The organism is Mesorhizobium sp. B2-5-4, assembly GCF_006441095.1.
Lineage (GTDB): Bacteria > Pseudomonadota > Alphaproteobacteria > Rhizobiales > Rhizobiaceae > Mesorhizobium > Mesorhizobium salmacidum.
This window is the reverse complement of record NZ_VFUR01000011.1, coordinates 56,228-113,898: the sequence shown is the minus strand read 5'-3', so window position 1 is coordinate 113,898 and position 57,671 is coordinate 56,228. Positions and strand designations below refer to the sequence as shown.

Genomic DNA, 57,671 nt, shown 5'->3' with positions numbered 1-57,671 from the left:
TCATCGCCCAGATCGGCGCGGCAAGGCTCGGCCTCGAAGGCGACTTCCCCGTGCTGGGCACGTACAACGCCTATATCAGGCCGACCGACCGATTTGGCGAGAGATACGGGCTCGATCCGTTCTTCACCCGACTGACGGGCATCACAGAAGAAATCATCGAAGCCGAGGGCGTCGAGCTGGAAGATGCCCTTGCAGGCATCGATCGTTTCTCAGATGGGGCTCGGTTCTGGTCCTGGGGCAAGGACGAACTGAACATGATCGCCATCAGTTGCTATGTCGCGGGCATCAAGCCGCCCATCCCGGCCACCCGGTTCGATAACGCCGTCAAGCTGCTGATCGCGGCCGGCATGCCGATCGAGGATTTGGCAAGGACGCCGAGCAACAAGCTTGCGGATTACTACGGCGTCGAACACCCGCCATTGCAGGGGCACGACGCGCTGGACGACGCGCTGTCCGTGACCTACACCCTGCAGCACCTGATGAAGACTGGAAAGCTGCGGCCGGACGCCTTCGAACGTCTGTAGCCCGAAAGAGTTTGGTTGAATCCCTGCGCGCCTGGCGCTCAGATCGCCGAATCCGTCCAGCGGACGATCTGCTTGGCGGCATCACCGAAGGCTGCGTCGAGAGCGCCGACATAAGCGGGGTTCCCGCTGCCCGATACGGGCGCGGATGCGGTGAAGCTCTTGGAAGCCTTCACTTCGCCGTTGCGATCGTTGAGCAAGCGCACGAACAGGTCGACCTCGGCATGTTCGCCGCCATCGACGCGCACCTCGAAGGACCGAACCTCGACGATCACCTGATAGTCGATCGCCAGCCCCTCGCCCGGTTTCCCCACCCCGGCAAAGCTGCCCGAGCGCTGGAACGTCTCGGCCAACCGCGCCTGCACGACCAGCGGCAGGCGGTCAGCCCATTGCGCACCCTTCAGATATTGGATCGAGCGGTCGGAAGGTTTGATGACGATGTTCTGGCTGTCCAGCGCCTTCAGCGCCGAGGGCTGGGCGATCAGAATCTGCCGGCGGCTATGGCCATGCGCGTCGACCATCGGCGCCGATAGTTCGAACGTGTCGAGCGGTGCCGGCTTGCCGCCCAGCACCGCACAACCGGTAACCGTCAGGACAAGCAGCGCCGCGGCTGATTTCAACCCGCCCGTTCCAAGCCTACTCAACGTCACCCGTGATCCCCGTTGTCCCCGGATCGTAAGATCAACCCGCATTCACGAGCTATGTTCTTGCGGCGGGCCGGCGCCGAAGTCAACGCCGCGCCCTGCCGTCGAATTGCCGAACCTCGCCTTCGCCACCCGAAAGGATGCGCTGCGGATTGCGGCTGAGATCCGTCACCGCCTCCTCGATGCGATTGATCGAGCGACGGCTGTCCTGCACCAGCGCCTCGACATTCTGCAGCCCCTGGCCGGAGAAGCGCGCCAGATTGTCGGTAATGACCCCAAGGCGGGCGTTCAGCGTATCGGCGACCTGCTTGAAGGATTTCAGCGTATCCCTTGCGTCGGCCATCACGCCGTCGGCCTGGCCCGAGCCGAGCAGCTTGTCGACCTTGGCGAGGATACCGTCGACCCGCACCGAGGCGTCGTTAAGCCGTTGCGCCAGGTGCCTGGCGTCCTTGATTGTCTGGTCGATGTCGTCAGCCCGATTGGCTATCTTGCCGGTCACCTCCGCGATGTCGGCCGCCGCCTTGTTGGCGCTGTCGCTGGCCTTCTGGATGTTAGCCAGCGCTTCGCGCACCTGTGCCGGGTCGATGCCGTCGAGCACGCCATCGACCTTGGCCAACGTGCCTTGCGTCTGCTTGGCGAAGTCGTTGACCGATCCCACCGCCGTATCGACGTTCTTGATCACGCCGTCGAGCTGCCGCGAGGTTTCCTTGAGGTTGCCTGTCACCGTATCAACGTTGGAAACGATGCTCTTGATCTTGTCCTTATCGACGGCATTGAGCAGGCCTTCCGCCGCCTTCAGCGTGCCGTCGAGCTTTCCTGAAACGCCTTTCAGCTCGTCGGACAGCGCGCTGACGGCGGACAGGAATTTGTCGATGCCCTCGGAATTCCTGGCCAGTGCATCGGAAAATGTCTGCACATTGTGCACGGTCTGCGTCAGCGGCCCGCGGACATCCTTTGTGAAGCCTTCCAGCTCCGTCAGCACCTTGTCGGCGCGGGTGAAGATGTTCTGCGCCGTCTGCAGCAGATTGGTCACGGCCGAAGGGTTGGCGACGATCTCGGCGACCTTGCCTTCCTTTTCGGCCTGGTCGAGCAGCTTCACTTCCTTGGGATCGGCGCCCTTGAGCTCGATATTGGCCTGCCCGGTGAGGCCGGCGAGGCCGATATCGGCCTGCGTCGACTTGGTGATCGGCGTCATCCGGTCAATCTCGGTGTCGGCGATGGCAACAGTTGGATTGTCGACGTCGATATAGACGCGCTTGACGTCACCAACCTTGACGCCGTTGAACAGCACGAAGCTGCCGCGGCCGAGACCGGAAGCCGAGCCCGGAATGCGCACCCGCAGCAGCGTCGTCTCGCCCCTGTCGCCGATCGCGGCCGTCCAATAGACGAAGCCGAAAGCCGCCAGGATCGCAACCAGCGTGAAAATGCCGACAATGACGTAGTTGGCTCTGGTTTCCATTGCTTCACTTATGGCTATGCACGTGCGGCAAGATCAAGTTGCCGGGCGCGTTTTCCGCGGAAATAGGATTTCACCCACGGTTCCTCGCTCTTCAGCATGTCGTCGATACTGCCTTCGACCAGCACCTTTTTCTTGCCGAGCACCGCCACGTGGTCGCAAGCGGTAAACAGCGTGTCGAGGTCGTGGGTCACCATGTAAACGGTCAGATCCATGGTGTCGCGCAGCTTGACGACGAGCTCGTCGAACTCGGCCGCGCTGATCGGATCCAGGCCCGACGTCGGCTCGTCGAGAAAGACGATGTCCGGATCAAGCGCCAGCGCCCTGGCAAGCGCGGCACGCTTGATCATGCCGCCGGAGAGCTCGGAGGGAAATTTCTGCGCCGCGTCCGGCGGCAGGCCGACCAGCTCGATCTTCAGCAGCGCCAGCTCGTCCATCAGCTTCCTGGGCAGGTCGAGATATTCGCGCATCGGCACCTGCACGTTCTCCATCACGGTCAGCGCCGAAAACAGCGCACCATGCTGGAACAGTACGCCAAGACGCATGTCGATGCGTAGCCGCTCGATATCGCTTGCCTTGTCGACGTCGACGCCAAACAGTTTGATTGTTCCCGACTGCTTGGGCATCAGCCCGAGAATGGTGCGCAACAGCACGGACTTGCCGGCGCCCGAGGCTCCGACGAACCCCAGTATCTCGCCGCGCGTGATGTCGAGCGACAGCTTGTCGAGGATCAGCTTGTCGTCAATGGCAACGGTGACGTCGTGCACCGAGAGGACGATTTCACTGTCGTCCTCGCCCTTCACCTCTATCCCGTTGCCCTTCGCCATCTTGTCAGAACTCGATCGCTGCGTAGAACATGGCGAAAAGCCCGTCGAGGATGATGACGACGAAGATCGACTTCACCACCGAAGCGGTCACGTGCTGGCCGAGCGATTCGGCACTGCCGCCGACCTTCATGCCCTCGACGGAGGCGATCGTGCCGATGATCATGGCCATGAACGGCGCCTTGATCAGCCCGGCGAAAATCGTGCTGAGATCGATTGCGACACGCAACCGGTCGATGAAGGCAGCGGGTGGGATATCGGAGTAAAGCCAGGCAGCGACAATGCCGCCGCCGAGTGCGGCGAAATTGGCGATGATCGTCAGGCAGGGCAAGGCGATCACCAGCGCTACAAGGCGCGGAAAGACCAGGACGCCGATCGGATTGAGGCCGATGACCTTCAGCGCGTCGACCTCCTCGCGCATCTTCATCGAGCCGATTTCGGCGGTGATCGCGCTGCCGGAGCGGCCGGCGATCATGATTGCCGTCATCAGCACGCCGAGTTCGCGCAGGATCAGCACGCCGACGAGATCGACGACGAAGATGTCGGCGCCGAAATAGCTGAGCTGATAAGCGCCCTGCTGGGCAACGATGGCGCCGACGATCGCCGACATCAGCACCACCACGGGGATTGCGCCGACGCCCATGCGATCGATCTGGTTGAAGATCGCCGCCGGGTTGACGGCATGGCCGCGGCCGAGCTTCATCTGCGCGCCGCGGATGGTGGCGCCCAATATATTCATCGAAGCGAGGAAATCGTCGCGCATCTCGTAGACGCGCCGGCCAACCGCCTCCAGCGCCCGAATGACAATGTTGGGCGGCCGCGCCGGTCCGGATTCGGGTTCGCGCCGGACAGCTTCGCCAACCGCGTCGAGCAGGATGGAGGCGATCTCGCTTTGGCCTTGCAGCCGGACCTCGACGTTCTTCTTCTCGAAGGCGCTGACCAGCCGGTCAATCAGCCAGGCGCCGGCGGTATCGATCTTCTCGATTTTTGAAAGATCAAGCGCCAAAGTTTTGAAACCGCTTCGTTTCTCGATTTTGCGCATGTCGGCGTCGATCAGCGCCACGGTCCGTGTCGTCCAGATTCCGGAGAACGCGCAGCCGAGGACGCCACCTTCCTCGCCGACCGCCACGCGCGGGTCGTGGTCACCCCCCGAGGCGGTCGTGCCGCTTGCGTCGCGCTTGCCTATGGTCAACATGGCGTCCTGTTTAGCCTGATGGGTCCGACCTTGTCGATTTGCCGACAACCCTTCTCGCATAGCCGGAGCAGAAAAATATGGCGCGTGTCATTTCGGTCGAGGCCGAGCGGTTTCCGATCGCCGGAACCTTCACTATTTCGCGCGGCTCCAAGACCGAGGCCGAGGTCATCACGTGCACGATCAGCCAGGGTGGCCATGTCGGGCGCGGCGAATGTGTTCCTTATAAGCGCTATGGCGAGACGATGGAGGGTGTTCGCGATGCTATCGAGGCGATGCGCGACCGGATCGCCAGCGGGATGGACCGCACCGCCCTGCTCGACGCAATGCCTGCTGGGGCGGGGCGTAACGCCATAGACTGTGCCCTTTGGGACCTTGAAGCCAAGATCAGCGGCAATCCGGTGGCGAACGCAATCTGGCCGGCCCCGTTGCATCAGCTCGAAACCGCCTACACGCTGTCGCTCGGCGAACCGGAAGCGATGGCGGCGCAGGCTCGCGCCAATGCCGGCAGGCCGCTGCTCAAGGTCAAGATCGGCGGCGACAACGACATCGCCCGCATCCGGGCGGTGAGACAGGCAGCACCCGAGAGCCGACTGATCCTTGATGCCAATGAAGGTTGGACCGACGACAACATTGTCGCGAACTTCGCCTTTGCCGGCGAACAGGACATCGCCCTGATCGAACAGCCGCTGCCGGCGGGCCGGGACGGCATCCTGCGCCACATCGCGCATCCGGTGCCGGTCTGCGCCGACGAAAGCGTTCACGAAGCGGGGAACCTCGAAGCGCTTGTCGGTCTCTACGACGCCGTCAACATCAAGCTCGACAAGTCCGGCGGGCTGACGGCGGCGCTCACCTTGCGCGACCGCGCCCGTGAACTGGGCTTTGGCGTCATGGTCGGCTGCATGGTCGGCACGTCGCTGGCAATGGCGCCGGCTGTGCTGCTTGCGCAAGGAGCCGATTTCGTCGACCTCGACGGGCCGCTGCTGCTTGCCCGGGACCGTGTGCCGGGCCTCGTTTACCAGGGATCGCTCGTCTCACCGCCGGACCGGGCGCTGTGGGGCTGAGCGCGCGGCAAGCCCGATCAGCACGAGGCCAATGATCGCGATCGGGATCATCGCAAGGAACCCGTCGACGCCCAGACGGTCGTAGAGCGGACCGGACGCAAGCGTGACGGCGGCCATGAAGAAACCGTTGAAAAAATAGGCGATGCCTTGCGCGGCACCCGTGCGCTCTTCGGACACGGTTTCGGCGATCATCTTCTGCAGGCCGATCAGCACCATCGCGACAGACACCGAATGCAACGACTGCACGGCGAAGAACCCGCCGACGCCAAGGCCGAGCGGCCATACCAGCGGAAAGGCGAACCAACGCACGATCGAACCGATGCCGGCAATGAGCATTACCCGGACGACGGATACGGAGGCGAAAATGCGATTGAACAACAAAAACATGCAGACTTCGGAGACGACGCCCCAAGCCCACAGCAGGCCGACGACGGAATCGCTGATGCCTATCGATTTCCAGTAGATCGAGACGAAGCCGTAAAGGAAGGCATGGCTGGCGGTGATGATGCCGACGCCAAGCGTGAAATAGAGGAAATAAGCATTAAATAGCCCCGGCGCCGCGTGCTGGATTTCCGCCGCCGACAGTGGCGAGGCTTTGCGCGGCCGCCCCATGCGCGGCGCCAGCAGGCCTGCGGCGAGTGCCGCGCCAAGGGCAAGGAATATGATCACCGGAACGGCTTGAGGGCCGCTGGCCGCCAGAATGAAGCCGCCTGCGACATTGGCCAGGAGATAGCAGACCGACCCCCATTTACGCATGCTCGCATAATTGGAACCGAAGCGGCGCACGCCCGAAAATTCGAGCGAATCGGCGATCGGCGAATGCGGCGTCCAGACAACGGTCAGCAACAACGACACCGCCAGCACAGTCGCGTAGGTCGGTGTCAGGAAGTACCCCGCGGAGAGCAGCAGCGAGGCCGCGACCAGTACGACATAGACGTCGGCGCGGTCCCTGGCTCGATCGGCAAGTGTCGTCAGCAGCGGCGTCGTCAGCACGCGCAGGAACATCGGCGCTGCCAGGATGACGGCGATCTGTTCGGCGTGAAATCCCTTGGCCTGCAACCAAAGCGGGAAATAGGGCAAATGGGTGCCAAGCGATATGAACAGCGTGCCGAAGATCAGGCTCATGCGCAGCTCAAAACGGCCCGGCTTCACGAGTTGTTCGGGCGAAAGCGGCGGCAGCAGCATGAATCGATCCAATGACGCTGCGCTCAACGACCGGCGAGCAGCGAGAACCGATCCTTAACATGAGGAAAAACCGGGCGAAACCGGCTGGACCAGCTGATTAACACCAGAAAGTGCAGGTCCGGCTTCCGCCTCAGGCGGCCTGCACCACCCTGTCTTCGATGAGCATCGGGATGAAGGGTTCGTCAGGCGCTTCAGGCAGGATATGCGCCCAGGTCAGGATTTCCATGCGGCCGTCGAAATGCTCGACCACGGCGGTGCAACTCTCCACCCAGTCACCGGTGTTGATATACTGCACGTCGCCATAGCTTTCGATGGCGGCATGGTGGATGTGCCCGCAGATGACGCCGTCGACATGCGAGCGTCGCGCTTCCTCGCTGAGCACCGTCTGGAACGAGCCGATGAAGTTCACCGCCTTCTTGACCTTGACCTTGGCCCAGGACGAAAACGACCAGTAAGGCAGGCCGAGCAATTGGCGCAACCGCGTGATCACCCGGTTAACCTGCATGGCGGCGTCGTAGGCATGGTCGCCGAGATAGGCGAGCCAACGCTGGTTGTGGACGACGGTATCGAACTGGTCGCCATGGATGACCAGCAGTCGCCGGCCATCGGCGGTTTCGTGGATGGCGCGGTCGGCAACGACGATGCCGCCGAAATGCACGCCCTGGAACTGGCGGGCGAATTCGTCGTGATTGCCGGCGATATAGGTGATCGAGGCGCCCTTGCGCGCCTTGCGCAGCAGTTTCTGCACGACGTCATTGTGGCTTTGCGGCCAGTGCCAGCTGCGCCTCAGGCGCCAGCCGTCGACGATATCGCCGACCAGATAGATGATGTCGGCATCGTGGTAGCGAAGGAAATCGATCAGGAAATCAGCCTTCGCCGCCTTCGATCCGAGATGGACGTCGGAAATGAACATGCTGCGGAAAGTGCGGGGCTCTTGGCTTGGCATCGCGGATTCACCCTTGCTTTCGAGCAGCCTATGCCCCGATTCATGCAACAACCGTATGACGGTTGCGATTGGTCCAGCGCTGGCGCTAGCCTGCCGGGCAAATCAAGGAGAAAATCATCATGGATCTCGGTATCCGCGGAAAGAAGGCCATCGTCTGCGCTTCGAGCAAGGGGCTTGGTCGTGGCTGCGCCATGGCGCTGGGCGAGGCAGGCTGCGACATCGTCGTCAATGGGCGCAATGCGGAGCTGGTCGCCAAAACCGCCGCGGAGCTGCGCCAGCGCTATGGTGTGACGGTGACGGAGGTCGTCGGCGACGTTTCGAAGCCGGAGGTACAGAAAGCGTTGCTCGCCGCCTGTCCGGAACCCGACATCCTCGTCAACAACAATGGCGGGCCGCCGCTTCGCGATTTCCGCGAGCTCGATCGTGGAAAGATCCTCGAAGGCGTTACCCAGAACATGGTGACACCGATCGAACTGGTGCAGGCGGTCATCGACGGCATGGCGGCGCGCGGCTTCGGGCGCATCGTCAACATCACCTCGCTGTCGGTCTATGTCCCCATCCCCGGCCTTGACCTGTCATCTGGTGCGCGCGCCGGCCTGACGTCGTTCCTCGCCGGCGTGGCGCGCACGGTGATCGAGCGCAACGTCACTATCAACAGCCTGCTGCCGGGCAAGCTCGATACCGACCGGCTGCGCGGCCCGCATGAGGCCGGCACGCCAGAGGATCCCAAGGCGGCCGCGGCGCGCAAGACCCGCATCAGTGCCGACGTACCGGCCAAGCGGCTCGGCACTCCGGAGGAATTCGGCCAGATCTGCGCCTTCCTGTGCTCTGTCCACGCCGGCTATCTGACCGGGCAGAACATACCCGTCGACGGCGGTCTCTACGTCAGCGCCTTTTGACCTGCGAAGCAGGGCAACCTGATTTCGCATGAAACAACCGTAACCGTCTGAGAATTATTGGATTTTCCCGCGCCGGCATTTAAAGCTTCCGGCGCGTCAATTAGCGTCGCGAAAAATCTTGGCCTCATGCTAAAAGGACTCTCGAAGCAGGTTTGGAGGAGCGGCCGCATGGAAGGCGAGAACAAGAAAACGGCACGTTCGGACCTCGACGAAGCCGCCCTCTACTTCCATAAGCACCCGACGCCGGGAAAGCTCGAGATCCAGGCCACCAAGCCACTCGGCAACCAGCGCGACCTGGCGCTCGCTTATTCGCCCGGCGTCGCCGCCCCTTGCCTGGAGATTCGCGACGATCCGGCGACTGCCGCCGATTACACGGCGCGCGCCAACCTGGTCGGCGTCGTGTCGAACGGCTCGGCCGTGCTCGGCCTAGGCAATATCGGGCCGCTGGCCTCCAAGCCGGTGATGGAGGGCAAGGCGGTCCTGTTCAAGAAGTTCGCCGGCATCGACGTCTTCGACATCGAGATCGACGCGCCGGAAATCGAGCGCATGGTCGAAACCGTCGCCGCGCTGGAACCGACTTTTGGTGGCATCAACCTCGAGGACATCAAGGCGCCGGAGTGTTTTGAAGTCGAAGAACGCCTGAAAGCTCGCATGAGCATACCGGTGTTCCATGACGACCAGCACGGCACCGCCATCATCGTCGCCGCCGCCGTGCTCAATGGGCTGGAATTCGCCGGCAAGACCATTTCGGACATCAAGGTCGTCACTTCCGGCGCAGGTGCTGCCGCCCTTGCCTGCCTCAATCTGCTCGTTTCGCTCGGCGTGCGCGTCGAGAACATCTGGGTCACCGACCGTTTCGGCGTCGCCTACAAGGGTCGTGTCGACGAGATGGACCGCTGGAAAGACCCTTATGTAAAAGACACAGAGGCGCGCACGCTCGCCGACGTCATAGCGGGCGCCGATGTCTTTCTCGGCCTCTCGGCCGCCGGTGTGCTGAAGCCGGAGCTGCTGCAACACATGGCGGCGAAGCCGTTGATCCTGGCGCTTGCCAATCCCAATCCGGAGATCATGCCGGAAGTGGCGCGCGCGGCGCGTCCGGACGCCATGATCTGCACGGGCCGGTCCGATTTTCCCAATCAGGTCAATAACGTGCTTTGCTTCCCCTATATCTTCAGGGGAGCGCTCGACTGCGGCGCCAGCGCCATCAATGAGGAGATGAAGATGGCGGCGGTGCGGGCGATCGCCGCCCTTGCCCGCGAAGAACCTTCCGATGTCGCCGCGCGCGCCTATTCGGGCGAAACGCCGATCTTCGGACCCGAATTCCTGATCCCCTCGCCCTTCGACCCGCGCCTCATCCTGCGCATCGCGCCGGCCGTCGCCAAGGCAGCCTGCGACACCGGTGTGGCGACACGGCCGATCACGGACTTCGCCGCCTATATCGACAAGCTCAATCGCTTCGTCTTCCGCTCCGGTCTGGTGATGAAGCCGGTGTTCTCCTCCGCCAAGTCCTCGAGCGCCAAACGCGTCATCTACGCCGACGGCGAGGACGAGCGTGTCCTGCGTGCCGCCCAGGTTGTGCTTGAGGAAGGTATCGCCGAGCCGATCCTGATCGGCCGCCCGCACGTCATCGAGGTCAGGCTGAAGCGTTATGGCCTGCGCATCAAGCCCGGTGTCGATTTCGGCTTGATCAACCCGGAGGACGATCCGCGCTACCGCCACTATGTCGACCTCCTGATCGAACTCGCCGGCCGCCGCGGCGTGACGACAGAGGCCGCGCGTACCATGGTGCGCACCGACAACACGGTGATCGCGGCGTTGGCGCTGAAGCGCGGCGACGCCGACGCCATGGTCTGTGGCCTCGAAGGCCGTTTCGAGCGGCATCTGCGCAACGTGACGCTAATCATTGGGCCGCGCACCGGCATCAAGGACCGGGATCTGTCGACCCTTTCCATGCTGATCTCGCAGCGCGGCATCATCTTCCTTACCGACACTCACGTCTCCGTCGACCCCACGGCCGACGAAATCGCCGAGATGACCGTGCTGGCGGCGGAAGAAATCCAGCGTTTCGGCATCGAGCCGAAGGCGGCACTGCTGTCGCATTCGGATTTCGGCTCGCGTGATTCGCCGAGCGCGCTGAAGATGCGTCAGGCAGCGGCCATTCTGGCGCGCATCGCGCCGGAGCTGCAGTGCGACGGCGAAATGCATGCCGATTCCGCTTTGTCGGAGCATCTGCGCCAGCGCGTCTATCCGCATTCGCGTCTGAAGGGCGAAGCCAATCTCCTGGTGTTCCCGAACCTCGATTCGGCCAACATCACGCTGACGGCGCTGCGGGCCATGATGGATGCCCTGCATGTCGGCCCCATCCTCCTCGGCACCGACAAGCCGGCGCACATATTGACGCCCTCGGTGACCTCGCGCGGCGTCGTTAACATGACGGCGCTGGCGGTGGTCGAAGCCGCGCACAAGGCGCAGGCGATCGCCAATCTGGACTGACTTCCGAAATGGACGATTAACCGCGAACGGGTTAGCCTTGGCGACCAGAGGCAAGCGGGATCGAGGCGGATGGCAAGCGGAGGTTTGAAGCAGGCCCATGCTGCCGTGCTGCTTGGCCTTCTGCTGTCCGGCGCAGCGGTCGGCGAGCCGCAGGCCGCTTCACGGGTCTGCCGTCAACTGGAGGCCGATCTCGCCGCGGCCTCACGCGGCGGTGGCGGCGGCCCGGCACTGGTCCGGAAATACGACGCCGCGATCGAAAGGCAGCGCGAACAGATCTCGAAGGCTCGCGGCCAGGCGAACAGTGCCGGCTGTGGGTTCTCGCTGTTTTCGCGCAACATCAACCAGTGTTCCAGGCTGAACGCCACTATCGAGCGCATGAATGCCAATCTCGACAGTCTGCAGGCCAAGCGTGCCCAACTCGCCGGCGGCGGCGGTTCACGCCGCGACCGGGGCCGTATTCTGGCGGCGCTCGATGCCAATGACTGCCGTGACGATGCAGTGGCACCCCGCCGCGCGCCTCCGCAGGAAGCCAATCGTGAAGATGGGGCCAATGCCAATCTCTTCGATCAGCTTTTCGGCGGCGGCAACCGGCAGATCGATACGTTGGACCAGCCTGACGATTCCGGCGAGGAACGCGACGTCAGCCGCGTCCTCAACCAGCCCGGCATTCCGGACGTTGCGAGCAGCGGCGGCGAATTCCACACCAGTTGCGTCCGCACCTGCGATGGCTATTTCTTCCCCATGTCGAACGCCGCCTCGGCCGGCGATTTCGAGCGCGACCAGAAGAATTGCGAATCGGCCTGCCCCGGCACCGAGATGCAGGTTTTCTATTCGCGCGGCATGGACGACGATTCGGCATCGATGACGTCATCGGTCACCGGCAGGCCCTATGGCGAATTGTCAACCGCCTATCTCTACAAACAGCCCAACATGTCGCGGCCGCCCGCTTGCGGCTGCAATGCCGCACAGAATTTCCAGATCATTGGCGGCAACCCGCCAAGTCAGCAACAATCACAGCCCGAACCGGATGCGGCGCCGACTATTCCGGCCTCGAAGCCTGATCCGGGTGCCGACCCCGAGACCCTGGCCAATAGAGACGGCGGACTCGACCGTGAAGCCATCAAGCGCCTTTCGGCCAAGCCGGTGGCATCGCCGGTTTCGGCCCTGCCTCCGGAACAGCGCAAGGTCAGGGTCGTCGGGCCATCGTTCCTTCCCGACCCATCAGCGGCAATAGATCTGCAAGCTCCGGCCCCGAAGGCAGTCCAGTAAGGGCAAGCCTGAGCGGCATGAACAGCGCCTTGCCCTTGCGGCCGGTCGCTTCCCTGATCTTGCCGGTCCAATCCTTCCAGACCGTCCCGTTCCACGGTTCCTCAGGCAGGAGATCGAGTGCCTGATGCAGAAAATCGCGGTCGTCATCGGAAAACTCGGGCTTCTCCTGCGGCCCTTCGCGCAGGACACGCCACCAGGCAACCGCATCGGCCAACCGGTCGATATTGCCGCGCACCGCCAGCCAGAACGGTTCGGCGTGTTCGCCTGAAATACCCAGCACCATCAGCCGGTCCCGCGCCTCGTCGAACGGCATACGCTGCAGCAGCACCCGGTTGAGCACGAACAGTTCGGCCGGATCGAACTTGGACGACGATTTCGAGGTCGCGGCCGGATCGAAATGGCCGGCAAGTTCGGCCAGGTCATGCGCGGCCGCGACATTCTCCGACGTGCCGACCAGCACCGCCAGCGAAGCGACGGCCATCGGCTCGATGCCGTCTTCGCGCAGGCTCTCGATGGAAAGTGCGCCGGTGCGCTTCGACAGCCCCTCGCCCGAGACGGTGGTCAGGAGATTGTGGTGGCCGAAGACCGGCGGCTCGGCACCCAGCGCCTTGAACAGGGCGATCTGCACGCCGGTGTTCGTGACATGATCGTCGCCGCGGATGACGTGGCTGACGCCCATCTCGATGTCGTCGACAACGGAGGGCAGCGTGTAGAGATAGGTGCCATCCTCACGCACCAGCACCGGATCGGACAGCGAAGCCAGATCCACCGTCTCCTCGCCACGCACCAGATCGTCCCAGTGGATCTCGGTGCGCTCCGGCTGCCGCGGATCGCTGGAGAAATTGGGCAGCAGGAAACGCCAATGGGGCCGGCGCCCGTCGGCCTGATATTCGGCCACCTGCTCTGTCGTCAGCGCCAATGCCTCGCGGCCATAGACCGGCGGCAGGCCTCGCGTGCGGCGCACCTTGCGCCTGAGGTCGAGTTCTTCCGGCGTTTCATAGCAGGCGTAGAGAACACCCGCCGCCTTTAGCCGCTCGACCGCAGCGTCATAGACTTCGAAGCGCCGCGACTGATAATCGGTGACATCCGGGAAGATGCCCAGCCAGTGCAGGTCGTAGAGGATGGCGTCGGCGAATTCCTGCTTCGAGCGGGCGATGTCGGTGTCGTCGAAGCGCTGGATGAAGCGGCCCTTGTTGTTGAGGGCAAACAGCCAGTTGAACAGAGCTGTGCGCGCATTGCCGATATGGATGCGGCCGGTTGGTGACGGGGCGAAACGAACGGTAACTGTCATGAGCGGGGCGTACCGGATGCCTTTGTGATTGACAAGACGCGCCCCCGCGCCGTGCCGCAGACATAGAACATGGCGACTGGAATGAAAAGACCGTGCCGGGCAGCCTCAAGCGGCGGATGGCGGCGGCCAGCCTGGCGGCACCGCCATAAGAGGGTGCAGCCAACCGGCGGAGTCGACGAAAAGGTCGTTGAAGACGATCAGCGGCCGAAGTCGTCGGAACTGAGGCGGGTCCAGCGGTCGCCCATCAACCCGCCGATAGCGATGTCGCCGGAGCGGACCGCTTCCGTGACATCGGGGATTCGCGAGCGGACCATCGTCCCCCCGGCATAACGGAAGAAGAGATTCCTGTAGCCGAAGAGGTGAGGCATGAACCTGCTCTGGGTCTGTCCGGTGATACCCACGCAGCCCATATCCCGCGCAGCCGCGACAAGGCCTTCCAGCGTCGCGCCCCAGTGGTGTCCGGAAGCCTGGATTTGCAACAGGATCGCTATGTCGCCGGCTTGACCGTAGAAGGCGTAGCAACCGAGCATTTTGCCCGTCGCGTCGTAAGTCCCGCCGAAATGAAGGGGGCCGTCGGCCCGCTTCTCAGTCGCCAGTGCGAGCAGCCGGGGCAGTTCGCCATCCTTCCAACTCGGGCGAAGGGCATAATCGGACAGGAGGGTCGGCAGCCGCTCTGCAAATTGCCCGGCATTGATCGGCTCGGCATGGACCCGTTGCGACGATAAATGCTGGACGGGCGGTTCGAACCTTCGTTTCGCGAGAACGTCGAATGCTCTCGCGCAGGGATCGAGTGCTAGGCGAGGCAGGCGAGGCCATTTGCGGTGCAATGCGGCGGCGGCCATCGCGGCCGGCCGGAAAACATAGGTCCATCCCAAACAATGGACCGGCAGGAGTTGGTATTTCATCGGACGAGCGAAGGCCAGAGATACCCGGTTGGCCGAATCGGTCAGCTGCAGATCGAATTCGCCTTGATGCAAGGCACGCAGCAATTGCGGTCCGGCCGAGCCGTGATCGGCGCCAGGGTCGGCCATGAACGGACCGATGATCGCCGCATTCAATGTCGCTCCGTTGAGCTCGTAACGGGCCTTCAGGACGCCAAGGAACCCACCTAGATCGCCCTGCGGGTTGATCTGGACAAGAGCGTTGCTCTCACCGGACTGGCCGGCAGGGTCAAGATAGATCTTCCCCATATACTCCGCCGTTTCCGCGATCGCGCGATCGAGGAGGTGACGCCGACGCCGGCGAAACTTCGTCAGGAAGAGTGCGGCGACGCGCTCGAGATCTTCGGCGGCAAGCGGCCGAACCGAGCCGTGCTGAGATTCCAGCACCGATGGCGCAGCCACCTTTTCCACACCGGTAGTTTCGGAATCAAGACGCATTGTGAGACCGCTTAGATTGCTTCTTTGGTATACAACAACCAAAAGTAGAGAAACGAATTTCGGTCGGTAACGTAAACAGACGTCGCAAATCGACGTCTGAAAAGGGCTTCACTGGCAGGTTCGCTCAGCCAGCATACGCCAAGTGATAGGCACTCCGGATGGCCTCCGGCCAAAGCCGGAGGCCATCTCAGGTCAGTCGACGAGGCCCTTGGTCAGCTCCAGCGCCTGGCGCTCGAACAGGCGGCGGTAGATGCCGCCCTTCAGGCGGATCAACTCGTCATGCGAGCCTTCCTCGACGATCTTGCCGCGATCGAAGACCAGCAGCCTGTCGAGTGCCCTCACCGTCGAAAGCCGATGCGCGATGACCAGCGTCGTGCGGCCGACCATAAGCCGTTCCATCGCCTGCTGGATCAGCACCTCGGATTCCGAATCGAGGCTCGACGTCGCCTCGTCCAGGATCAGGATGCGCGCATCGGCCAGGAAAGCGCGGGCGATGGCCACGCGCTGGCGCTCGCCGCCCGACAGTTTCACGCCACGCTCGCCAACCAGCGTGCCATAGCCCTTCGGCAGGTTGGCGATGAAGTCGTGCGCGCTCGCCAGCCTGGCGGCATGCTCGATCTCCTCCTGGCTGGCGCTTGGCCTGCTATAGGCGACGTTTTCGGCCAGCGAACGGTGGAACAGGATCGGTTCCTGCTGGACGATGGCGATCTGGCCGCGCAGCGACGCCTGGGCGACCTGAGAGATATCCTGGCCATCGATCACGATCTTTCCCGCGTTAACGTCATAGAGCCGCTGGATGAGCTTAACGAATGTCGTCTTGCCCGAACCCGAGTGACCGACGAGCCCGACACGTTCGCCTGGCGCGATGTCGACCGAAAAGTCGCGGTAGAGCGGCGACCGGTGATTGCCGTAGTGGAAGGTGACGTTGTCGAAGGCAATGTGACCCTGCGTGATGGCAATCGGTCCGGCGCCGGGCCGATCTTCGATACCGAGCGGTTCCGACTGGAAATCGACCAATTCCTCCATGTCGTTGATTGAACGCTGCAAATTGCGGATATGCGTGCCGATATCGCGCAAATAGCCTTGCAGCACGAAGAACGAGGTCAGCACAAAGGCGACATCGCCGGCGCTCGCCTGCCCCCACGACCACAGCATCAGCGCCAAGCCGATCACCGCGGCGCGCAGGACCAGCAGCAGCGCCCCTTGCGTGGTGCCGTTGATGGTGCCGCGCACCCAGGTGCGCCGTGTGCGGGCGCGCCATTTGGCAACCACCCTGGCGAGGCGGCGCTCCTCGCGCTCCTCGGCGCCAAAGCCCTTGACCACGGCGTTGCAGCTCACCGCGTCGGCCAGCGAACCACCGAGACGCGTGTCCCAGGTGTTGGCGAGTCTTGCCGCCGGCGCGACATAGCCGAGCGACAGCATCGCCGTCACCATGATGAACAGCACCGAGCCGGCTGCGACGACCACGCCCATCAGCGGCCAGAACCAGCCGAGCAGCAGCGTCGAGCCGGCGAGCATGACAACGGACGGCAGCAGCGCGATCAGGATGGTGTCGTTCAGCAGGTCGAGCGCCCACATGCCGCGCGTCACCTTGCGCACGGTCGAGCCGGCAAAACTGTTGGCATGCCAATCGGTCGAAAAGCGCTGAACGCGATGGAAGGCGTCGGCCGCGATGTCGGCCATCATCTTGAGTGTCAACTCAACGATACCCATGAAGGCAAGGTTGCGCAGCACGACCCCGGTGAGCGCCAGCGCCATCAGAATCAAGAATGCCGTCATCGCTGCATTCCAGGCAATGGCGTCCGCGCCGGCGCTGCTGGCGACGGCGCCGACCAGCCGGCCGGAATAGAGCGGTGTCAGCACGTCGGCCAGCGTCGACAGCAGGAAACCGCCCATGATCAGCGAGAGCCGCCAGGGCTGACGCCGCCAATGTATGAGCGTGAACCCAAGAACGCTGCGAAAGGCGCTGGCGCGCAAATCGATCTTGAAACGAGCCATGATGTCATTCGGGCGCAAACGAGCCCGATCCCAGTAAGGTCGAAAATTGAAAAACCGCGCCGGAGCGAATTGCGCTTGAATGCGGAGGTTCGGCTATGGTTGGTCGCCTGCCCTTGGGCGGCGACCGGCAGCGGCAAATGCCTTTCCTGCGTCCGGTGTGGTTCCGATACTTCGGAACACCGGCGCAGACCTAGGCCTCGCGGCCTCGCATAACGATGTCAAATCCTGGCATTCGGTCCTCCCTGAAGGGAATCGCGGAGACGCCGTTATACGGACGCTTCAATCGTTCGCCAAGGCAAGCCATGGCCAAAAGCACTTCTGATCCAGCCGATGAGGCGATTTTGCAACAGTCGGACCTGTGTCTATCGTCGCCGCATGGTTTTCACCCGGCAGGCCATCAACAGGCCGGAGGTCGCCCGGAAATCGATCCGCGACAGTCGCCATGCTTGCGTCCGCAGCATCGCGCACTCTCGCTCAGCAAGCGAAAAGACGCCTATCCACCATCCCTGAAACGGTTGGTGATGGGATAGCGGCGGTCGCGGCCAAAATTCTTCCTGGTGATCTTCACACCCGGTGCCGCCTGCCGGCGCTTGTATTCGGCGATGTAGAGCAGATGTTCGATGCGCGTTACCGTCGCCCGGTCGTGGCCACGCGCGACGATGTCGTCGACGCCCATTTCGTTCTCGACCAGGCATTCCAGAATATCGTCCAGCACCGGATAGGGCGGCAGCGAATCCTGGTCTGTCTGGTTCTCGCGCAATTCGGCCGACGGCGCCTTGTCGATGATGTTCTTCGGGATCACCTCGCCCGAAGGTCCGAGCGCGCCCGGCGGTACATGACTGTTGCGCCAGCGCGACAGCGCATAGACCTGCATCTTGTAAAGGTCCTTGATCGGATTGAAGCCGCCGTTCATGTCGCCATAGAGCGTGGCGTAGCCGACCGACATCTCGCTCTTGTTGCCCGTGGTCACTACCATGGAGCCGAATTTGTTGGAGATCGCCATCAGGATGGTGCCGCGCGCACGGCTCTGCAAATTCTCCTCGGTGATGCCTTCCTTGGTGCCTTCGAACAACTGCGTCAGCGTGTGCAAAAATCCTTCGACCGGCTCGAAGATCGGCACGATGTCATAGCGGCAGCCGAGCGCACGGGCGCAGTCCTCGGCATCCCTAAGCGAATCCTTCGAGGTGTAGCGATAAGGCATCATGACGGCACGCAGCCGCTCCTCGCCGAGCGCATCGACCGCAAGGGCGGCACAGATCGCCGAATCGATGCCGCCGGACAGACCGAGCACCACATTCTTGAAGCCGTTCTTGTTGACGTAGTCGCGCAGGCCGAGCATGCAGGCGCGGTAGTCGGCCTCCTCCTTGTCCGGGATTTTCGACATCGGTCCTTGCGAGCAGACCCAGCCGTCATCCGTACGTTTCCAGATGGTGACGTCGACCGCGTCCTCGAACTGGCTCATCTGGAAGGCAAGCGTCTTGTCCGCCCCGATGGCGAAGGAGGCGCCGTCGAAGATCAGCTCGTCCTGACCGCCGAGCTGGTTGGCATAGATCATCGGCAATCCGCATTCGATGACCTGTTTGATAACGACCTGGTGGCGAACGTCGATCTTGGCGCGATAGTAGGGCGAACCGTTCGGCACCAGCAGGATTTCCGCGCCGCTTTCGGCCAGCGTCTCGCAGATGCCGACCTCGCCCCAGATGTCCTCGCAGATCGGTATGCCTATGCGCACGCCGCGGAAGTTGACCGGTCCCTGGATCTCGGGCCCTGCCTGGAAGACGCGCTTCTCGTCGAACTCGCCGTAATTCGGCAGGTCGAGCTTGTAGCGTTCGGCGATGATCTTGCCGCCATCGGCGAAGACGATGGAATTATGCGTGCCGCTCTTGCGCTTCAGCGGCGTGCCGATGATGACGCCCGGACCGCCGTCGGCGGTATCGGCGGCAAAGTCCTCGGCGGCGCGCTCGCATGCCCTGAGGAAGGCCGGCTTCAGCACCAGATCCTCCGGCGGATAGCCAGCAAGAAAAAGCTCGGTATAGAGCACGAGATCGGCGCCCTGGCGGGCGGCATCCGCCCTCGCCTCGCGTGCCTTGGCGAGGTTGCCGGCGACGTCACCGACGGTCGGGTTGAGCTGGGCGATGGCGATACGCAGTATGTCGAGCTTCTTGGTCATGCTGCTGACTTAGCGCGGCGGAATTCACCTCGCAATGGCGTTCGTTTGGACCAATTCAGACCGTCAATCGTCGCCCATATAGTCGCGCAACGATTGCGGAGAGTGGTTTTCGCCGATCGACATCGCCAGGATGCGCGAGATGTGCCGGCGCGGCAGGCCTGTCTCGTCAGCCCATCGGTTGATCTGGATCTGGACTTTGTTGAGGTCTTTCTTCGATGTCGGATTTTCGGCGATGTCGAGGCCCGCGTCGCGAAGTGCGGCCGCCATGTCGGCCGAAATGACGAAAGCATCCCAGCCCAGCCAGCGCAGGAAATACTGGCCGGTGTTGCCGCCGAGCCGGCTGCCATGCTTGCCCAGATAGGCCATCAGCCCGATCTGGTCGTCGGCGGGCCATTCGGCGAGAAAATTGCCGAAGCCGCCATGTTCCCTGGACACGCGTTCAACGAAAGCGGCGTTGTCGCGAACGGATTTGATCTTCTGCGGATTGCGCACGATGCGTTGATCCAAAGCCAGGTCGTACCAGAAATCGTCAGGCTGGAACAACAGCCGCTTGGGCTCGAAGCGCAGGAACGCCTCTTCGAATCCAGGCCATTTCTGCTCGATGACCCGCCAGACGAAGCCGGCTGCGAAGACGCGCTCGGCCATCGTCGAGAGGATACGGTCATCGGTGATGTCGGCCACCACCGCATTGTCGGGCATCGGCCCCAACAGGGAGGTCAGTTCCGCCTCACCGCCCTTGCGATTTGCCGCGCGAGCACGAATTTTTTTGAAGTCGGCCATCGGTCCCCCTCGTTTCGCCTCAATCTAGCACTTCCCGCCCGGGCCGGCAGCCTCTACCTCTAGCGCAGCAAAGCGCTTGGAGACGACCATGAACAGGACGATCGACGATCTGGCGAACCGCTGGCTGAGGCGAAAGCCGGATGGGCTGAGCCAGCTGGAGAGCCGGGTGCTGCAAAGCACCATCGAGCGTACCACCATCACCAGGGACACCAACAAGGCCGTGGCCTTCCACCAGACCTTTGGCGACCGCCTTGCCGATACGATAGCCCGCATCGGTGGCTCCTGGTCGTTCATCCTGACCTTCGTCGCCTTCCTGATCGTGTGGACATCAGGCAATGTCTGGCTGTTGTCGCGCGATGCGTTCGACCCCTACCCCTTCATCTTCCTCAACCTGGTGCTGTCGATGGTCGCCGCCCTGCAGGCGCCGGTGATCATGATGGCGCAGAACCGCCAGACCGAGCGCGACCGCATCGATGCCGCCCATGACTACGAGGTCAATCTGAAGGCCGAGATCGAGATCATGGCGCTGCATGAGAAACTGGACGAACTGCGCCACAGCGAGATCATCGGCATGCGCGACGAGATCGTGCGGCTGGCGGAAATGGTCAAGCGGATCGATGAAAGACTGTCACAGCAGTCAGCTTCATGACCGACGCGATCCACCATTTCATTGAACAATACGGGTTGCTGGCGGTTTTTCTCGGCTGCGTGGCCGAAGGCGAAAGTGCCGCAATCCTGGGTGGCTTCTTCGCTCAGCAGCATGTTTTCGTACTGTGGCATGCCTTTGTCGCGGCAGCGCTGGGTGCCTTCGCCGGCGACACCTTCTTCTTCACCCTCGGCAGGAGTTTCGCCGACAATCGCCATGTCGTCAGGCTGCGCCGGCGGCCCGGCTTTCGCCGCGCCTACCGCCTGCTCAACACTCATCCCAACATCTTCGTGCTGTCGAACCGCTACGTCTACGGCATGCGCCTGGTCGGCGGCGTGGCGGCCGGCCTTTCGACCATAGCGGCGCCGCGCTTCGTTATCCTCAACGCCATCTCATCGGTGATCTGGGCGGTGCTGTTCAGCACGATCGGTTATGTCTTCGGATTGGGGGCCGAAGAATTGGTTGGCCAGGCGCTGATGCGCCACGAGCGGTTGTTCGTCGGGCTTGGCATCGGCCTTGCCGTGGCCGTGCTTGCATGGCTTGTCGCCCGCCACATCGCCAAGCGGGAACGCGCCAAGGAGTTTTGACCTGACTAGTCGATGCCGAGCCCCTGATCACCCCGATCGAGAATGAGCGGGATGATCAGATCCTCCTCATCGGCGAGATGCCGGGTCAGCATTGCGATCAGTCGGCTGTTTTCGTCGGCATAAGCATCGGCGGCGAAGCGCTGCTTGTCCTCACTCTCCTGAAGTGTACGGATGAAGGCATTCGCTGCCTCGGCGTTGCGCTCCAGTCCTTCGTGGATCGTGTGGTGATCGGCATCGAGAATGTCGAAGCCACGTTTCAGACGGGGCTCCGCCTTGGTGAAAGCCGGGAAATATTGGTAATCCTCGACATTGTGGTGGCCGTCGAGATGCCCGAGAAAATGGTTGAGGCGCGGCGCGAACCAGCGCGCGAAATCGGGGGCCGTCAGTCTGCCTTCGCGATAGTTGCCAATGCCGACGCCGAGCATGCCGCCGAGTTCGCGGAACATGTCGTGCCGCTGCAGCCACATATTGGCCATGCCATGAATGTTGGCGTGGGCCTGCCAGTTCTCGCGCGGATACTTTTCGGCCAGCCAGCGCAGGTCTTCCGGCAGGCCCAGCCGTTCGAGAAGCGAGGAATTCGTGACCTCTGCCATGACGGTCTCCTTTGGTGACTGTCATACAGGGATCAAAGTTTCAGATCTGCACCCCCGCTATGCGCTCGATGAGAGCGATGCCCCAGACGCCGCCGGCAATCACGACTGAAATCAGCACCGCCAGCGAGCCGCAATCCTTGGCGAGCTGGATGTCGATATGGAACTCACGAGAAATTGCGTCGCACGCCGCCTCGATGCCGGTGTTCAGAACTTCGACCATGATCAAGAGGAGCACCGCGCCGATCAGCAGCGCGTAACCACGCCACGACACCGAAACGAACCAGCCAGCGGGCAACGCCAGCACCAGCAGCATCAGTTCCTGCTGGAAAGCCTTCTCGCTGACCGCAAGCTTGCGAAATGCCCGCACCGAATTGATAAATGCATCGATCAGCCGCTGCATGCCAAGGCCCCTCTCGGAATCACCGGCCCGGGATAAAGCAATGCCCCGATCAATGGAATAAGGCTGATCGTCCAAATTTCATTCAGCGACCGGTATGGATGGCGTCGACTTTTCAAACTGCGGCAGGCCGTCGTCGATCGAATAGTAGTCGCCTTTGTCGCCGACGAAGATATGGCATTCGCCCTTGAGCGCTGTCGGCGTGTCGAACGATCCCGCCAGAACCGAGGTATAAGCCTCGTCCCGTGGCTTCCAGAACAGCAGCGAGCCGCATGTCTTGCAAAAGCCGCGCTTGGCAAAGGAAGAAGCCTCGTACCAGGTGATGCTTTCCGTACCGTCGATCACGATGTCGGGGTCGGCAACATTGGTCGCTGCATAGAAATGCCCGCTCTGTTTGCGGCATTGCGAACAATGGCAGTAGACAACGCCACGCAACGTCCCACTTGTCCGGAAGCGGACCGCTCCGCACAGACATGATCCATGGTGGTTGTCGCTCATTTCCGCACTCCTCGAAGAAACTTCGTCCGGCATCACTGTCAAGATTCCAGCTTCGCGGTGGTTACGCGCAAGCAAATACGACATCGATTGGCGTAACGAATTCGAAATTCAGTTTCATTTGCAGCAGTTTCAAATTCAAAGCGCCAAATAGGGTGTTATCCCGGGATCGCGATGCAAAACTTTACGCGCGTACAGTCACAGCTAGAGAAAACCTGTGGAAGTCGTGCGAATTAAGGAAACTTTAGCGCCGACGCAACTATGATCTCACAAGCGAAGGGTGCGGATGGGGCCGCGCCTCTTCGCAAGATGTTCTGGAGCATTGGGTAGCGCTCCCCAGGTCGGCGATCAATGGACCCGCGAATTCTGCGTCGGGATCCGAGGGGAAGAGTGAATCAGATATGCAGCCGGCAGCAGTCTCGACCGAACGAAGCACCGATATCGCAACCACCGTTGTCGCGACCATGCGCCAGCTTGGCGTACTCGGCCTGCCACGCAACTACGAGATTTTCTATGAGGCCTTGAGCGGCACCAATCGCGAGCTCAGCCTCGCCGTCGTGTCGTTGAGCAACCGGCCGACGCAGGACGAACTCGATCAGATCGGGCGCATCTTCTTCGCCCATAACCATGGTCCCGGCATTGTCGAGCATGCCAGAGATGTCATCGCCCGAGAACTCGAGGAGGTCGCGTCGCTCCTGCGCAGCGAGCGCAGCCACATCGAAAAATACGGCAGGATCCTCGATGAGACATCAAGCGGCCTGAGCAACCGCAGCCTTCTCTCTCAGGACCTTCTGCAAAAGATCGCCAACGCAATGACCATCGCGACCAATTCGACGATCGATCACGGCCGGCAGATCGCCTCGACGCTCAGCGACAAGACGGCAGAACTCGAGAGCGTCAAGTCGAAGCTCGAGGAATACAAGCGGCTGGCCGACACGGATCCGTTGACCAAGATCTGGAACCGCCGCGCCTTCGACAAGGAAATCACCAGGATCTACAACAGCAACAAGGGTATCCTGTTCAATGCCCTGATCCTCGTCGACATCGATCGGTTCAAGGACATCAACGACCGCTACGGCCATCCTGTCGGCGACAAGATCATCCAGATCATCGCCGAGATTTTCCAGACCAGCATTCGTGGCGACATGTTCGTCGCCCGCACCGGCGGCGAGGAGTTCGCGCTGATCATCGAGGGCGCCAGCGAGGACGCAACCTACGAGATCGCGGAACGCATTCGCGCCCTGATCGAGCAGACGCCGTTCACCAGCAGCCAGACCGGCATGAATTACGGCACGGTGACGGTATCGATGGGTATCTGCATGGCGTCCGAGGCCGAAGGCCCCGAGGACCTCTACACCAAGGCGGATCGGGCGCTCTATCGCTCGAAAGTCAGTGGCCGCAACCGCGTTACCAGGCATTCGGCCATGGCAGGGCGCGCCGGCAAGAGCTGGCTGCTCTACAAGCAAGACTGAAGCTTTTGCGGTTGCACCGGCACTGTCGGAGGCAAAAGATGAAAACGGAAAAGGCGCCGGGTTTCCCAGGCGCCTTTGCTTTATCGATCCAATTGATCCGGCTCAGCCGTTCGCGACCTGCTTGTGCTGCACCGGATGGCTCTTCTTCAACAGGTCCGAGACCAGGAACGCCAGTTCGATTGCCTGGTCGGCATTGAGGCGCGGATCGCAATGGGTGTGGTAGCGGTCCTGCAACTCCTCGGCCGTGATGGCGCGCGCGCCACCGGTGCATTCGGTGACGTTCTTGCCGGTCATCTCGACATGGATGCCGCCTGGATGAGTGCCTTCGGCGCGGTGCACCTCGAAGAAGGTCTGCACCTCCTTCAGGATGCGGTCGAAGGGCCGCGTCTTGTAGCCGGCCGCTTCGATCGTGTTGCCGTGCATCGGGTCCGACGACCAGACCACGCTGCGGCCTTCCTTCTGCACCGCGCGCACCAGCTTCGGCAGATGGTCGGCAACCTTGTCCGAACCGAAGCGGGCGATCAGCGTCAATCGCCCCGGCTCATTCTCGGGGTTCAACAGATCGATCAGTTCCAGCAGGCCGTCCGGCGTCAGCGACGGACCGCATTTCAGGCCGAGCGGGTTCTTGATGCCGCGGCAATATTCGACGTGCGCGTGATCGGGTTGGCGCGTGCGGTCGCCGATCCAGATCATATGGCCCGACGTGGCGTACCAGTCGCCGGAGGTCGAATCCACACGGGTCAGCGCCTCCTCGTAGCCGAGCAGCAGCGCCTCGTGGCTGGTGTAGAAGTCGGTTTCACGCAGCGCGAAATTGGTTTCCGACGTAATGCCGACGGCGCGCATGAAATCCATGGTCTCGGTGATGCGGTTGGCAAGCGATTCGTATTTCTCGCCCTGCGGGCTGTCGGAGACGAAGCCGAGCATCCAGCGATGCACATTCTCCAGGTTGGCATAGCCGCCCTGCGCGAAGGCACGCAGAAGATTGAGCGTCGCCGCCGACTGACGATAAGCCATTTCCTGGCGGGCAGGATCGGGAATGCGTGATTTCGCGTCGAATTCGATGCCATTGATGATGTCGCCGCGATAGCTCGGCAGCGTCACCTCGCCCTTGATCTCGTTGTCGGACGAGCGCGGCTTGGCGAACTGGCCGGCGACGCGGCCAACCTTCACCACTGGCTGCGCACCGGCGAAGGTCAGCACGACCGACATCTGCAGGAAGACGCGGAAGAAGTCGCGGATGTTGTCCGCGCCATGTTCGGCAAAACTCTCGGCGCAGTCGCCGCCCTGGAGCAGGAAGGCTTCCCCGGCGGCAACAGTCGCCAGCTGCTTCTTCAGCTTGCGCGCCTCGCCGGCGAAGACCAGCGGCGGAAAGGTGGCGAGTTGGGCTTCCGTGTTCTTCAGCGCCGCAAGGTCCGGATAAGCGGGAACCTGTTTGATCGGCTTTGCTCTCCACGAATTCGGCGACCATTTCGTCATCGCTGCACCCAACGCTCTTTCCGGCGAACACCTTGCCCGCCATTTCCAGCCCCTAAATGGGGTGGCGGCTCCATACACGAAGCCGATTTCCTATTCTAGACCGGAATTTCGGTGCTGGCGAATGGCTTGACGCCCCCGGGACGCCCCGAAAGGCGAGATCAGGCCGTCTTCTCAGCCAACTTCGCCAGTTGCGTCATGACGACAGCCGAGCCCGCCAGACGCTTCTCCGCCGTCGGCCAGTCGCGGATGAAGACCACGCTCTGGTCGGCCCGGATCTTGGCCAGCGAACCCTGCTCACCAATATACTTGACCAGTCCGACGGGGTTCGAAAATTCGCGCTTGCGGAAATGGATGACGACGCCCTTCGGCCCCGCATCGAGCTTCTCGACATTGGCCTTGCGGCAGAGCGCCTTGATGAAGACGATCTTGAGGAGATGTTTCACCTCCTCCGGCAGCGGGCCGAAACGGTCGATCAGCTCGGCGCCGAAGGCGTCGATTTCCTCGGTGTTTTCGAGATCGCCGAGACGGCGGTAGAGCGCCAGCCTGAGCTGCAGGTCCGGCACGTAGCCTTCCGGGATCATCACGGCGGTGCCGACGGCGATCTGCGGCGACCAGCCGCCATCCTGGACCTCGCCGGAATCCTTCACCTCGGCCACCGCCTCCTCCAGCATCTGCTGGTAGAGCTCGAAGCCGACCTCCTTGATGTGCCCGGACTGTTCCTCGCCGAGAAGATTGCCGGCGCCCCTGATGTCAAGGTCATGGCTGGCGAGCTGGAAGCCGGCGCCCAGCGTGTCGAGCGATTGCAGTACCTTCAGACGGCGCTCGGCGGTGTCGGTCAGCTTGCGGTTGGCCGGCAGGGTGAACAGCGCATAGGCGCGCACCTTCGAGCGCCCGACGCGGCCGCGCAGCTGATAGAGCTGCGACAGGCCGAACATGTCGGCGCGATGGATGATCAGCGTGTTGGCGGTCGGGATATCGAGGCCGGATTCGACGATTGTGGTCGATAGAAGCACGTCGTACTGGCCGTCATAAAAGGCGTTCATGATGTCGTCGAGTTCGCCCGGCGGCATCTGGCCGTGGGCCACCGCCACTTTCAGTTCGGGAACGGATTCCTTCAGGAAATCATGGATTTCCGCCAGATCGCTGATACGAGGCACGACATAGAAAGAATGCCCGCCACGGTAACGCTCACGCAGCAGCGTCTCGCGAATCACCAACGGATCGAACGGCGAGATGAAGGTGCGCACCGCCATGCGGTCGACCGGCGGCGTGGCGATGAGCGACAGTTCGCGCACGCCCGTCAGCGCCAGCTGCAGCGTGCGCGGGATCGGCGTCGCCGACAGCGTCAGCACATGGACGCCGGTCTTCAGGTCTTTCAGCCGCTCCTTGTGCTTGACGCCAAAATGCTGCTCCTCGTCAATAATCAGCAGGCCGAGATTCTTGAACGAGATGGCGGAACCGAGCAGCGCATGGGTGCCGATAACGATATCGACCTGCCCTTCGGCGATGCCCTTCTTGGTCTCGGCCAGATCCTTGGCACCGACCAGCCGCGAGGCCTGGGCGACACGAATGGGAAGCCCTGAGAAACGCTGCGAGAATGTCTTGAAATGCTGGCGCGACAACAGCGTCGTCGGCACCACCACCGCGACCTGAAACCCTTCCATCGCCGTGATGAAGGCGCCGCGCAGCGCCACTTCAGTTTTGCCAAAGCCGACGTCGCCGCAGATCAGCCGGTCCATCGGCTTGCCGGCGCCAAGGTCGCCGCGCACCGAGTCGATGGCCGTCTGCTGGTCGTCGGTTTCCTCGTAAGGGAAGCGGGCGGCAAACTCGTCGTAGAGGCCTTCGGCCGGCACCAGCGCCGGTGCGGCGCGCATCTGACGCTCGGCGGCGATGCGGATCAGTTGTCCGGCCATGTCGAGCAGGCGCCGCTTCAGCTTCGCCTTGCGCGACTGCCAGGCGCCGCCGCCCAGCTTGTCCAGCGTAGCCTCGGCCGTGTCGGAGCCGTAGCGCGACAGCAGCTCGATGTTTTCCACCGGCAGGAACAGCCGGTCGTCGCCGGCATAGTGGATTTCCAGGCAGTCATGCGGCGCGCCGACCGCTTCGATGGTGCGCAGGCCGATGAAACGGCCAATGCCATGGTCGGCATGGACGACAATATCGCCGGCCGACAAGGCCGAGGCTTCGGCGATGAAGTCGGACGCGCGCTTCTTGCGCTTCGAACGGCGGATCAGCCGGTCGCCCAGAATGTCCTGTTCGGCGACGACGACCAGCTTTTCAGTCTCAAAGCCGGATTCCAGCGGCAAAACCGCCAATGCGGCCTGTCCCGGCTCGAGCTGGTCGGCCTCCACCAACGTCTCGACCTGCTTGAGATTGCCGAGATGGTGCTCGGCCAGGATCTGGCCAAGCCGGTCGAGGGAGCCCTCGGTCCAGCCGGCGATGACGACGCGGCGGCGCGCCGCGCGCTCGTCGGCTATGTGTCGGACGACCACATCGAACACATTGACGTTCGGATCGGCTCGCTCCTCGACGAAGCTGCGGCCCTGGCGCGAGCCGGCGTGGAAGACTTTCTTGTTCCCCAGGTCCGGCGCGTCGAACACGGTAAAGTCGATGTCTTCGCGCCCGCCAAGCGAAGCCTTCAGATTCTCCGGCGAGAGATAGAGCAGATCCGGCGCCACCGGCTTGTAGGGAACCGCATCCTTGAGCGCCGCGTCAGCCTGCTTTTTGCGCGCCTCGTAGTGATCGAGGATCAGCGTATGGCGCTCGGCCAGCGCCTCATGCGCCAGATGGTCGAAAACCACGGGTGCGTCGGGCAGGTAATCGAACACCGTCTCCAGCCGGTCGTAGAAGAACGGCAGCCAATGCTCCATGCCGGCGAAGCGCCGGCCTTCGCTGACCGCCGCATAGAGTCCGTCGTCACGCTGGGGTGCGCCGAAAGCCTCGATATAGGAGCGGCGGAAGCGGCTGATGGTTTCCGGCGTCAGCGCCACTTCGCTCATCGCCTGCAGCGCCATCGACTTCCGCTGACCGGTGGTGCGCTGCGTGGCAGCGTCGAAGACGCGGATCGATTCCAGCGTGTCGCCGAAGAAATCAAGCCGCAGCGCCTCGGTCCAACCGGGTGCGAAGAGGTCGAGAATGCCGCCGCGCACCGCGAATTCGCCGATGCCGCGCACGGTCGGCACCCGCTCGAATCCCGACGTCTCCAGCCGTGCGATCAGCGCATTCATGTCGATCTGGTTGCCGGGTCTGGCGTGGAAGGTCTGCGCCTCGACAAGCTCAGCGGGCGGAATGCGCTGCAGCAGCGCGTTGGCGGTGGTGAGAATGACGGCACGGTGCGGTTTCTTCGCCAGCGCGATCATGGCGGTCAGTGCATCGAGGCGCTTGGCGGCGGCATCGGAACCGGGCGACACACGGTCGTATGGCAGGCAGTCCCAGGCAGGCAGTTCCAGCACAGGCAGCCCGGGCGCGACGAAGGACAGCGCCTCGACGATGGAAGGCAAGCGCTGGCCGTCGCGGGCCACGAACAGCACCGGCTTGTCGGGTGCGATTTCGAGTGCCGTCTGTACCAGCGCGAAGGCCTCGTAGCCGTCGGCGACACCGTCGACGATGAACTGGCCGGCGCGGCCCTTCGGCAAGCCAATGGTGGGGATGAGAGCCATCAAATCACGGTCTTGTTTATCGCAATTCCGAACGGAAAACCGCTTCGCACTTTTCCTGGAATTGCTTTTGTTCAGAATGTCATGGTCCGGCGTGACGCCAGGATTTTTTGCAGGACGGCACAGTCGATCTCCGCCGGCACCGGGCGTTCGCCCGTGACCAGCGGCAGGAATTCTGTGTCGGCAATATCGAGGAGCTTCTCATATTGGTCGATTTCCTCGGCGGTCAAGGTGCCGATCTCGGCATCGGCGAAGGTGCCGAGGATGAGGTCCATCTCGCGTAGGCCGCGATGCCAGGAGCGGAACAACAGCTTGCGGCGGTGGGCGTCCAGCCCCTCGCTTGATCGTTTCGTTCCGGTCATTGTGCCGCATCCTCGCTTCAAGCGGCGCATATAGCGTGGATAGTGGGCGGTGTCAGCCTTTGCGCTGCGGCCATCGCGACATAAGCTGACATCATGCGTCCTTCCATACTCGATCCCCTGTTTGTCCCGATCACCTCGCTTGCCGGCGTCGGGCCGAAGGTCGGTGCGTTGATCGAGAAGGTCGTGGCGGCCGACCTCGGCGATCGCGCCGCGCGCGCCGGTGACCTCCTGTTCGTGCTGCCCCACACCGTCATCGACCGCCGCAATCGGCCTGGCATCGCCCTCGCGGCCGAAGGCGCCATCGTGACGCTCGAGCTGCGCATAGACCGCCACCAGCCGCCGCCGCGCGGCAACAGGTCGGTGCCCTACCGGGTCTACGCCCATGACGATACCGGCGAAATCGGCCTGACCTTCTTCCATGCCCATGCCGCCTATCTCGAAAAGGCAATGCCTGTCGGCGAGCATGTCGTGGTGTCAGGCCGTATGGAATGGTTCAACGGACGCCCGACCATGGTCCATCCCGACCATATCGCACTCGCCGGCGAAGCCGAGAACCTGCCGCTGGTCGAGCCGGTCTATCCGCTGACCGCGGGGCTATCCGGCAAGGTGCTGCGCCGTGCGATCGGCCAGGCGCTCGGCCGCCTGCCGGACCTGCCGGAATGGCAGGATGATGCCTTCATGCGCCGCCAGAGCTTTCCGTCCGTTGGCAACGCGCTGACCCGTATCCATTATCCCGGCGATCCGCTCGATGTCGCGGTCGAAGGGGCTGCATGGCGCCGCCTCGCCTATGATGAATTGCTCGCCGGCCAGGTCTCGCTGGCCCTGGTGCGGGCAAAGGTGCGACGCCTGTCAGGCCGCCCTCTCGTCGGCGATGGCCGCATCGTCGAGGAGCTGCGCGCGGCCCTGCCCTATTCGCTCACTCCCTCGCAGGAATTCGCGCTCGCCGAAATCAACGCCGATCTCGCCGATCCAGAGCGCATGCTGCGGCTGCTGCAAGGCGATGTCGGTTCGGGCAAGACGGTCGTGGCTTTGTTGGCCATGGCACGCGCCGTCGAGGCCGGCGGCCAGGCGGCGCTGATGGCGCCGACCGAAATCCTGGCGCGCCAACATCTGGCGACGATCACCCCGCTTGCAGCCAAGGTCGGCTTGCGCGTCGCCATCCTGACCGGTCGTGAAAAGGGCCGCGAGCGAGCCGAAACACTGGCTGGTCTTGCCAGCGGCGAGATCGATATCATCGTCGGCACCCACGCGCTGTTTCAGGAAACGGTCAGCTTCCACGATCTGGTCCTGGCCGTCATCGATGAGCAGCATCGCTTCGGCGTTCATCAGCGGCTTGCCATCACCGCCAAGGGCGACGCGCCCGACATGCTGGTGATGACCGCGACCCCGATCCCGCGCACGCTGGTGCTGACCGCCTTCGGCGACATGGATGTCTCGAAGCTGACGGAAAAACCCGCCGGCCGTCAGCCGATCCGCACCGTCACGCTGCCGCTCGAACGGCTCGACGAGCTGGTCGGCCGCATGCTCGATGCCGTCGCGGATGGCCAGAAGATCTACTGGATTTGCCCGCTGGTCGAGGAATCCGAAGAAATCAAGCTAATGTCGGCCGAGGATCGTTTCGCTTCGCTGAAGCCGCTGTTCGGCGATCGCATCGGCCTTGTCCATGGCCGCATGAAGGGTGCCGAGAAGGACGAGGCGATGCATGCCTTCAAGCAAGGCGAGACGCGCATCCTGATCGCCACCACGGTCATCGAAGTCGGCGTCGATGTTCCTGACGCCACGATCATGGTCATCGAGCATGCCGAACGCTTCGGGCTCGCCCAGTTGCACCAGTTGCGCGGCCGGGTCGGACGCGGCGACAAGCCCTCTTCCTGCGTGCTGCTCTACAAGGACCCGCTTGGCGAGACCGCCAAACGCCGGCTGTCGGTGATGCGCGAGACCGAGGACGGCTTCCTGATCGCCGAAGAGGATCTGAAACTGCGCGGCGAAGGCGAATTGCTCGGTACCCGCCAGTCCGGCACGCCTGGTTTCCAGGTGGCGCGCATCGAGGTGCATGCCGATCTGCTGGAGGCCGCCCGAGACGACGCCAGGCTGATCCTATCGCGGGACCCCGAACTGCAATCGGATCGCGGCGAGGCGCTGCGGCTCCTGCTCTATTTGTTCGGCCGCGACGAGGCCGTGCGGCTCCTGCGCGCCGGATGAGGCCCTAGCGGCGGATTGGCCAAGGTTCCGTTGATCGGCTCACCGTTCAGCGTCACCAATTTCGTCTTCACCTCGGGGGCCACCAACCCGGCCGACACGATCAGCTTGGCGCCGTCCTCGATGGTCATGTCGAGCGGCACGATATCCGACTTCAGAACATACATCAGGAAACCGGTCGTCGGGTTCGGCGTGCACGGCATGAACACCGCAATCAGTGGATCGCCTTCCTGGTCGAGCTTCTGGTTGATCTCGGTTTCCTTCTCGCTGGCGACAAACACCAGCGACCACACGCCTTTGCGTGGATATTCGACCAGCCCAACTTGACGGAACATGTCGCCCTTATTCGACAGCACGGTCTCGAAAATCTGCTTCAGCGAGCCATAGATGCCGCGCACCAGGGGCATGCGGCCAAGCAGGCGCTCGCCAAAGCCGACGATGGCGCGGCCGACAATGTTGGCCGTCAGGAAGCCGATCAGCGTGATCAGGATGAGCGCGACGATCAGCCCGAACCCCGGAACCGGGAACGGCAGATAGCTGTCGGGACTGTAGCGCGCCGGAATATAGGGTTTGACCCAGGAATCGACCCAGCCGATGAAGGACCAGGCGATATAGGCGGTGATCGCCAGCGGCGCGCAGACGATGAAGCCCGTGAGGAAATAGTTCCTCAGCCGGGTCATGCCGGAAGTCTTCGAAGCGTCTGACATGGTTCACCGGGCACGGGTTGCGGCGCGACATTAGTGAACCGGAAGGCGCTTTGGAACTGCGAAGTTTTTAAACGCGCCTGTTTGTAGGCGCCTACTCCACCGTCACCGATTTCGCCAGATTGCGCGGCTGATCGACATCGGTGCCCATGAACACGGCGGCGAAATACGCAAGCATCTGGATCGGCAGCGCGTAGATGATGGGCGAGATGATTTCCGGCACATCCGGAAGCACGATGGTCTCCATCGTCTTCACGCTCACCTGTGCCGCGCCCTTGGCGTCGGTGATCAAGATGATCTTGCCGCCACGCGCCGCCACTTCCTGCATGTTGGACACGGTCTTTTCGAAGATGCGATCGTGCGGCGCAATCACGATCACCGGCATGTTCTCGTCGATCAGCGCGATCGGCCCGTGCTTCAGCTCACCCGCGGCATAGCCTTCGGCATGGATGTAGGAGATTTCCTTGAGCTTCAGCGCGCCTTCCATGGCCAGCGGGAAATTGGTGTCGCGTCCGAGATAGAGCACGTCCTTGTAGCGAGACAGCTCCCGCGCGATCCGTTCGATCTGTTGTTCGAGCTTCAGCACCTGGTTGGCATAGCGCGGCGCTTCGGAGAGCTCCCGCACCAATGTTTTCTCTTGCTCCTTCGAGATCGCCCCGCGCGCCACGCCGGCGCGCACGGCAAGCGACGCGAGCACAGACAACTGACAGGTGAAAGCCTTGGTCGAAGCGACGCCGATCTCAGGCCCCGCCAGCGTCGGCAGCACGACGTCGGATTCGCGCGCCATGGTCGATTCCCGCACATTGACGACCGCGCCGATCTTCATGCCGGCCTTGCGGCAATAGCGCAGCGAAGCCAGCGTATCGGCGGTCTCGCCGGACTGCGAGATGAAGAAGGCGGCATCGCTGGCCGACAGCGGCATCTCGCGGTAACGGAATTCCGACGCGACATCGATATCGACCGGCAGCCGAGCATAGCGCTCGAACCAGTATTTGCCGATCAGGCCGGCGAGATACGCAGTGCCGCAGGCGGAGATAGCCAGGCGGCCGATCTTGGCGAAATCGAATGGCAGGTCGAGCGGCTTGGAGACGCCGGAGACGAAATCGACGTAGTGCGCCAGTGTGTGCGAGATCACTTCGGGCTGCTCATGGATTTCCTTTTCCATGAAATGGCGGCGGTTGCCCTTGTCGACCATGAAGCTGGTCGACAGCGACTGCTGGCGCTTGCGGTCGACTTTCTTGCCGTCGATGTCGAAGATGGCGACGCTCTCGCGGCGCACCACCGCCCAGTCGCCGTCCTCGAGATAGGTGATCGAATTGGTGAATGGAGCGAGCGCGATGGCGTCGGAGCCCAAATACATCTCGCCATCGCCATGGCCGACCGCCAGTGGCGGGCCGTTACGCGCGCCGACAATCAGGTCCTCGTCACCCTTGAACATGATGGCCAGCGCAAAGGCGCCTTCCAGCCGCTTCAGCGCCTTGTGCGCGGCCTCGACCGGCTTCAGACCTTTCGCGAGTTCCCGTGCCACCAGATGCGCCACGACCTCGGTGTCGGTCTGCGACGAGAAGGAATAGCCGTCGCGGACCAGCTCGTCGCGCAGTTCGGCGAAATTCTCGATGATGCCGTTGTGAACGATGGCGACGCCCTCCGAAAAGTGCGGATGCGCATTGCTCTCGTTGGGCACGCCGTGGGTCGCCCAGCGTGTATGGCCGATACCGATCGTGCCGTCGAGCGGCTCATCCTTGAGCCGGCGTTCGAGGTTGACCAGCTTGCCCTCGGCACGGCGGCGGCCAAGTTGACCCTTTTCGATGGTGGCGACGCCTGCCGAGTCATAACCGCGATATTCGAGCCGCTTCAGCGCGTCGACGATGAGCGGCGCAACCTGCGAGTGGCCGACGATTCCAACGATACCGCACATGCAGACAGTCCCTGATTGCCCATGGAAAACCAGCGCTATTTAGGGGTGGCCGGCCTGCCGCGAAAGTCACATTGCATTTCGTCCGGTGTAACGGACACTTGCGCACGCATGCACCATGACAGACCGCTCTTGCAATCCGGTTACTGCAATCGTTCGTTTTTTTCGATTGCTTCGGCAAGAAAGCAGACTTGTCGACCAATGGCTAATGGTCGGCGCCGGCTGCCTTCTTCTTCGCCGCCGCGGCGGAAGCAAACCGTTCGCGCAACTCCTTCCCCTTACCGGGGATCGTCTTTTGGCGAGCCCGGCCGAAGGCCAGAGCGTCGTCGGGAACGGTTTCAGTGATGACACTGCCCGAGGCGATATAGCCGCCATTGCCGATGGTGACGGGTGCCACGAGCGAGGAATTGGAGCCGATGAAGGCGCCCTCGCCGATGTCGGTGAAGAATTTCGAATAGCCATCGTAGTTGCAGGTGATGGTGCCGGCGCCGATATTGGCGCCGGCGCCGACGCGAGCGTCACCGATATAGGTCAGGTGGTTGACCTTGGCGCCCTCCTCGATAACGGCCTGCTTGACCTCGCAGAAATTGCCGACCTTGGCCTTGTTCCTGAGATCGGCGCCTGGCCGCAGCCGTGCGAATGGCCCGACATCGCAATTGGAGGCGATGGTGGCGCCTTCGATATGACTGAAGGCGTGGATCTTGGCACCCGAGGCAACCATCACACCCGGTCCGAACCAGACATTGGGCTCGACGATCGTGTCGGCGCCGATTTCGGTATCGTGCGAGAAATAGACGGTTTCCGGCGCAATCAGCGTCACGCCCGACAGCATCGCCTCATGGCGACGGCGCTGTTGCCAGATGGCTTCGGCTTGCGCCAGTTCGGCGCGGTTGTTGATGCCGAGCGCGTTCTCGAAGCTGGCTTCGGTGGCGACGACATCGAGGCCCTGCGCGCCGGCAATCTCGACGATGTCGGTGAGATAATACTCGCCCTTGGCGTTCTTGTTGCCGACGGCGTCGAGCAGTTTCAGCGCGTGCGCGCCGGCTACCGCCATCATGCCGGCATTGCAGAAGCCGATCTTCTTCTCCGCCTCGGAACAGTCCTTCTCCTCGCGGATGGCGACGAGCCGGCCAGCTTGCTCGATCAGGCGGCCGTATCCGGCCGGATTTGGCGGGCGAAAACCAATGACCGCGACAGCGGCGCCCTCGGCCAGCTTCCGGCGCGCCGTTGCGAGCGCCTGCGCATCGATCAGCGGCGTGTCGCCAAACATGACAAGAACATCGTCATAACCCTTTGATATCGCTGCGCGGGCAGCGATCACTGCATGCGCCGTACCCAAGCGCTTTTCCTGCACGAAGGTCTCAGCCTCAGGTGCGAACTTCGCCGCCGTCTTGCGCATCTCGTCGGCGCCATGACCGATCACCAGCGCCACGCCGCTCGCACCAGCGGCCTCGGCCGCCTTCACCACATGGGCGACCATCGGCAACCCAGCGATCTGGTGCAGCACCTTCGGCAGCGCGCTCTTCATGCGTGTGCCTTCGCCGGCGGCGAGGATGACGGACAGGCAGGTTCTCTGGTTCATGGAAAGGCAACCATATGAAATGCGTTGGGAATCAAGACATGCTAGCAGTGGCGCCATGCTGCACCAATGCGGTTAAATTCCGGTGAGATGGTAGAGCAGCTGACTCTTTAATCAGCGGGTCCGCGGCTCAATCCCGTGCCTCGCCCCACGCCGATAAGCCTCAGCCCAACCGCCCCAACACCGGAAAATTCTCCAGCAGCCAGTAGGACACCGTCTGCACGCCGCCGGTGAGGAAGAACACGCCGGCGACCACCAGGAGCGCGCCGATCGCCTTCTCGACAAGGCCGAGGTGGACGCGGAACTTGCCGAGGAAGCGCATGAAGGCGCCGGAGAACAGCGCGGCGATCAGGAACGGGATGCCGAGGCCTAGCGAATAGGCGGCGAGCAGCAGCGCGCCCTCGCCCACGGTTTCGCGGCCGCCGGCCAGCGTCAGGATCGGCCCGAGCACCGGGCCGATGCAGGGCGTCCAGCCGAAGGCGAAGGCAAGTCCCATGACATAGGCGGCGACGGCGCTGGCCGGCTTGCCCTGCGACTGGAAACGCGCCTCCCGCGACAACAGCGGAATGCGCAGGATGCCCAAAAAGTTCAAGCCCATCAGGATGATCAGCACGCCGGCGCCCATTGCCAGCGGCTCCTGCCAGACGCGCAGCAACCGGCCGATGGTCGACGCGCCGGCACCGAGCGCGACGAAGACGGTCGAAAAACCGAGCACGAAGGCGATCGAGGAATAAAGCAGCGCGCCGCGCGCGCCTTCGCGGGCCGTCGCGCCCGCATTGCCGCGAAAATCGTCGACCGACACGCCGGCCATGTAGCAGAGATAGGGCGGCACCAGCGGCAGCACGCATGGCGACAGAAACGAGATGGCCCCCGCCCCGACCGCGCTGACATAGCCGATATCCAATGCCATTCCAAAGCTCCGACTGTTTGGCGACGATATAGCTGCACGCGGGTTGGTCCGCCAATCACCATCGTGTGGCAAGTCATCGCGGGCCGGGGAAGAAAGCACATGCGCAGGGCGTTGACACAACGAGGCCGCGACTTTCCGCGCGCCTGCGAATAACAGCCACGGAGATTTCCATGAAAACGACAATCGCAGCGCTGGCCGCGCTTCTGCTCAGCACCGCCGCCTCCTTTGCCGCAGATGCGTGGAAGGAAGCCGATGTCGGCGGCACCAAGATTTATACCGATGCCAAAGGCATGACGCTTTACACCTATGACAAGGACGAGAAAGGCAAGACCAATTGCTACGACAAATGCGCCACCAACTGGCCGCCGCTGAAGGCCAAGGCCGGCGCCAAGGCCGGCGACGAATGGAGCGTTGTCGATCGCACCGACGGCACCAAGATGTGGGCCTATGACGGCAAGCCCGTCTACACCTTCATCAAGGACAAGAAGGCCGGCGACATGAGCGGTGATGGCGTCGCCGGTGTCTGGCACATCGTCAAGGCCGATTAGGCTTACCCCTGCTCCCTGCCTGCGGGCGGGCAAGCTGGTCGCCGCATTCCTCTGTTCCAGCCGGCGGCCAGCATCGATCGACGGCAGGCGAGCGAACGGCTTTTCACGACTCGCCCGGAGTTTGAAGCGGGAGCTTCCGCCGACTCCCGACCGCCGTCGCCTTGACCGAAATTCTGTGATTTCTCCATACACTCTAAGAGTGTATTGCTGCTGGCACCTCCGCAATTTGGCCCCTTCCCCTTGACCGGATGCAAAAGCGCGGCCATGTGAGCGGCGAACAGAACCGAGATTTCGTCGCGCGCAGCGGAATTCTTCTGCCGCATCACAGCTGATATGAGACCTCATGGACGTCGTCGTCGTCGAATCGCCGGCCAAAGCGAAGACAATTAACAAATACCTGGGCAGGAACTACAAGGTTCTGGCCTCGTTCGGCCATGTCCGCGATTTGCCGGCCAAGGATGGCTCGGTGCGTCCGGATGAAGATTTCGCCATGTCCTGGGCGGTCGACACCGCGTCCGGCAAGCGTCTCGCCGACATCGCCAAGGCGGTCAAGGATGCCGACGGCCTGATCCTCGCCACCGACCCGGATCGCGAAGGCGAAGCGATCTCCTGGCACGTGCTGGAAGTCCTGAAGCAGAAGCGCGCGCTGAAGGACAAGCCAGTCAGCCGCGTCGTCTTCAACGCCATCACCAAATCGTCGGTGCTGGAGGCGATGGCCAATCCGCGCCAGATCGATGCGCCGCTGGTCGACGCCTATCTCGCCCGCCGGGCACTCGATTACCTCGTCGGCTTCACGCTGTCGCCGGTGCTGTGGCGCAAATTGCCGGGCGCCCGTTCGGCCGGCCGCGTCCAGTCGGTGGCGCTGCGCCTGGTCTGCGACCGCGAATCCGAAATCGAGCGCTTCATCCGCGAGGAATACTGGCAGATCGCTGCCATCCTCGGCACACCGCGCAACGAGACCTTCGAAGCTCGCCTGACCGCATTCGAGCGCAAGAAGCTGCAAAAGCTCGATATTTCCAATAAGGCGCAGGCCGACGACATCAAGGCAATGCTCGAGGGTGCTACCTTCAAGGCGCTATCCGTCGAAGCCAAGCCGACCAAGCGCAACCCCGGCCCGCCCTTCACCACCTCGACGTTGCAGCAGGCAGCCTCGTCGGGTCTCGGCTTCTCGGCCACGCGCACCATGCAGGTGGCGCAGCGGCTCTATGAGGGCATGGAGATCGGCGGCGAAACCACCGGCCTGATCACCTATATGCGAACCGACGGCGTGCAGATGGCGCCCGAGGCGATCGACGCCGCTCGCGATGCGGTCGCAAAGGAATTCGGCCCGAAATACTTGCCGGAAAAGCCGCGCCAGTACACCACCAAGGCCAAGAACGCCCAGGAAGCGCACGAAGCCATCCGCCCGACGGATTTCATGCGCACCCCGGCGTCGGTCCGGCAATATCTCGATGCCGACCAGGCACGGCTCTATGAACTGATCTGGAAGCGCGCCATCGCCAGCCAGATGCAGTCGGCCGAGATCGAGCGCACCACTGTCGAGATCGAGGCGCTGAATGGCGCCCGCACGGCCGAGCTTCGCGCCGTTGGCTCGGTCGTCCGCTTCGACGGCTTCATAGCCGCCTATACCGACCAGAAGGACGACGACACGGAAGACGAGGAAAACCGCCGTCTGCCGGCAATCAGCGCCGGCGAGCAGCTCGCCCGCCGTGCAATCAATGCCACCCAGCACACGACCGAGCCGCCGCCGCGCTATTCCGAGGCGTCGCTGATCAAAAAGCTGGAAGAACTCGGCATCGGCCGTCCCTCGACCTACACGGCGATCCTGAAGACGCTCGAGGACCGCGACTATGTCATGATCGACAAGCGCCGGCTGGTGCCGCAGGCCAAGGGCCGCCTGCTGTCGGCCTTCCTGGAAAGCTTCTTCGAGCGCTATGTCGAGTACGACTTCACCGCATCGCTGGAGGAAAAGCTCGACGAGATTTCCGACGGCAAGCTCGCCTGGAAGGACGTGCTGCGCGATTTCTGGAAGGATTTTTCCGGCGCCGTCGCCGACATCAAGGAATTGCGCGTCACCGATGTGCTCGATGCGCTGAATGAGGAACTGGCGCCACTGGTTTTCCCCGCCCGCGAGGACGGCTCCAATCCGCGCATCTGTCCGAAATGCGGCACCGGCAATCTGTCGCTGAAGCTCGGCAAGTTCGGCGCTTTCGTCGGCTGCTCGAACTATCCCGAATGCTCCTTCACCCGCCAGCTCGGCGACGCCGCAAATCCCAACGGGGAGAATGGCGGTGGCGAGGACGGCACCAAGATCCTTGGCAAGGATCCTTACACCGCCGAGGAAATCACGCTTCGCTCAGGCCGTTTTGGCCCCTACATCCAGCGCGGCGAGGGCAAGGAAGCCAAGCGCTCGAGCCTGCCCAAGGGCTGGACGCCTGAATCGATCGATCACGAGAAGGCGCTCGCCTTGCTGGGGCTGCCGCGCGACGTAGGCAAACATCCCGAATCCGGCAAGATGATCTCGGCGGGGCTCGGCCGCTATGGTCCGTTCGTGCTGCACGATGGCACCTACGCCAATCTGGACAGCATCGAGGACGTGTTCTCGATCGGCCTCAACCGCGCCGTCACCGTGATTGCCGAGAAGCAGTCCAAGGGCAAGGGCGGCCGCAACGGCGGCACGCCGGCAGCCCTGAAGGAGCTCGGCGACCATCCGGACGGCGGCGGCAAGATCGTCGTGCGCGACGGCAAATACGGACCCTACGTCAATTTCGGAAAGGTCAACGCCACGCTGCCCAAGGGCAAGGATCCGCAATCGGTGACCATCGAGGATGCGCTGGCGCTGATAGCCGAGAAGGAAGCCAAGGGCGGCGGCGGCAAGAAACCGTTCCGCAAGGCTGCGGCGGCCAAGGCCCCCACAACCAAGAAAACCTCAACCAAGAAGGCAGCCGCCAAGAAGCCGGCCGCGAAGAAAAAAGGGTAGAACGGCGTGGCACGCAGGATCACCGGAAGAAGCCACGGCGATCCCCGCACCGCCGACACCCGGGCCAAGGTCAAGGACAACTACCGGCCCTCGCGTGACGAAATCCTGCGCTACATCGCCGAAAACCCGGATCGCGCCGGAAAGCGCGACATCGCCAAGGCGTTCGCACTGCGCGGCGATGACCGCGTCTGGCTGAAGGATCTCCTGCGCGATCTGCAGGACGAAGGCGTTCTGACCAAGGAGCGCAAGCGGCTGGCCCGGGTCGGCACCCTGCCCCATGTCGCCGTGCTCGACATCTTTGGCCGCGATGGCGATGGTATCTTGCTGGCGCACCCGACCGAGGCGGTCGGCCCGGGCGAGCCTCCCGTGGTCTCGATCCGCGTTTCGCGTGGGGGCAGCGGACCAGCGCCAGGCATTGGCGACCGCGTGCTGGCCAAGACGTTTCCGACCGATGATCCGTCGGGGCCTGTCTATACCGGCCGGGTGATGAAGATCTTCGAGAAGCGCACGGATGCCGTCCTCGGTGTCTTCCGTGTGCTCCAGGACGGCAGCTTCCGCATCGAACCGGTGGAACGGCGCCAGCCTGAGCTGATCGTCGACAAGGAATTCCAGAACGGCGCCAAGAATGGCGATCTTGTCGAGGTCGAGCCCGCGCGCGCCTCCCGCTACGGGCTGCCGCGCGCCAAGGTGCTCAACGTGCTGGGTTCGCTGACCAGCGAAAAGGCGGTCTCGATGATCGCCATTCACGCGCACGACATCCCGCACATTTTTCCAGCCGATGTCATTGCCGAATCCGAGGCGGTGAAGCCGGCGACGCTTGCCCATCGCGAGGACTGGCGCGACCTGCCGCTGGTCACCATCGATCCGGCCGACGCCAAGGATCATGACGACGCTGTGTTCGCCACGCCTGACCTCGACGAGAAAAATCTCGGCGGCTTTGTCGCCACCGTCGCGATCGCCGATGTCGCCGCCTATGTCCGCTACGGCACGGCTCTCGACCGCGAGGCCATGAAGCGCGGCAATTCGGTCTATTTCCCCGATCGCGTCGTGCCGATGCTGCCCGAGCGCATCTCCAACGATCTCTGCTCGCTGCGCGAGGGTCAGGACCGTCCGGCGCTGGCGGTGCGCATGACCTTCTCCGCCGATGGCCGCAAGATCAGGCATTCCTTCCACCGCGTCATGATGAAGTCGGCGGCCAAGCTCGCCTACAGCCAAGCCCAGTCGGCGATCGACGGCGTGCCGGACGACAAGACCGGCCCGATCCTCGACACGGTGCTGAGGCCGCTATGGGACGCCTACGCGATCCTCAAGCGCGGCCGCGACAGCCGCCAGCCGCTCGAGCTCGACCTGCCGGAGCGCAAGATCCTGCTCAAGCCGGATGGCACGGTCGACCGCGTCATCGTGCCGGAGCGACTCGACGCCCACAAGCTGATCGAAGAGTTCATGATCCAGGCCAACGTCGCCGCGGCCGAAACGCTGGAGGGCAAGAAGCAGGCGTTGGTCTATCGCATTCACGACGCGCCGTCGCTGGCTAAGCAGGAATCGCTGCGCGAATTCCTGCAGACGCTTAGCCTGTCATTGGCGCGTGGTGCGCAGATGCGGCCCAGCCAGTTCAACGGCATTCTGGAGCGCGTACGCGGCGCCGACAACGAGGCGCTGGTCAACGAGGTGGTGCTGCGCTCGCAGAGCCAGGCCGAATATTCACCCAAGAACATCGGCCATTTCGGCCTCAACCTCAGCCGCTACGCGCATTTCACCTCGCCGATCCGCCGCTATGCCGATCTGATCGTCCATCGCGGCCTTATTGGCGCGCTCGACCTTGGTCCCGGAGGGCTGACGCAAGATGAGGAGGTTCGCCTCGAAGACGTTGCGGTGCTGATCTCCGGCACGGAACGGCGCGCAATGGCTGCCGAGCGCGACACAGTCGACCGGCTGATCTCCGCCTATCTCGCCGAGCGCATCAACGACCGCTTCGATGCCCGTATCTCCGGCGTCACCAAATCAGGACTTTTTGTCCAATTGCCGCAGTATGGCGCCGATGGTTTCATCCCTGTGTCAACTCTGGGCGGCGATTACTACATATACGACGAAACGGCTCGCTCCCTGTTCGGAGAACGCTCGGGCAAAGGCTACCAACTCGCGGACCGCGTCGAGGTCCGGCTCGTCGAGGTGGCGCCAATGGCCGGCGCGATGCGCTTCGAGATGTTGACCGACCCAAAGCCCCTGCCAGGCTCCAGCAGGTCGTTTCACAAGGCTAAGGGCCGCGCCCGTGCGTCGCAATCGCGACCGGGGCCGCGCGGCAGGAGACGATGATGGAACAAGAGGTTTTTGGCGGCGAGCATCACTCTGGCCGGGTTGCCCGCCCATTGTGGACGGCGATGAAGCGGGGCTTCTTGGGCCGCTGCCCGAATTGCGGCGAAGGCAAGCTCTTCCGCGGCTTCACCAAGACCGTCGAAACCTGCAGCGTCTGCGGCGAGGAGATTCATCACCATCGCGCCGACGATTTGCCCGCCTATCTGGTCATCGTCATCGTCGGCCACATCGTGCTCGGCGCCTTCATGGGTGTCGAGGCGACCTCGACCTTGTCCACCGGGGAGCACATCCTCATCTGGGTGCCCTTGACCATCCTTCTGTCGGTCGCGCTGCTGCAGCCGGTCAAAGGCGCCGTCATCGGATTGCAATGGGCGTTCTATATGCACGGGTTTGGTGGCGAAAAGGATGTGATCGAGCCGCATCCCGGGGCCTGAAATGTTGGCTGGCGCAACATGCCAATCGTTAGGGCTACTTTCGCATGCAAGAAGTTTCCGCTAGGTCCTGCGCATGGAAGCAATGACCAAGGCGGATGCCGACAAGCTCGATAACGGTCTTGCCACGCATGGCGGCCGGCCCCTGCGTCCGCGTGACGCCGCGACACTCATCCTGCTCGACCGCAAGGGCGACGACATCCTGGTGCTGATGGGACGCCGCCACGCCGCGCACGCCTTCATGCCCGGGAAATTCGTCTTCCCCGGCGGCCGCACCGACCCTGCCGACAGCCGCATCCCGACGGCGACCACACTTAACCAGCACGAAGAAGCCAAGCTGAGCGCCGGCCCTGGCCGCACCAGCCACGCCCGCGCCCGTGCCATCGCTTTGTCGGCGGTCCGCGAGACCTATGAGGAAGCCGGGCTGCTGATCGGCCGCAAAGGCGCCTTTGCCACGACCAGGCGCGATTGGCAGGCTTTCGTCGAACATGGCGTGGCGCCGTCGCTGGAGGCGTTGCGCTTTGTCGCGCGCGCCATCACGCCGCCGAACCGGGTGCGCCGCTTCGACACCCGCTTCTTCAGCGCCTGGCGTGACGACGTCGCCGTCGAATTGGCCGATGGCGGCCCGACCAACGAACTGGAGGAATTGGTCTGGCTGCCGCTCGCCAAGGCCAAGCAGGCTGATATACCCGACATCACCCGAATGATCCTGGATGAATTGGAAAAGCGGCTCGCCAATGATCCACTGCTGCGTCCGGGGGGCCCTGTCCCCTTCTACAGGCTTGTCCGCAACCGCTTCACCCGCGAACTTCTCTAGAGCAATTCCAGGAAAAGTGTGACGCGGTTTTCCGTCCGCAATTGCGTAAGGTCAAACAGACAGAGTGTTCAGCATCTCATGACGGTCGATACCCAACCAAAGGGCGACGAACGCGTACACTGGCTGCCGATGGTGGCGGCGATCTCGTCGATCAGCGTCGTCGGCATTGCTATCGGCCTTGGCATGCCGCTGCTCAGCGTCATCCTGGAAACACGCGGCCATTCTGCTTCGATGATCGGCCTCAACACGGCCGTTGCCGGCCTGGCCTCGATCGCCGGGGCGCCACTGGCTACGCCGCTGGCCATGCGCTTCGGCGTCGCCAGGACAATGATCGCCATGATCGCCGCCGGCGCGCTGGCCTTCGTCGGTTTCCATTTCGCGCCTGATTTCTGGATGTGGTTTCCCCTGCGCATCGTGCTGCACATCGCGCTGACCGTGCTGTTCATCCTGTCGGAATTCTGGATCAGCACGTCGGCGCCGCCACACCGACGCGGCCTTGTGCTTGGCATCTATGCCACCGTTCTGTCGCTCGGTTTTGCCGCGGGGCCGTGGCTGTTCGCCCATCTCGGCAGTTCCGGCTTCAGGCCGTTCGGCGTCATCATCGCCTTGGTGACGCTGGCCGCGATACCGGTGCTGGCCGCGCGCAACGAAAGCCCCACCATCGTGGCCGACAGTGAAACCAGCCACTTCCTTCGCTACATCTGGCTGGTGCCGACCGCGACTTTCGCCGTGCTTGTGTTCGGCGCGGTCGAGACCGGCGGCTTCGCGCTGTTTCCGATCTATGGCAATCGCATCGGTTACTCCGAGGCCGATGCGGCGCTGCTGCTGACCATGATCGGGCTCGGCAACGTGCTGTTGCAGATCCCGATCGGCATGATCAGCGACCGCGTCACGGACCGGCGCTATCTGCTGCTCGCCTGCGCCACGGTCGGTCTCGCCGGCACGATGTTCATGCCGTTCTTTGCCGCGAACTGGCACCTGATGGCCGCCCTGCTTTTCGTCTGGGGCGGTGTCGTTGCCGCCATGTACACGATTGGCCTCGCCCATCTCGGTTCGCAGCTTTCCGGTCACGAACTGGCGTCGGCCAATGCCGCTTTCGTGCTGTGCTACGGCGTCGGCATGGTGCTAGGCCCGCAGGCGATCGGCATCGGCATGGACAGTTTCGGGCCCTCCGGTTTTGGCTGGTCGCTCGGCCTGTTCTTCGCCGCCTACATCGCCCTGGTCTGCTTCAGGCTCGTCCGCAAGATACTCCTGTAGAGCCCAACCCGATCGTTTATCGGCACCGTGCAGCGGCAGGCTGCTGACAGAACCGTGTCAGCAGCCACCGGTTAAAAGGGTGTCCTAAAACATCCTGAACCGAGGACACTCCGATGATCGACAGCGGCTTTGAAACCACTTCGCTGCGAATGACGCTCCTGCTGCTCGTCAGCTTCCAGGCTCCGGCTGCCGATGTCGACCGCATCATGGACGCGGTCGTCGCGATCGCACCGCTGGCCATGGGCAAGTATGACCGCAACGCCTACCAGTCGGCGCACGGCATCGAACGCTACAGGCCGCTTGAAGGAGCCGCGGCCGGCGCCGAAACCGAATTGCGCCGCCGCCCGGGCACGGTCGAGGTTTCATTCGAATTGCCCGATGACCAGGCGCTGGCGGCCCGCGTCGTCGAGGCGATTTTCCAGGCGCATTCCTATCAGGAGCCGGTGATCCGCATCCAGCCGATCCTTGCCAGCCGCTCCAAGGGTCTGGACGACCGCGCCAATCCGAATCGCTGGTGGAACACGACCGGAGACTGGAAGAAGGTTGCGGTATCAGAGGTGGAAAACGCCTGATTATATGCATACAGTGCAGCTTGGGCGGGACACATCACGTCCGCCGGGCTTGACTTTCCAGGCACGTTCTTTATGTGTCGCGCCAAGTTTCCCGCGTCCGGGTGTTTTCCCGTGCTCCAGCGGCCAAAACTCCACGAACATAACGGACTGAGATCATGGCCAAAGCCGCAAACATCAAGATCAAGCTTCTGTCGACCGCCGACACCGGTTTCTTCTACGTCACCAGCAAGAACAGCCGCACCAAGACCGACAAGCTGTCGTTCCGCAAGTATGACCCGGTCGCCAAGAAGCACGTCGAATTCAAGGAAACCAAGATCAAGTAATCTGGGTTTTCCTCTGGAATGCCGAAACGCCGCCCATCGGGCGGCGTTTTTCGTTTACAAGGCGGAAGGCTCCGGGCTGAGTTCCCTCGGCCTGGATGAATTCATTCAGCCGATGCGATCGCCGCTTTTCGGATCGAACAGATGCAGCGACGCGGGATCGGCCGCCAGCCGCACCATGTCGCCGGGCTTCACGCCGGCGCGGCCCATGGCAAAGACGCAAAGTTGCTGGCCGGCCAGCTTGACGTAGAACTGCGTCGACAGGCCGAGCGGCTCCACCACTCCCACTTCGCCTTGCAGGGCTCCGTCATCGGCCAGCCGTATATGCTCGGGGCGCAGGCCGACGGTGATGACGTCACCGTCCCTGAGCGGCAGGCCGTCCGGCAGCCGAAGCTTCTGGCCATCGGACAGCACGGCGTCCACCTTGCCGCCCTTCTTCACCGCCGCCGGCAGGAAATTCATGCCAGGCGAACCGATGAAGCCGGCGACGAACATGTTGGCCGGCCGGTCATAGAGATCGAGCGGCGCGCCGACCTGCTGGATCAGCCCGTCATGCATGACGACGATGCGGTCGGCCATGGTCATCGCCTCGATCTGGTCGTGGGTGACGTAGACAGAGGTGGTCTTCAACTGCTGGTGCAGTGCCTTGATCTCGGCGCGCATATGGACGCGCAGCTTGGCGTCGAGGTTCGACAGCGGCTCGTCGAAGAGAAAAACCTTGGGATCGCGCACGATGGCGCGGCCCATGGCGACGCGCTGGCGCTGGCCGCCGGACAATTGCCTGGGCAAGCGTTGCAGGAACGTATCGAGCCCCAGCCGCTTGGCGGCACCATCGACGCGAGCATCGATCGCCGGCTTATCGGCCTTTCGCAGCATCAGGCTGAAGCCCATGTTCTTCGACACGTCCATATGCGGATAGAGCGCATAGGATTGGAACACCATGGCGATGTCGCGGTCCTTGGGCGCAACGTCGTTGACCAGCCGCTCGCCGATGCGGATCTCTCCGCCAGAGGCCTCCTCCAGCCCTGCGATCATGCGCAAAAGCGTGGACTTGCCGCAGCCGGACGGTCCGACCAGGACGACGAACTCGCCGTCGGCAATCTCAAGATCGACCGCGTGCAGGACGCGCACCGCGCCATAATCCTTACGGACCTTTTCGAGCGTGACAGAAGCCATCGATCTATCCTTTGACGGCGCCGGCGGTCAGGCCGGTGACGAGATAGCGTTGCAGGAAGGCGAAGAAAATGCAGACCGGGATCAACGCCAGGATCGACGCCGCCATCATCTGCCCCCAGTCGACGGCGAACTTGCCGATGAAGGTGAGCAGGCCGACGGCGAAGGTTTTCTGGTCGTCGCTGGAAATCAGCATCAGCGCGAACAGAAGCTCGCTCCAGGCGGCGGTAAAGACGAAGCCCAGCGTCGCGCCCATGCCGGGCAGCGTCAGCGGCACGATCACCCGGCGCATCGCCTGCGCGCGGGTGCAGCCGTCGATCATCGCCGCCTCTTCCAGATCCTTCGGGATGCCATCGAAGAAGGACTGCATCAGGAAGGTGGCGAAGGCGGTGTTGAAGGCGGTGTAGATGATGATCAGCCCGGTAAGGCTGTTGATCAGGCCAATCTGGCCCATCACGCGGTAGATCGGCGGAATGACCATCACCAGCGGAAAGGTCTGGGTCAACAGCAGCATCAGCGCCAGTGCAGCCTTGCCGCGAAAGGTGAAGCGCGACATGGCGTAGCCGGCGAGCGTGGCGATGACCGTGACCAGGGCCGCCGTCGACACCGAGACGATGACGCTGTTGAGGAAATAGCGTGGGAAGTCGGTGGCCTCGAGTACGGTGACGAAGTTCTGTAGCGTCATGTGCGACGGCCAGAATGTGATGCCTTCGGAATAGAGCAGCCGCTCCGGCGTGACCGAGATCTTCAGCGTCCAGTAGATCGGGAACAGAGCGAAGACCACATAGGCGGCGATCGCGGCGTACAGGCCGATGCCGCCGAAGAAGCGCTGCGGGGCTGAGCGTCCAGCGATCATCAGACGTGTCTCACAAGCGAGCGGCGGATGGCGATCAGCACGATCGCGTAGGCGATGAGCAGGACGAGCAACAGCACAGCCACAGCCGAGGCATAGCCCTTGTCCAACGACTTGAAGGCGCTGACATAGATGTAGACCGGAACCGTGTTGGTCGAGCCGGCCGGTCCGCCCTCGGTCATGACGAAGATCAGGTCGGCGAAGGTGGCGATCCAGATGGTGCGCAACATCACCGTGATGGCGATGGTCGGCGCCAGGAACGGCAGCGTGACCTTGGTGAAGCGCTGCCACGGCGAAGCGCCGTCGATCGCCGCCGCCTCATGCAGTTCCGAGGGGATAGACTTCAGCGCCGCCAGCAGCGTGATGGCGAAGAACGGAATGCCGAACCAGACATTGGCGATGATCGGCCCCCACATGGCGGTTGAGGGATCGGAGAGAACGTTGGTCGGTTCGGCCTTTAGCCCCAAGGCGAACAGCCAGTGTGGCAGCGGACCGACGATCGGGTTGAACAGCCAGGCCCAGGTCAGGCCCGACAGGAAGGATGGCACCGCCCAGGGCAGGAAGACCAGCGCCTGCACCGCCTTGCGGCCCCGAAACGGCTTGTCGAGCAGCAGCGCGAGGCCAAGACCGAGGAAGAACTGGAAGAACAGGCTGGTCACCGTCCACCACAGCGTGTTGATCAGCGCCTGGCCAAGCACCTGATCCGACAGCATCGCCTGATACTGCCCCAGCCCGACATATTCGGATTTGAAGGCCGAGAACTTGCGGAAGGAGTAGCTGATGCCGATGACCAGCGGCACGAGCAGCACCACGATCAGCAGGATGATCGCCGGGCTGAGATGGAGCCAGGGCTCGATCGTCGCGTAGGAGAGCCGCCTCTTTCGCGGCCGCCCTGCGGATCGAATTTCGGATACGGCATAGGTCATTGGCTGTGGACGTCCTCTGGGGGCACGGCGTTGGCGACAAGCGTCCTTCTCCCCGTTTTACGGGGAGAAGATGCCGGTCCACCCTCCGCAGCTGCTGCGGGGACGGGCAGGCGGATGAAGGGCGGCGCCAGCTTCCCATAACACAGCGCTGCCCCTCATCCGGCCCTATCGGGCCACCTTCTCCCGTGAACGGGGAGAAGGAAGGAGGGGCTCACTTCTTGTTCTTCGCCAGCCAGTCCTGCTGTTCCTTGGTCAGGAAGGCAGCCCATTGGTCGGCGACGTCCTTGGCCGTCTTCTGGCCAAGCAGCACTTCCTGGAAGTTCTTGATGGCGACCTGGTCGACGAAGTTGCCGAGGTTTTCCAGATGCGTGGGCGGTGTCACCATTTCATATTTGGAACTGTCGCTCAGCTCCGTGAACCAGCCCTTGAACTGCTCGGTCTTGAAATGGGGATCCTGCTCGGCGCCCTTGTGGATCGGCACGACGCCGACTTCCTTGGCCCATTCCAGATTGTCCTTCGGCGAGAGCAGCGTTGCCATCAGCTTCCAGGCGTCGTCCTTGTGCTGGGAATTGGCGAACATCGCCCAACCAGCATAGCCCAGCGTGGGGTAGGATTTGCCGCTCGGTCCGACCGGCAGCGGCGCCACGGCGAAGTCGTCGGCGCTCATCTTGTCGGCGATGCCGAGCAACGCGTCCGGATCCTGGTTAAGCATGGCGCAGGTGCCGGAATAGAAACCGGTGACGGTCTCATTGAAGCCCCAGCTCACGGAATCCTTCGGCGCAAGACCGTTCTTGTACATGTCGGCCAGCATCTGCAGGCCCTTGACCGAGCCCTCTTCATTGATGGTCGAAGTGCCGTCCTCGTTGAAATAGCCGCCCTTGCCGGCGGCGATGTTCATGAACATGTGCATGCCGTTGAAGGCACCCGGCCCGCCGCGCAGGCAATAGCCATACTTTCCAGGGATGGCGGAGATCTTCTTGGAATCGGCGACGAAATCGTCGAGCGTTGCCGGCGGGCCGTCGAGACCGGCCTCCTTGAACAGCTTCTTGTTCCAGAACAGCGCGTTCACATAGTAGCCATAGGGGATCATGAACTGGGTGTTGTTCACGGTCGAGCCGAACTGCTTGGCGCGGTCGCCGAGCGTCTTGGCGTCGTCCCACTTGGCCATATAGGGGCCGAGATCCTCGAGTTGGGCGTTGTTGGCGTAAAGCCCCATCCAGCGTTCCGGCATCTCGACCACATCGGGCGTATCGCCGGCCTGCACCATGGTGAGGAATTTTTCAAAGGCCTGGCCCCAGGGCAGCGAGACGAGCTCGACCTTGACCCCGGGATTGGCCGCCTCGAACTCGGCGATCTGCTTTTTCAGGAATTCGGTGCGCGGCGGACTGGTGATCACTTCGACCATTTTCAGGGTCGAATCGGCCAGCGCGCCTCCGGCGGAAATCGCCAACCCCGCGACGGTGGCAAGCATGACGGTCAGTTTTTTCATGTTCAAGACTCCCATTTTGAACCCGCTTGTTATTTTCTGGCTTTTTCGAAGGCCTGGGCGACATCCGCCCAGAGATCCTCGACACTTTCCAATCCGACATTGAAGCGGATGGTTCGGGGGCTGACGCCGAAGCGCGCCATCGAATTCAGTCCCGGCGTCTGTTCCAGCGACGCCTTGGCCGGCACGACCAGACTCTCATGCCCGCCCCAGCTGACGCCGATGCGGAAATATTTCAACGCGTCGACGAAGACGGGAATGTCGATATCCTCGGTAACCTCGAACGAGAACAACCCGCCATAGCCGGCAAGCGTCGCCTTGCCCGGATGGTTCGAATAGAGAGGGTGGTTGACCCGCTCGACATTGCCATGCGCCTTCAGCCGCTCGGCGATGGCAAGCCCGCTCTTCATGTGGTGCGGCAGGCGCAGCGGCAGCGTGCGCAGGCCGCGCAGCAGCAGCCAGGCCTCGAACGGCGACAGCTTGCCGCCGAGATAGGAATAGGTCTGCTCGTTGATATGCTTGATATGCGCGGCCGAGCCAGCCACCACCCCGGCAACGGTGTCGCTATGGCCGCCGAGATATTTCGAGGCCGAGTGCAGCACGAGGTCGACGCCGTGCGAGATCGGCTTCTGGAACACCGGCGTCGCCCAGGAATTGTCGATGGTGGTGACGATGCCCTGTTCCTTGGCCAACCGGGTCAGATGCGGCAGGTCCTGGAGCTCGAACACCATCGAGGTTGGGCTTTCCAGATAAAGCAGCTTGGCGCCGGGCAATGCCGCCGCGACCGCATCCGGGTCGGAGCCATCGACATAATCGACCTTGATGTTGAGCCGCGGCAGGAGGCGTTCGAACAGCCGGTAGGCATCGCCGTAACAATTGCGCACCGCAACGATGCGCTCGCCCGCCCCGACAAAAGCAAGCACGGTGGCGCTGATCGCCGCCATGCCGCTGGAGAATCCGCGCGCGGCCTCGGCGCCTTCGAGCGCCGCGACCCGCGACTCGAACTCCATCACCGTCGGATTGTCGCCGCGCGAATAGATCGGCTGCTTTCGTTTGCCGGCAAACGTATCGGCCATTTCGGCATAATTGGCGAAGGTGAACAGCGAGGTCTGGTAGATCGGCGGCACGACGGCGCCGCCTGGGAACGGCTCGTCATGCGCCAAAAGCGTCGCCGCCTCGGCGAGATAGTCTTGATCGAAACCGGCTGGCTGCTCGTTCATCTCAGGTCCGAAGTTTGAGTTTGGCCGCACCGCGCTTCAGGTCGTCCTCGACGGTGGCGATGAGCTTCAGCGCCTCGGCGCGAGCGCCCCGTGGATCGCGTGCCGCGATGCATTCGTAGATGGTGCGGTGATAGGGAAAGCTGGCATGGCCGAAATCGCGCACGCCGAGCGGATGCTCCCAGAAGCGATGAAACAGTTCGTGCATGGCGGCGATGATCTGTTCGAACAGCGGATTTCCGGAGACCCGGTAGATCGCCTGGTGGAATTCCCAGTCCTCTTCCGACGACATGCCGTCAAGGGTGCGAAACGCCTGCTCCATGATATCGAGCTTGCGTTCGATCTCGGCAATGTCGGCCGGGCTTGCCCGCTCGGCGCACAGCGCCGCCGCTTCCGCTTCCAGCGCGCGGCGGATTTCCAGCGTCTGCATCAGGCTGGTGAAGTCATTGCCGCCCGCCAGCGTCAGCGGCAGATGCAGCATGTCGGGCGAGACGGCCGCCTTGAGATAGGTGCCGCTGCCTTGCCGGCGTTCGACCAGGCCCAATCCCTCCCACCGCGTCAGCGCCTCGCGCACCGTGTTGCGGCTAACCTTGAGCCGTTCGGCCAGGATGCGCTCGGTCGGTAGTCGCTCGCCAGGCTGCAGGGCCTCGGCGCGAACGAAACCCACCAATGCCTTCAGCACGGCGTCGTCGCGCGCCGTCGTCTGAATGGGTGGCAGGCTGTTCTGGTCCACACTTCCTCCAAGTGGTCCAATGGTCCAACCAATTTCTGCATAGATGGGCTCTCCTGTCAATCACTTGTCAGGAGGCAGTCAGCCTTCAGCCCATGGAAGGTTGTGAAGCGCTGCGTTCAGAAGAATACCCGGCCGCGGCAGCCGGTCCGAACCATCTGGTCAGCGCATCGGCCAATCCCTGTTGCGTCCCAACTCCGATCCACGCCACGTAGCCATCGGGCCGGATCAAAACCGCGTCGGGTGCAGAGACCGTTCCTAGTGCAGGAAGCTCCCAGGCGCCGGCATACCCGGCATCGATCTGCCGGATCCGGTCGACCCAAGGCGCAATGTCCAGCCTGCCTGGTTCACCGAAATTGAGGAGCAGCGGCCGCGCGTGGTGCAGCAAGGTAAACAACCGTAACGGCCCTTTGGCGGTGAGCAGGTCGAGATCGGGCATGCGCCGCCCAAGCAGCGCGTGCCCTTCCCCGAGGTCGTAGTGGACACCCAGGCCGGACATCTCCGCGGCGATCCGTTTGCGTGGCCCGTCCATGGCGAGCAGCTCGTCAAAGGTATCGCTCAATGCCTTGGTGCGTGCATCCATACGACGAAGCGCGACCTGTGCGAGCGCGTTGCGCAGCACGCGGGCGGCGACCGGATGGCGTTCGGCATGGTAGCTGTCGAGCAGGCTGTCCGGTGATACCAGCTTGATCACCTGTGCCAGTTTCCATCCGAGGTTGACCGCGTCCTGCACGCCGATGTTGAGGCCCTGTCCGCCCATTGGGGGATGGATGTGCGCGGCGTCACCGGCCAGCAGCACACGTCTGTCGCGGTAGGCGGCAGCCTGGCGCGTCATGTCGGTGAACCGCGAAATCCAGGTCGGACTGTGGACCCCGTAATCGGTGCCGTACACTGCGACGAGCGCCTCGCTGAGATCGCGCAGTGTCGGTTCGCCACCAATGGTCAGTTGCCTCTCGGTCAGCACGACACCCACCCGGGCACTTTCCTCAATCTTGCCGATCGCATGAATACCATAGGCGTCGCTGCGAAAACCCAATGCAGGTTCCTCCGCCATCTCGACCTCGGCGATCATCCAGCTCATCGTCGGATCCCATCCGTCGAACGCGATGCCCGCCGCCTTGCGGATCATGCTGCGTCCGCCGTCGCAGCCGACGAGATACCGGGCCCTCAGGCACCGGCCACCAGACAGGTCGACATCGACGCCACCATCATCCTGTGTGAAACCCGTGACATCCTGTCCGCGATAGATCGGCACCTCCAACTCGCTGATCCAGTCGGCCAATATCCGCTCTATATGGTTTTGCCGCAGCGCCAGCAGATAGTTGTGCCGCGTGGGAAAATCGCTGATGTCCAACCGGATCATGTGAAATCCCACGGACGGCGAAGGCTGTCCCTGCGAGAGGAACCGGTCGGCAATTCCGCGCTGGTCGAGCACCTCGATGGTGCGAGCGTGCAGGCCACCCGCGCGCAAACCGATGAGTTCCTGGTTTGGCCGCCGCTCGACAATGGCCACATCGACGCCCGCCAATGCGAGTTCGCCAGCCAACATCAACCCGGTCGGACCGCCTCCGGCGATCACCACCGCATGGTCCCGACGCACTAGGCCTCTTGGCAACTGGCCTCTTGGCAACAATTCCGGCATTTCGCCACTCCCGTTTCCGTTAACTTGGGTCGCGGTTTTACGGGAACAGCCGGGTCTTGCCACAAGCCCCTTGGGCGCCATATCTATGAAATGGAGGGGGCAGCTCCTCTTCTCCCCTATGCAAACGGCAGTGGAAAGTCGCGGCGTTGTGAAGTGACAGCGCGCGCGAGATGTAACTGATGTTGTTACAATCCAGGAAAGCCTTCTTCAGGCCTTGCCGCACACACAAAAAAGCCCGGCACTTCCGGGGCTTGACACAGATACCTAATGTCATATCGACAAAGGGGGCCGGTCGGCGTTTGGCAGCGGTACGAGGAGGCCACTATGTGCCAGCGCCGGCCGGCCGACCCCACGGACCCAGGAGATGCGGCGGACCTGAGCATCATGGGGTATTCCTGAGGGACCGAGCCGGCGATCTACCCTCGTGCCGGCTTCGTCTTGGCCTTCACATTTGCGCAAGAGCTTATGGAAATCAACAGTTTCTTAACCAAGGCTCGCGAATCGCTTGGATTAAGGTAAATGGGTAACCCTGTTGGCTTGACCGGATAATCCGGCCCGGACCGTCAGGCCGCCTTGGCAACGACGCGGTTGCGGCCGCCGCTCTTGGCTTCGTAGAGCGCGAGATCGGCGCGCTTCATCAGCGCCGCCACCGTATCCACGCCCTTCAGCACCGATGACACGCCAACGCTGACGGTGACCTCGATCGTCTTGCCGTCGGCACCGATGGCGAACGGCATCTGGGCGATTTCGGCACGGATGCGCTCGGCCACTTTCTCGGCCACGGTGCCGTCGGTGTCCGGCATCACCACCACGAACTCCTCGCCGCCGAACCGGCAGGCAAGGTCGATACCCCTGACGTTCTTGCGCAGCCGCCGTGCGAATTCGCGCAGCACATCGTCGCCGCCGTCATGGCCGTGCGTGTCGTTGATTGACTTGAAGCGGTCGAGATCCGTGATCATCACCGACAGCGGCCGGCGCCGCGCCACGGCGCGGTCGAACAGCGTCTGCAGATGGCTGTCGAGATAGCGGCGGTTGTGCAGACCGGTCAGGCCGTCGGTCACGGCCATTTCGATGGTCTGGGTAACGCTGGCGCGCAATTGGTCGTTGTAGCGCTTGCGGCGCACCTGGGTGCGCAGCCGCGCCGTCAGTTCCTGCTGGTCGATCGGCCGCATCAGATAGTCGTTGATGCCGAGTTCCAGCCCTCGGATGATGCGCTCCTCCTCGCCCTCCTCCGCCAAAAGGATGATCGGCACGAAACGGGTGCGGTCGAGCGAGCGCAACTGCGAGCAGAGCCTGAGCGGATCGAAATCGGCGAAGGCCGTCGAGATCATCACGCATTCATAGGGCGTTTCGGCGGCTTGAAAGAACCCGGCATGCGGATCGCCGGTGACGTCGAGGTCGGCCCGGTCGCGCAACATCTTCTGAATGCGCTCGACCGACGATTTGCGCTCATCGATCAAAAGCACTTTCGGCGTCGTGTCCTCGGACGCGAAATTGCGGCTCAAAAGTTCTTCGATGCCGATGTTGCGTGTGGTCGAGGCGCGCAGCCGAAGCTCGTCGGTCAACGACTTCAGGCGGACCAGGCTCTTGACGCGCGTCATCAGTTGCAGGTCGTTGACCGGCTTGGTCAGGAAATCGTCGGCGCCGGCCTCCAGCCCGCGCACGCGATCGGAAACCTGGTCGAGCGCCGTGATCATCACCACCGGAATGTGCGACGTCGCCGGATCGCTCTTCAGCCGCCGGCAGACTTCGAACCCGTCCATATCGGGCATCATCACGTCGAGCAGCACAACGTCGACCTTGCCGTTCTCGCAGGTCTCGATCGCGTCGGGCCCGTTGGTGGCGGTCAGCACCTCGAAATATTCGGCCAGCAGCCGGACCTCCAGCAGCCTGACATTGGCAGGGATGTCGTCGACGACGAGGATCCGCGCGGTCATTTCACAAGGCTCCGGCTCGGCTGGAAGGGAAACATCAGGCATCGCCCAGATAGGATTTGATGGTTTCGATGAAGCGCGGCACCGAGATCGGCTTCGAAATATAGGCCTCGCAGCCGCCCTGGCGGATGCGTTCCTCGTCGCCCTTCATCGCGAAGGCAGTCACAGCAATGACCGGGATGACGTGCAGATCGTCGTCCTCCTTCAGCCATTTGGTCACTTCCAGCCCCGACACTTCTGGCAGTTGGATGTCCATCAGGATGAGGTCCGGCCGGTGCTGGCGCGCCAGGTCGAGCGCTTCCAGACCGTTGCGGGTGCGCACCGTCTCGTAACCGCTTGCTTCGATGAGGTCCCGAAAGAGCTTCATATTGAGCTCATTGTCCTCGACGATCATGACCTTCTTAGGCATCGAAATCCCGTCCCGGCCGTCCTCCGCCCCGGAGGTGGCCGTCATGCGCTCTTTCCTTGGACGCACCAAACCATGCTTCACGATACGGCAATATGATTGACGAAACGGAAACCCATAGCCTGCAAAGCAGCACGAATTCCGCCGCGCCTCCCGCGCATCCAAAAGGCGCACCGCGCTCTAATGGCTTGCCGCGGCCAACTCTTGCCATTACTGCGGGAGAGACTCATTCCACACACCGAAGGTAGTGATGGCAAACGCAGCGTCAATGCGCGAAGAGGCCGAAACCATTGCCGTGAAGGCATTGGGCTTCGTTGCCGCCGATCCGGAGCTTTTACCGCGCTTTCTGGCGATCACCGGAATAGAGGCGCATTCGATCCGCCGGGCGGCCGGCGAGCCGGGGTTCCTGGCCGGCGTCCTGCAATTCATTCTCGCCCACGAGCCGACTTTGATGCGCTTCGCCGAGGAAACCGGCACGCCACCGGCGGCCGTCGGCAAGGCGTTGCGCGCCTTGCCGCTTGGCGATGACAATCACGAGCGTTCCACATGAGCGATGATCCCGAAACCGCGCGCCAGATCGAGGAACTGGCGGCTGACGACAGGCCGCTGCTCGTGCTCGACGTCGACGACGTGGTGCTCGAATTCATCCGCCCTTTCCCGCATTTCCTCAAGGCGCGTGGCTATGGCCTGACGCTGGCATCCTTCCGGCTGACCGGTAACATTGCCGAAACGGCCAGCGGCCGGCTGATCGAACAACCCGAAGTCGCGGCACTTTTGGGTGATTTCTTCGATGCGCAAGCCGATTGGCAGAGCATCACCGATGGAGCCGCGAAAGCTTTGACGGGGCTTGGAGACCGCGCGGAAATCATATTGCTGACGGCCATGCCGCACAGGCATCGTGCCGTGCGGCGCGCCCATCTCGACGCCCTCGGGCTAAGCTATCCGCTGCTGACCACCGAAATGGCCA

The 57,671-nt window shown here is 62.8% G+C and carries 49 protein-coding genes (2 of these 49 running past the window's edge); 19 read left to right on the top strand and 30 right to left on the bottom strand.

The features are described 5' to 3' along the window. Window positions 1-524 carry the 3' portion of a 3'-5' exonuclease gene (locus FJ492_RS16095; protein WP_140503659.1) on the top strand. The gene continues 91 nt to the left of window position 1, outside the view, so only the last 524 of its 615 coding nucleotides appear in the window; its start codon lies beyond the left edge, outside the window; it ends in the stop codon at window positions 522-524. Window positions 525-562: 38 nt separating this feature from the next. On the opposite strand, the gene FJ492_RS16090 is transcribed toward FJ492_RS16095, so the two are convergent. The 4 genes from FJ492_RS16090 to FJ492_RS16075 are packed head-to-tail and all read right to left on the bottom strand — an operon-like array spanning window position 563 to window position 4,640. Continuing rightward, on the bottom strand, window positions 563-1,213 hold the full coding sequence (locus FJ492_RS16090) for an ABC-type transport auxiliary lipoprotein family protein (protein WP_140503657.1): 651 nt from the start codon (window positions 1,211-1,213) through the stop codon (window positions 563-565). A 37-nt stretch (window positions 1,214-1,250) separates the two neighbouring features. Next, entirely contained in the window at window positions 1,251-2,624 is a 1,374-nt protein-coding gene (locus FJ492_RS16085) for an MlaD family protein (RefSeq protein WP_027146358.1), read from the bottom strand. Window positions 2,625-2,638: 14 nt separating this feature from the next. After that, on the bottom strand, window positions 2,639-3,448 hold the full coding sequence (locus tag FJ492_RS16080; RefSeq protein ID WP_140503653.1) for an ABC transporter ATP-binding protein: 810 nt from the start codon (window positions 3,446-3,448) through the stop codon (window positions 2,639-2,641). Window positions 3,449-3,452: 4 nt separating this feature from the next. Beyond that, window positions 3,453-4,640: an ABC transporter permease gene (locus FJ492_RS16075; protein WP_140503651.1), complete on the bottom strand. Its 1,188-nt coding sequence runs from the start codon at window positions 4,638-4,640 to the stop codon at window positions 3,453-3,455. Between the two features lie 77 nt (window positions 4,641-4,717). On the opposite strand from FJ492_RS16075, the gene dgcA reads away from it, so the two are divergent. Next, window positions 4,718-5,701: an N-acetyl-D-Glu racemase DgcA gene (gene dgcA, locus FJ492_RS16070; RefSeq protein ID WP_140711779.1), complete on the top strand. Its 984-nt coding sequence runs from the start codon at window positions 4,718-4,720 to the stop codon at window positions 5,699-5,701. Here the strand turns inward: dgcA and FJ492_RS16065 are convergent. Both FJ492_RS16065 and FJ492_RS16060 read right to left on the bottom strand, forming a co-directional pair. Further along, window positions 5,672-6,886 carry an MFS transporter gene (locus FJ492_RS16065; RefSeq protein ID WP_140770857.1) on the bottom strand — a complete coding sequence of 405 codons (1,215 nt, stop codon included), beginning with the start codon at window positions 6,884-6,886 and terminating at the stop codon, window positions 5,672-5,674. The two genes, dgcA and FJ492_RS16065, sit on opposite strands and share 30 nt — an antisense overlap. Before the next feature lie 130 nt (window positions 6,887-7,016). Further along, complete coding sequence (locus tag FJ492_RS16060; RefSeq protein ID WP_032936358.1) at window positions 7,017-7,799, bottom strand: UDP-2,3-diacylglucosamine diphosphatase; 783 nt, start codon at window positions 7,797-7,799, stop codon at window positions 7,017-7,019. 152 nt (window positions 7,800-7,951) lie between these two features. Here FJ492_RS16060 and FJ492_RS16055 point away from each other — a divergent pair, with 152 nt between their 5' ends. The 3 genes from FJ492_RS16055 to FJ492_RS16045 all read left to right on the top strand — a co-directional run bounded on the left by FJ492_RS16055 (window position 7,952) and on the right by FJ492_RS16045 (window position 12,493). Then, window positions 7,952-8,731, top strand: coding sequence for an SDR family oxidoreductase (locus tag FJ492_RS16055; RefSeq protein WP_140711783.1), 780 nt, complete (start codon window positions 7,952-7,954; stop codon window positions 8,729-8,731). A gap of 168 nt (window positions 8,732-8,899) precedes the next feature. After that, the gene (locus FJ492_RS16050) at window positions 8,900-11,224 is read left to right on the top strand and encodes an NADP-dependent malic enzyme (RefSeq protein WP_140503643.1); all 2,325 of its coding nucleotides are present in this window, start codon (window positions 8,900-8,902) and stop codon (window positions 11,222-11,224) included. Between the two features lie 69 nt (window positions 11,225-11,293). After that, a complete protein-coding gene (locus tag FJ492_RS16045) occupies window positions 11,294-12,493 on the top strand; it encodes a DUF2865 domain-containing protein (RefSeq protein ID WP_140750112.1) in 1,200 nt (399 codons plus the stop codon). Here the strand turns inward: FJ492_RS16045 and FJ492_RS16040 are convergent. From FJ492_RS16040 to FJ492_RS16020, 5 genes are all read right to left on the bottom strand, one after another. Then, window positions 12,411-13,784 (bottom strand): glutamate--tRNA ligase, encoded by a 1,374-nt coding sequence (locus tag FJ492_RS16040; RefSeq protein WP_140503639.1) that lies wholly within the window; start codon window positions 13,782-13,784, stop codon window positions 12,411-12,413. The genes FJ492_RS16045 and FJ492_RS16040 overlap by 83 nt on opposite strands. A 197-nt stretch (window positions 13,785-13,981) precedes the next feature. Beyond that, window positions 13,982-15,163, bottom strand: a complete 1,182-nt coding sequence (locus tag FJ492_RS16035; RefSeq protein WP_140711787.1) for a hypothetical protein — start codon at window positions 15,161-15,163, stop codon at window positions 13,982-13,984. Window positions 15,164-15,355: 192 nt separating this feature from the next. Then, window positions 15,356-17,161, bottom strand: coding sequence for an ABC transporter ATP-binding protein (locus FJ492_RS16030; protein WP_140711789.1), 1,806 nt, complete (start codon window positions 17,159-17,161; stop codon window positions 15,356-15,358). Window positions 17,162-17,654: 493 nt separating this feature from the next. Further along, a complete protein-coding gene (locus tag FJ492_RS16025; protein WP_140711791.1) occupies window positions 17,655-19,331 on the bottom strand; it encodes an NAD+ synthase in 1,677 nt (558 codons plus the stop codon). 63 nt (window positions 19,332-19,394) lie between these two features. Further along, window positions 19,395-20,111, bottom strand: a complete 717-nt coding sequence (locus FJ492_RS16020; RefSeq protein ID WP_140770855.1) for a DNA-3-methyladenine glycosylase I — start codon at window positions 20,109-20,111, stop codon at window positions 19,395-19,397. An 88-nt stretch (window positions 20,112-20,199) separates the two neighbouring features. Here FJ492_RS16020 and FJ492_RS16015 point away from each other — a divergent pair, with 88 nt between their 5' ends. Beyond that, entirely contained in the window at window positions 20,200-20,760 is a 561-nt protein-coding gene (locus FJ492_RS16015) for a DUF1003 domain-containing protein (protein ID WP_140770853.1), read from the top strand. Continuing rightward, complete coding sequence (locus FJ492_RS16010) at window positions 20,757-21,344, top strand: DedA family protein (protein WP_140770851.1); 588 nt, start codon at window positions 20,757-20,759, stop codon at window positions 21,342-21,344. The genes FJ492_RS16015 and FJ492_RS16010 overlap by 4 nt, the downstream gene beginning before the upstream one ends. Before the next feature lie 5 nt (window positions 21,345-21,349). Here FJ492_RS16010 and FJ492_RS16005 read toward each other — a convergent pair whose 3' ends face one another. The 3 genes from FJ492_RS16005 to FJ492_RS15995 all read right to left on the bottom strand — a co-directional run bounded on the left by FJ492_RS16005 (window position 21,350) and on the right by FJ492_RS15995 (window position 22,832). Further along, on the bottom strand, window positions 21,350-21,937 hold the full coding sequence (locus FJ492_RS16005; RefSeq protein WP_140770849.1) for a hemerythrin domain-containing protein: 588 nt from the start codon (window positions 21,935-21,937) through the stop codon (window positions 21,350-21,352). Window positions 21,938-21,977: 40 nt separating this feature from the next. Further along, on the bottom strand, window positions 21,978-22,337 hold the full coding sequence (locus FJ492_RS16000; RefSeq protein WP_140503624.1) for a diacylglycerol kinase: 360 nt from the start codon (window positions 22,335-22,337) through the stop codon (window positions 21,978-21,980). 78 nt (window positions 22,338-22,415) lie between these two features. Then, entirely contained in the window at window positions 22,416-22,832 is a 417-nt protein-coding gene (locus tag FJ492_RS15995; RefSeq protein WP_140503622.1) for a GFA family protein, read from the bottom strand. A 398-nt stretch (window positions 22,833-23,230) separates the two neighbouring features. Here FJ492_RS15995 and FJ492_RS15990 point away from each other — a divergent pair, with 398 nt between their 5' ends. Beyond that, window positions 23,231-24,301 carry a diguanylate cyclase gene (locus FJ492_RS15990; RefSeq protein WP_140770847.1) on the top strand — a complete coding sequence of 357 codons (1,071 nt, stop codon included), beginning with the start codon at window positions 23,231-23,233 and terminating at the stop codon, window positions 24,299-24,301. A 102-nt stretch (window positions 24,302-24,403) separates the two neighbouring features. On the opposite strand, the gene FJ492_RS15985 is transcribed toward FJ492_RS15990, so the two are convergent. From FJ492_RS15985 to FJ492_RS15975, 3 genes are all read right to left on the bottom strand, one after another. Continuing rightward, entirely contained in the window at window positions 24,404-25,777 is a 1,374-nt protein-coding gene (locus FJ492_RS15985) for a 3-deoxy-7-phosphoheptulonate synthase class II (protein WP_140750092.1), read from the bottom strand. A 158-nt stretch (window positions 25,778-25,935) separates the two neighbouring features. Continuing rightward, window positions 25,936-29,433, bottom strand: coding sequence for a transcription-repair coupling factor (gene mfd / locus FJ492_RS15980; protein ID WP_140770845.1), 3,498 nt, complete (start codon window positions 29,431-29,433; stop codon window positions 25,936-25,938). 71 nt (window positions 29,434-29,504) lie between these two features. After that, the gene (locus FJ492_RS15975) at window positions 29,505-29,792 is read right to left on the bottom strand and encodes a succinate dehydrogenase assembly factor 2 (RefSeq protein ID WP_140770843.1); all 288 of its coding nucleotides are present in this window, start codon (window positions 29,790-29,792) and stop codon (window positions 29,505-29,507) included. Window positions 29,793-29,885: 93 nt separating this feature from the next. Between FJ492_RS15975 and recG the strand changes: the two genes are divergently transcribed. Next, on the top strand, window positions 29,886-31,994 hold the full coding sequence (gene recG / locus FJ492_RS15970; protein WP_140770841.1) for an ATP-dependent DNA helicase RecG: 2,109 nt from the start codon (window positions 29,886-29,888) through the stop codon (window positions 31,992-31,994). On the opposite strand, the gene FJ492_RS15965 is transcribed toward recG, so the two are convergent. The 4 genes from FJ492_RS15965 to FJ492_RS15950 form a co-directional block, all read right to left on the bottom strand. After that, complete coding sequence (locus FJ492_RS15965; protein ID WP_140503612.1) at window positions 31,946-32,698, bottom strand: DUF502 domain-containing protein; 753 nt, start codon at window positions 32,696-32,698, stop codon at window positions 31,946-31,948. The two genes, recG and FJ492_RS15965, sit on opposite strands and share 49 nt — an antisense overlap. 91 nt (window positions 32,699-32,789) lie before the next feature. Further along, window positions 32,790-34,613, bottom strand: coding sequence for a glutamine--fructose-6-phosphate transaminase (isomerizing) (gene glmS / locus FJ492_RS15960; protein WP_140503610.1), 1,824 nt, complete (start codon window positions 34,611-34,613; stop codon window positions 32,790-32,792). A 202-nt stretch (window positions 34,614-34,815) separates the two neighbouring features. Then, the gene (glmU, locus tag FJ492_RS15955; protein WP_140770839.1) at window positions 34,816-36,192 is read right to left on the bottom strand and encodes a bifunctional UDP-N-acetylglucosamine diphosphorylase/glucosamine-1-phosphate N-acetyltransferase GlmU; all 1,377 of its coding nucleotides are present in this window, start codon (window positions 36,190-36,192) and stop codon (window positions 34,816-34,818) included. A 160-nt stretch (window positions 36,193-36,352) separates the two neighbouring features. Beyond that, entirely contained in the window at window positions 36,353-37,099 is a 747-nt protein-coding gene (locus tag FJ492_RS15950; RefSeq protein ID WP_140503606.1) for a cytochrome c biogenesis CcdA family protein, read from the bottom strand. A 170-nt stretch (window positions 37,100-37,269) separates the two neighbouring features. Here FJ492_RS15950 and FJ492_RS15945 point away from each other — a divergent pair, with 170 nt between their 5' ends. The 8 genes from FJ492_RS15945 (at window position 37,270) to rpmG (ending at window position 46,340) form a co-directional block, all read left to right on the top strand. Further along, the gene (locus FJ492_RS15945) at window positions 37,270-37,647 is read left to right on the top strand and encodes a hypothetical protein (protein WP_140503604.1); all 378 of its coding nucleotides are present in this window, start codon (window positions 37,270-37,272) and stop codon (window positions 37,645-37,647) included. A 343-nt stretch (window positions 37,648-37,990) separates the two neighbouring features. Beyond that, complete coding sequence (gene topA / locus FJ492_RS15940; protein WP_140770837.1) at window positions 37,991-40,627, top strand: type I DNA topoisomerase; 2,637 nt, start codon at window positions 37,991-37,993, stop codon at window positions 40,625-40,627. 6 nt (window positions 40,628-40,633) lie between these two features. Next, window positions 40,634-42,940, top strand: a complete 2,307-nt coding sequence (gene rnr, locus FJ492_RS15935; RefSeq protein ID WP_140770835.1) for a ribonuclease R — start codon at window positions 40,634-40,636, stop codon at window positions 42,938-42,940. Beyond that, window positions 42,940-43,374, top strand: a complete 435-nt coding sequence (locus FJ492_RS15930) for a DUF983 domain-containing protein (RefSeq protein WP_181165998.1) — start codon at window positions 42,940-42,942, stop codon at window positions 43,372-43,374. The genes rnr and FJ492_RS15930 overlap by 1 nt, the downstream gene beginning before the upstream one ends. Window positions 43,375-43,447: 73 nt before the next feature. Then, window positions 43,448-44,188, top strand: coding sequence for an NUDIX hydrolase (locus FJ492_RS15925; RefSeq protein ID WP_140503597.1), 741 nt, complete (start codon window positions 43,448-43,450; stop codon window positions 44,186-44,188). 78 nt (window positions 44,189-44,266) lie between these two features. After that, window positions 44,267-45,445 (top strand): MFS transporter, encoded by a 1,179-nt coding sequence (locus FJ492_RS15920; RefSeq protein WP_140770833.1) that lies wholly within the window; start codon window positions 44,267-44,269, stop codon window positions 45,443-45,445. A gap of 113 nt (window positions 45,446-45,558) precedes the next feature. After that, on the top strand, window positions 45,559-46,017 hold the full coding sequence (locus FJ492_RS15915) for a hypothetical protein (protein WP_027146692.1): 459 nt from the start codon (window positions 45,559-45,561) through the stop codon (window positions 46,015-46,017). 155 nt (window positions 46,018-46,172) lie between these two features. Beyond that, complete coding sequence (gene rpmG, locus FJ492_RS15910) at window positions 46,173-46,340, top strand: 50S ribosomal protein L33 (RefSeq protein WP_006201775.1); 168 nt, start codon at window positions 46,173-46,175, stop codon at window positions 46,338-46,340. A gap of 105 nt (window positions 46,341-46,445) precedes the next feature. On the opposite strand, the gene ugpC is transcribed toward rpmG, so the two are convergent. The 9 genes from ugpC to FJ492_RS15860 all read right to left on the bottom strand — a co-directional run bounded on the left by ugpC (window position 46,446) and on the right by FJ492_RS15860 (window position 56,752). Beyond that, window positions 46,446-47,513 (bottom strand): sn-glycerol-3-phosphate ABC transporter ATP-binding protein UgpC, encoded by a 1,068-nt coding sequence (gene ugpC, locus FJ492_RS15905; RefSeq protein WP_140503593.1) that lies wholly within the window; start codon window positions 47,511-47,513, stop codon window positions 46,446-46,448. A 4-nt stretch (window positions 47,514-47,517) separates the two neighbouring features. Continuing rightward, the gene (locus FJ492_RS15900) at window positions 47,518-48,366 is read right to left on the bottom strand and encodes a carbohydrate ABC transporter permease (protein ID WP_140503592.1); all 849 of its coding nucleotides are present in this window, start codon (window positions 48,364-48,366) and stop codon (window positions 47,518-47,520) included. Continuing rightward, a complete protein-coding gene (locus FJ492_RS15895) occupies window positions 48,366-49,289 on the bottom strand; it encodes a sugar ABC transporter permease (RefSeq protein WP_140770831.1) in 924 nt (307 codons plus the stop codon). Before FJ492_RS15895 ends, FJ492_RS15900 begins: the two co-directional genes overlap by 1 nt. Window positions 49,290-49,500: 211 nt before the next feature. After that, on the bottom strand, window positions 49,501-50,778 hold the full coding sequence (locus tag FJ492_RS15890; RefSeq protein WP_140711826.1) for a sugar ABC transporter substrate-binding protein: 1,278 nt from the start codon (window positions 50,776-50,778) through the stop codon (window positions 49,501-49,503). Window positions 50,779-50,807: 29 nt separating this feature from the next. Continuing rightward, window positions 50,808-51,995, bottom strand: coding sequence for a PLP-dependent transferase (locus tag FJ492_RS15885; protein WP_140770829.1), 1,188 nt, complete (start codon window positions 51,993-51,995; stop codon window positions 50,808-50,810). Between the two features lies 1 nt (window position 51,996). Then, a complete protein-coding gene (locus FJ492_RS15880) occupies window positions 51,997-52,725 on the bottom strand; it encodes a FadR/GntR family transcriptional regulator (RefSeq protein WP_140770827.1) in 729 nt (242 codons plus the stop codon). An 85-nt stretch (window positions 52,726-52,810) separates the two neighbouring features. Further along, on the bottom strand, window positions 52,811-54,364 hold the full coding sequence (locus tag FJ492_RS15875; protein ID WP_181166667.1) for an FAD-dependent monooxygenase: 1,554 nt from the start codon (window positions 54,362-54,364) through the stop codon (window positions 52,811-52,813). A gap of 563 nt (window positions 54,365-54,927) precedes the next feature. After that, on the bottom strand, window positions 54,928-56,301 hold the full coding sequence (locus tag FJ492_RS15865; RefSeq protein ID WP_027144982.1) for a PleD family two-component system response regulator: 1,374 nt from the start codon (window positions 56,299-56,301) through the stop codon (window positions 54,928-54,930). A gap of 34 nt (window positions 56,302-56,335) precedes the next feature. Beyond that, window positions 56,336-56,752, bottom strand: coding sequence for a response regulator (locus FJ492_RS15860; RefSeq protein WP_281405559.1), 417 nt, complete (start codon window positions 56,750-56,752; stop codon window positions 56,336-56,338). A 202-nt stretch (window positions 56,753-56,954) separates the two neighbouring features. Between FJ492_RS15860 and FJ492_RS15855 the strand changes: the two genes are divergently transcribed. Further along, a complete protein-coding gene (locus FJ492_RS15855; RefSeq protein WP_027144983.1) occupies window positions 56,955-57,254 on the top strand; it encodes a DUF3572 domain-containing protein in 300 nt (99 codons plus the stop codon). Next, window positions 57,251-57,671, top strand: the 5' portion of a protein-coding gene (locus tag FJ492_RS15850) for a hypothetical protein (RefSeq protein ID WP_140503579.1). It continues 242 nt past the right edge of the window; 421 of the gene's 663 nt are visible here — the first part of the coding sequence; it begins with the start codon at window positions 57,251-57,253; the stop codon falls past the right edge of the window. The genes FJ492_RS15855 and FJ492_RS15850 overlap by 4 nt, the downstream gene beginning before the upstream one ends.

Bases quoted from the DNA above. Each gene is read 5' to 3' on its own strand.
- FJ492_RS16045 (WP_140750112.1), top strand. From the start codon at position 11,294: ATGGCAAGCGGAGGTTTGAAGCAGGCCCATGCTGCCGTGCTGCTTGGC.
- FJ492_RS16080 (WP_140503653.1), bottom strand. From the start codon at position 3,448: ATGGCGAAGGGCAACGGGATAGAGGTGAAGGGCGAGGACGACAGTGAA.
- FJ492_RS16000 (WP_140503624.1), bottom strand. From the start codon at position 22,337: ATGCAGCGGCTGATCGATGCATTTATCAATTCGGTGCGGGCATTTCGC.
- FJ492_RS15865 (WP_027144982.1), bottom strand. From the start codon at position 56,301: ATGACCGCGCGGATCCTCGTCGTCGACGACATCCCTGCCAATGTCAGG.
- FJ492_RS15975 (WP_140770843.1), bottom strand. From the start codon at position 29,792: ATGACCGGAACGAAACGATCAAGCGAGGGGCTGGACGCCCACCGCCGC.
- glmU (WP_140770839.1), bottom strand. From the start codon at position 36,192: ATGAACCAGAGAACCTGCCTGTCCGTCATCCTCGCCGCCGGCGAAGGC.
- FJ492_RS16005 (WP_140770849.1), bottom strand. From the start codon at position 21,937: ATGGCAGAGGTCACGAATTCCTCGCTTCTCGAACGGCTGGGCCTGCCG.
- FJ492_RS16055 (WP_140711783.1), top strand. From the start codon at position 7,952: ATGGATCTCGGTATCCGCGGAAAGAAGGCCATCGTCTGCGCTTCGAGC.
- dgcA (WP_140711779.1), top strand. From the start codon at position 4,718: ATGGCGCGTGTCATTTCGGTCGAGGCCGAGCGGTTTCCGATCGCCGGA.
- FJ492_RS16010 (WP_140770851.1), top strand. From the start codon at position 20,757: ATGACCGACGCGATCCACCATTTCATTGAACAATACGGGTTGCTGGCG.
- ugpC (WP_140503593.1), bottom strand. From the start codon at position 47,513: ATGGCTTCTGTCACGCTCGAAAAGGTCCGTAAGGATTATGGCGCGGTG.
- FJ492_RS16025 (WP_140711791.1), bottom strand. From the start codon at position 19,331: ATGACCAAGAAGCTCGACATACTGCGTATCGCCATCGCCCAGCTCAAC.
- FJ492_RS15855 (WP_027144983.1), top strand. From the start codon at position 56,955: ATGGCAAACGCAGCGTCAATGCGCGAAGAGGCCGAAACCATTGCCGTG.
- FJ492_RS15950 (WP_140503606.1), bottom strand. From the start codon at position 37,099: ATGGCATTGGATATCGGCTATGTCAGCGCGGTCGGGGCGGGGGCCATC.
- FJ492_RS16030 (WP_140711789.1), bottom strand. From the start codon at position 17,161: ATGGCTCGTTTCAAGATCGATTTGCGCGCCAGCGCCTTTCGCAGCGTT.
- FJ492_RS16075 (WP_140503651.1), bottom strand. From the start codon at position 4,640: ATGTTGACCATAGGCAAGCGCGACGCAAGCGGCACGACCGCCTCGGGG.
- FJ492_RS16050 (WP_140503643.1), top strand. From the start codon at position 8,900: ATGGAAGGCGAGAACAAGAAAACGGCACGTTCGGACCTCGACGAAGCC.
- FJ492_RS15925 (WP_140503597.1), top strand. From the start codon at position 43,448: ATGGAAGCAATGACCAAGGCGGATGCCGACAAGCTCGATAACGGTCTT.
- FJ492_RS16085 (WP_027146358.1), bottom strand. From the start codon at position 2,624: ATGGAAACCAGAGCCAACTACGTCATTGTCGGCATTTTCACGCTGGTT.
- topA (WP_140770837.1), top strand. From the start codon at position 37,991: ATGGACGTCGTCGTCGTCGAATCGCCGGCCAAAGCGAAGACAATTAAC.
- FJ492_RS15930 (WP_181165998.1), top strand. From the start codon at position 42,940: ATGGAACAAGAGGTTTTTGGCGGCGAGCATCACTCTGGCCGGGTTGCC.
- FJ492_RS15985 (WP_140750092.1), bottom strand. From the start codon at position 25,777: ATGACGAAATGGTCGCCGAATTCGTGGAGAGCAAAGCCGATCAAACAG.
- recG (WP_140770841.1), top strand. From the start codon at position 29,886: ATGCGTCCTTCCATACTCGATCCCCTGTTTGTCCCGATCACCTCGCTT.
- FJ492_RS15900 (WP_140503592.1), bottom strand. From the start codon at position 48,366: ATGATCGCTGGACGCTCAGCCCCGCAGCGCTTCTTCGGCGGCATCGGC.
- FJ492_RS15885 (WP_140770829.1), bottom strand. From the start codon at position 51,995: ATGAACGAGCAGCCAGCCGGTTTCGATCAAGACTATCTCGCCGAGGCG.
- glmS (WP_140503610.1), bottom strand. From the start codon at position 34,613: ATGTGCGGTATCGTTGGAATCGTCGGCCACTCGCAGGTTGCGCCGCTC.
- FJ492_RS16020 (WP_140770855.1), bottom strand. From the start codon at position 20,111: ATGGCCGACTTCAAAAAAATTCGTGCTCGCGCGGCAAATCGCAAGGGC.
- mfd (WP_140770845.1), bottom strand. From the start codon at position 29,433: ATGGCTCTCATCCCCACCATTGGCTTGCCGAAGGGCCGCGCCGGCCAG.
- FJ492_RS15945 (WP_140503604.1), top strand. From the start codon at position 37,270: ATGAAAACGACAATCGCAGCGCTGGCCGCGCTTCTGCTCAGCACCGCC.
- FJ492_RS16060 (WP_032936358.1), bottom strand. From the start codon at position 7,799: ATGTTCATTTCCGACGTCCATCTCGGATCGAAGGCGGCGAAGGCTGAT.
- FJ492_RS15860 (WP_281405559.1), bottom strand. From the start codon at position 56,752: ATGACGGCCACCTCCGGGGCGGAGGACGGCCGGGACGGGATTTCGATG.
- FJ492_RS15990 (WP_140770847.1), top strand. From the start codon at position 23,231: ATGCAGCCGGCAGCAGTCTCGACCGAACGAAGCACCGATATCGCAACC.
- FJ492_RS16015 (WP_140770853.1), top strand. From the start codon at position 20,200: ATGAACAGGACGATCGACGATCTGGCGAACCGCTGGCTGAGGCGAAAG.
- FJ492_RS16035 (WP_140711787.1), bottom strand. From the start codon at position 15,163: ATGCGTCTTGATTCCGAAACTACCGGTGTGGAAAAGGTGGCTGCGCCA.
- FJ492_RS16040 (WP_140503639.1), bottom strand. From the start codon at position 13,784: ATGACAGTTACCGTTCGTTTCGCCCCGTCACCAACCGGCCGCATCCAT.
- rpmG (WP_006201775.1), top strand. From the start codon at position 46,173: ATGGCCAAAGCCGCAAACATCAAGATCAAGCTTCTGTCGACCGCCGAC.
- FJ492_RS15965 (WP_140503612.1), bottom strand. From the start codon at position 32,698: ATGTCAGACGCTTCGAAGACTTCCGGCATGACCCGGCTGAGGAACTAT.
- FJ492_RS15890 (WP_140711826.1), bottom strand. From the start codon at position 50,778: ATGAAAAAACTGACCGTCATGCTTGCCACCGTCGCGGGGTTGGCGATT.
- FJ492_RS15995 (WP_140503622.1), bottom strand. From the start codon at position 22,832: ATGAGCGACAACCACCATGGATCATGTCTGTGCGGAGCGGTCCGCTTC.
- FJ492_RS15875 (WP_181166667.1), bottom strand. From the start codon at position 54,364: ATGCCGGAATTGTTGCCAAGAGGCCAGTTGCCAAGAGGCCTAGTGCGT.
- FJ492_RS15895 (WP_140770831.1), bottom strand. From the start codon at position 49,289: ATGACCTATGCCGTATCCGAAATTCGATCCGCAGGGCGGCCGCGAAAG.
- FJ492_RS16065 (WP_140770857.1), bottom strand. From the start codon at position 6,886: ATGCTGCTGCCGCCGCTTTCGCCCGAACAACTCGTGAAGCCGGGCCGT.
- FJ492_RS15920 (WP_140770833.1), top strand. From the start codon at position 44,267: ATGACGGTCGATACCCAACCAAAGGGCGACGAACGCGTACACTGGCTG.
- FJ492_RS15915 (WP_027146692.1), top strand. From the start codon at position 45,559: ATGATCGACAGCGGCTTTGAAACCACTTCGCTGCGAATGACGCTCCTG.
- FJ492_RS16090 (WP_140503657.1), bottom strand. From the start codon at position 1,213: ATGCGGGTTGATCTTACGATCCGGGGACAACGGGGATCACGGGTGACG.